This is a genomic window from Terrabacter terrigena, assembly GCF_042676085.1.
In the GTDB taxonomy this organism is placed as follows: domain Bacteria; phylum Actinomycetota; class Actinomycetes; order Actinomycetales; family Dermatophilaceae; genus Terrabacter; species Terrabacter terrigena.
The window spans coordinates 56,355-111,743 of sequence record NZ_JBHTKH010000008.1; the positions used below are offsets into that span (position 1 = coordinate 56,355).

Consider the following 55,389-nt stretch of genomic DNA (forward strand, 5'->3'; position numbering starts at 1 on the left):
CTCGTTCGAACGCCTCCGACACCGGCTGCGAGCTGCCCGGGCACGGCTGGGTCACCGCCGCCCACGCCCGCGAGCACGTCCGCGCGGTCGACGGCACCTGCCGCGGCCCCGACTGCCACGTCCCCGCCACCCGCTGCGACCTCGACCACGAGACCCCCGGGCCTGTGGGCGAGACGTCCGTGACGAACGTCTTCGCCAAGCACCGGCTGCACCACAACCTCAGGACCCACCGCATCTGCACCAGCACCCAGATCGCGCACGACGGCGGGAGGGCGGGGTGGTCCGGAGGTCGCTCGAACCGTGTCCGGTCGACCGCGGACGGCTGAGTCGTGGCGTCGATCACTAGGACGTCCTACTAATCCGAACCGGCGAGTAGGATCGCGCCGTGAGCACGAATGCCGACTTCGACCTGTACCGGACCAGCGAGGACCACGAGGCCCTGAGGGAGGCGATCCGGGCGATCGCCGAGGACAAGATCGCCCCCTACGCCGCCTCCGTCGACGCGGAGGCCCGCTACCCGCAGGAGGCGCACGACGCACTCGTCGCGTCCGACTTCTTCGCGCCGCACGTGCCCGAGCAGTACGACGGCATGGGCGCCGACGCGCTGGCCACGTGCATCGTCATCGAGGAGGTCGCCCGCGTCGACGCGTCCGCCTCGCTCATCCCGGCCGTCAACAAGCTCGGTTCGCTGCCACTCATCCTCGACGGCAGTGACGACGTGAAGTCTCGCTACCTGCCGCCGCTCGCCAAGGGCGAGACGACCTTCTCCTACGGACTGTCGGAGCGCGAGGCCGGCTCCGACACCGCGGCGATGAAGTGCCGCGCACGTCAGGACGGTGACGACTGGGTGCTGAACGGCCAGAAGTCGTGGATCACCAACGCCGGCGTCTCCGAGTACTACACGGTGCTGGCCGTCACCGACCCCGACGGCCCCCGCGGCGGCAACGTCACTGCCTTCGTCGTCGAGAAGTCCGACGAGGGTTTCACCTTCGGCGAGAAGGAGCGCAAGCTCGGCATCAAGGGCAGCCCGACGCGCGAGCTGCACTTCGACAACGTGCGCATCCCCGGCGACCGCGTCGTCGGTCAGGTCGGCGACGGCCTCAAGATCGCGCTGCGCACCCTCGACCACACCCGTGTGACGATCGGCGCCCAGGCGGTCGGCATCGCGCAGGGCGCGCTCGACCAGGCCCTCGCGTACGTCAAGGAGCGCAAGCAGTTCGGCAAGCGGATCGCCGACTTCCAGGGCATCCAGTTCATGCTGGCCGACATGGCGATGGAGCTCGAGGCCGCACGCCAGATGGTCTACGTCGCGGCCGCGAAGTCCGAGCGTGGTGACAAGGACCTCTCGTTCTTCGGCGCGGCCGCCAAGTGCTACGCCTCCGACACCGCCATGAAGATCACGACGGACGCCGTGCAGCTGCTCGGCGGCGCCGGCTACACCAGCGACTTCCCGCTCGAGCGGATGATGCGCGACGCGAAGATCACCCAGATCTACGAGGGCACCAACCAGGTGCAGCGCATCGTCATGGCACGCCAGCTCCTCAAGTAGGAACATCCGGCCGCAGGACTCACGGCGGGCCCTCACATCTCTCCCAGCGACTTTCCGCCGTGGCAGGGATAGGTTCTCGGGGCGGTAGGCTGGCTCGGCCCGGTGCGGGTCGCGATCGCCTGCTCCACCTCATCGACCCGAACGAGAAGGATCCGTACGCGTGGACCCAACACCTCCGGTCAGCGTCATCATGCCGCTGCTCAACGAGGAGAGGCACCTGGAGGACGCCGTCGCCGCGGTCGTCGCCCAGGACTACCCCGGACAGATCCAGGTCGTGCTCGCCGTCGGCCCCGGCCACGACGACACCCTCGGTGTGGCCCGGCGTCTCGCAGAGCGTGACGCACGCATCACCGTCGTCGAGAACCCGTCGGGCCGCACGCCTGAGGCGCTGAACCTCGCGGTGGCGGCGGCGGAGCACGACATCGTCGTGCGCGTCGACGGCCACGGTTTCCTGAGCGAGGGCTACATCGAGCGTGCCGTCCGTGTCATGGGCGAGACGGGGGCCGCCAACGTGGGCGGCATCATGCACGCCACCGGCGTCACCGACTTCGAGAAGGCCGTGGCCACCGCCATGACGTCGCCGCTCGGCGTGGGCGGCGCCCGCTTCCACACCGGTGGCGAGGCCGGGCCGGCCGACACCGTCTACCTGGGCGTCTTCCGCCGTGAGTGGTTGACGAAGGCCGGCGGCTACGACCCCCGCTTCACCCGCGCCCAGGACTGGGAGCTGAACTACCGCATCCGCCAGGCCGGCGGTCTCGTCTGGTTCGACCCGACCCTCACGGTCGAGTACCGCCCGCGCCCGAGCCTGCGCGCCCTCAGCCGCCAGTACCGCGACTACGGCCGCTGGCGCCGCGTCGTCGCGACCCGGCACAGGGGTTCGATCAACGCCCGCTACCTCGCCCCGCCCACCGCGCTCGTCGCGGTGGCCGCCGGTGTCGTCGGTGGCCTGGTCTGGCGGCCGCTCTGGGCCATCCCGGCCGGGTATGCCGCCGGGGTCGGTGTCGGGGGAGTGGCCATCGCGCGTGGCGAGGGCGCGAAGGTTGCGCTCCGGGTCCCCGCGGTGCTCGCGACGATGCACATGAGCTGGGGCTGGGGCTTCCTCACCAGCAGGCCGGACCAGCTGGTCCCCGAAGGAGACGAGTTCTGATGGTGGAGCGGTTTTCGCGGATCTGGGGCCAGCGCGGCATCCTGCTGACGCTGGTCCAGCGCGACCTTCGCGTGCGCTACGCCCGGAGCTGGCTCGGCTACCTCTGGACGGTCATCGACCCCCTGGCGATGGCGCTGATCTACTTCATGGTCTTCGCGGTGATCTTCAAGCGCGGCGACGCCGGTCACCACCCGTACTTCCTCTTCCTGCTGCTCGGGCTGCTGCCGTGGCAGTGGTTCAACGCCTCGATCAACGAGACCGCCCGCGCACTCGTCGCAGAGGCGAAGCTCGTCCGGTCGACCAACCTGCCCCGCGAGCTCTGGGTGATCCGCGTGGTCATCGCCAAGGGCATCGAGTTCCTGCTCTCGCTGCCGGTGCTGTTCGCCTTCGTGGTGGTCTACCTCGTGCTGGGTGACGCCACGCTGAACTGGCGCCTCATCCTCTTCCCGCTGGCGCTCGCCCTGCAGTTCGTGCTGCAGACAGGTATCGGGCTGCTGCTGGCCCCGGCGACCGTGCTCGCCGACGACACGATCCGCGTCGTCCGCATCGCCCTGCGGATGCTCTTCTACGGCACCCCGATCATCTACAGCCTGGACTTCGCTCCGCACTGGGTGCAGACCGTGCTGTGGTTCAACCCGATGACAGGCATCCTCGAGCTCTACCGGGCCGGGTTCTTCCCCCAGGCCCTGCAGCTCGCTCCGCTCCTGGTGGGCATGATCATGTCGCTCGCCTTCCTCGCCTGGGGTGCCGTCACGTTCGCGCGCATGGAGCGTGCCGTCCTGAAGGAGATCTGAGATGCCTCCCGTGGCCGACCGCGTGTCAGATGCCAGGCGCACCGCCGACGTCATCAAGGTGGAGGGGCTGGGCGTCGAGTTCTACCGCTCCCGCCGCCGCAAGCTCTCGCTGCGTGAGATGGTGCTGCGCCGTGAGAACACGGCGCCGAAGGAGACCTTCTGGGCGCTCAAGGACGTCTCGTTCACCGTCGGGCCGGGCGAGGCCGTCGGCCTCGTCGGCTCCAACGGTGGCGGCAAGAGCACGCTGCTCAAGACCATCGCGGGCGTGCTGCTGCCCGACGAGGGCCAGGTGGCCGTCAACGGTGGCGTGGCACCGCTCATCGAGCTCACCGGTGGCTTCCTCGGTGAGCTCTCGGCGCGCGAGAACGTGCTGCTCACTGCGGGTCTGCACGGACTGAGCAAGGCCCAGATCACCGAGCGCTTCGACGAGATCGTCGACTTCGCCGGCCCGCAGGTCCGCGCAGGCCTCGACATGCCGTTCCGGCACTTCTCCTCCGGCATGCAGGTGCGTCTCGGCTTCGCGCTCATCACGACGCTCGACGAGCCGATCGTGCTCGTCGACGAGGTGCTCGCCGTCGGCGACAAGGACTTCCGCGAGAAGTGCTACCGCCGCATGGAGGACCTCCTGGCCGAGGGTCGCACCCTCTTCCTCGTCTCGCACTCCGAGGCCGACCTGCGCCGCTTCTGCACGCGTGGGCTCTACCTGAAGTCCGGTCGCCTCGTCGCCGACGGTTCGATGGACGACATCCTCGAGCAGTACAACAACAACCCGGGCTGATCAGCGGTTGACGGCTGCCACGGCGTCGTCGAAGGCGGCGGGCTCGAGCGCGGTGACCAGCACCGCGGACGCCCACGTCGGAACGGTCTGCGACCCCGCGTCGGAGCCGTCGTACGCGTGCGTGCCCACCACGAGGGTGGTGCCGCGCTCGGCGAGCTGGCCGAGCAGGCCGTCGTGCGCCGCGTCGGGGCCGGTGCGCACCTCGACGTAGCCGACGTCAGCCGTGCCGACCGCCCACCGGAGGTCATCCTCCGACCGGGCGACGAGACCGATCGAGCGAGCCACACACTCGTCCCGGTAGCGCTGGGCGCGTGCCCAGCCACGCGACGCGGTGACAGCGTCGGGGAAGACCAGCGCGTCGACGCTGCGCCGGCCGAGGTTGGCGAAGCTGCGCTCCGCCGAGGCCTCGACAGCGAGGGCGTACGCGTCCGGCGAGGACTCGTTCTCGAGCGCCGGCGCCGACAGGCGGCTGATCAGGCCGAACCGCTTGACGAGCGCCGGCTCTGCGCAGCTGCGCAGCAGCTCCTCGCTGCGCCCGTCGCCCCGGCCGACGTCGACGTGCGTCACGCCGCGCTCGATGGCGTCGGCGATGAGGGCGCGCAACCGCTCCGCGCGCTCGGCCGGCTTGTCGCCGCCGGCCCGGCCGTCGTCGAACGCGCGAGCCGACAGCACGACGCGCGAGACCCGGCCGGCCGCCGACGAGGTCGACGGGATGCGCTCCCCGGCCGCGTCGACGCGGGCGGCGAGGTCCTCCATGAACGCGAGCCAGGGACGGCCGACCGGGTCGGCCACGTCGTCGAAGAGGGACGACACGCGTACATAGTCGCCGAGGGTGTCGACGGTGGCCCGGTAGGCGTGGATGTCGCCGGGGCACCCCTGCGGCACGAAGAGCAGCTCGCCGAGCGTGCGACGGAGCCACGGTGTGACGTGCTCACGGTCGTACGCGTCGGTCGCCTGCGCGTCGGCGTCGCGAAGGGCGGCCACGCTGAAGGCCTCGGCCCCGAGGCCCTCGGGCACCCGGTCGATGTCGACCCGCCCGTAGGTGTGGTCACTGCCGTCCAGGGCGGCGAGCAGCTCGTCCACGAGGTCGGCGTCGGCGACCGGGTTGTCGCCGGTGAGACGCACGACGCGGTCGTCGGGTGCAAGGTCCGCGGTCGCCTGGACGAACCGGCCCAGCACGTCGTCGAGCGAGCCCCGCACGACGGGGATCCCGACCGATGACAGGTGCCCTGCGATGCGCTCGTCGTACTGCTCCTCGCTCGTGGCCACGACGACCTCGTGGCCACCACGGCTCGCGCGCCGGGCCACCAGCTCGATGAGCGGCATCCCCGCGACCGTCAGCATGGCCTTGCCGGGCAGGCGTGACGAGTTGAGACGCGACTGGATGACGACGCGGGTGCGCGGCACGGTGGAGACCTCCATGGTGGTGTGGGGAACAGGCTAGCGACGAGCCGCGACCGCGCCGAGCAGCGCGTCGGCCACCCGCGCCCGGCCACGCCCGTCGACGAGCGACATCCCGGCGCTCGCCAGTGCAGCCTGCCGCTCCGGGTCAGACAGCAGCATGTCGAGAACGGCCACGGCGGTGGACCGCACTGCCTCGTCGTCACGCAGCTGCGAGAGGTGCCCGAACGGCTCGGCCAGACCACGTCCGGTCACGGCGTCGTAGCCCGGCCCCTGGTTGTCGACGACGCACACGAGCATCGAGGGCAGGCCGAGGCACAGGAACTCCCACACCGAGCTGCCCGCGGCGGTGACCGCGACGTCGCACGTGGCGGCGAGGGCGGCGAGGTCGGGCGTCGGGGAGACCACCTCGACGTGCTGCCCCGGCGACGTCGCCAGAGCCTCGAGCGCGGCGGCGATCTCGGGTCGCGCGGCGACGGCCACGACGTGCAGGGGGCGACCGGAGGCGAGCAGCAGGGGCACGACGACGGGTGCCGCGGCATACGGGTCGGTCCCCCCGAACACGGCGAGCACCCGCGGCGTCGCGCGCGGGGTGCGACGCGGGGTGGTCGGGCGGTGCCGCAGCACCTCGTCGCGGAAGAGCGAGTGGTCGAGTCCGAGCAGCTGCCGCTCCGGGGCGATCCCCGGCGCCGGGCGGGCACCGAAGTTCTGGTCGAGGTAGAGGTCGGCGTCCTGGCCGGCGCCGAAGGTGTCGTCGAGCATCGAGAGCACGGTGACGCCGGCGTCGCGCAAGGCCCTGCCGCACCCGGGGTCGAGGTGGTAGCCGTCGAGCACGACGGCGTCGACCCCGGACTCCCTCGCCAGCGCCGCGAGCGCCCCGGGTTCGTCGGGGGACGCCACGACCGGAAGGCCCCGACGCGCGATCTGGTCGGCGAGCCAGCCCACGCCGGTCACCTCCCCGAGGATGGTCACGCGCGCGCCGCGGGAGGTCAGCTCGTCTCCGAGGGCGAGGCAGCGTACGACGTGTCCGGTGCCCGTCTCGGGCCTCGCGTCGCAACGCAGGGCGATGTGGGCGGGCATGCGCCCAAGTCTGCCGCAGGCGTCCCCGGGACCGTCGCGAGGCCCGCGCCCGGCGTCCGGGGAGGGGCGGGCAGCACGTCGAAGGTGTTAATCTCGCCGTCGGCGCTGGTCGAGCGCCCCAGTGCGTGGTGCCCTCTGACAGGCCCGCGCAGCACGGTTTCAAGAACATGACCAGGAGGTCAAAGGGTGAGCATTCTCGAAGGGTCGTCGATCCTTGTCACAGGTGGGACCGGGTCCTTCGGCAAGGCGTTCATCCGTGAGGTGCTCGACAACCACAACCCCAAGAGGGTCATCATCTACAGCCGTGACGAGCTGAAGCAGTGGGAGGTCCGGCAGCTCTTCAACGACGACCCCCGCCTGCGCTGGTTCATCGGCGACGTCCGCGACCTCGACCGTCTGCGCCGCGCCATGCACGGCACCGACTACGTGGTGCACGCCGCCGCCCTCAAGCAGGTCGACACCGGTGAGTACAACCCGCACGAGTTCGTCAAGACCAACGTCCTCGGCAGCCAGAACGTCATCGAGGCGTGCATCGACGCCGGCGTCAAGAAGGTCGTCGCGCTCTCGACCGACAAGGCTAGCTCGCCGATCAACCTCTACGGCGCGACCAAGCTGACCGCCGACAAGCTCTTCATCCTCGGCAACCACTACGCCGCGCAGTACCCCACGCGCTTCGCCGTCGTGCGCTACGGCAACGTCACCGGCTCGCGCGGCTCGATCATCCCCAAGTTCCGTGCCCTGCACGAGGCGGGGGAGTCGCTGCCCATCACCGACCTGCGCTGCACGCGCTTCCTCATCACGCTGCCCGAGGCCGTGCAGATGGTGCTCGACACCTTCTCGCTCATGCAGGGCGGTGAGCTCGTCGTGCCGCACATCCCGTCGCACCTCGTCACCGACCTCGCGCAGGCGATCGCCCCCGGCGCCAAGATGCACGACATCGGCCTGCGCCCCGGCGAGAAGCTCCACGAGGAGATGATCAGCCCCGAGGAGGGCCGCCGCGCCATCATGATCATGGACGGCAAGTACTACGTCCTCGAGCCCGAGCTCGCGACGTGGGGCTACGTGCCGCGCACCGACGGCAAGCCCGTTCCCGACGGCTTCCACTGCGCCTCCGACAAGAACGACATCTGGATCGGTGCCGACGACATCCGCACGATGCTCGAGGCGGGTATCTGAGGTGATCCCCTACGGACGCCAGTCGGTCAACGAGGACGACATAGACGCCGTCGCCCAGGTGCTGAGGGGTGACTGGCTCACCACCGGCCCGACCGTGACGGCGTTCGAGGAGCAGCTCGCGGCGCTGTCCGGCGCGTCCCGCTGCGTCAGCGCGACGAGCGGCACCGCCGCCCTGCACATCGCGTATGCCGCTGCCGGCGTCGGTCCCGGCGACGAGGTCGTCACCACGCCGATGACCTTCGTCGCGACTGCCTCGTGCGCCGTCGCGCTCGGCGCGAAGATCCGCTTCGTCGACATCGAGGACGACACGGCGAACATCGACCCGGTGGCCCTCGACGCCGCCGTCACCGACGACACCAAGGTCATCGCGTGCGTCGACTACGCCGGTCACCCGATCGAGATCGACGCGGTCAACGAGACCGCCCGCCGCGTCGGGGCGCTCGTCGTCGAGGACGCCGCACACTCGATCGGCTCGACCTACAAGGGTCGCCCGGTGGGCTCGCTCGCCGACCTGACGACCTTCTCGTTCTTCCCCACGAAGAACATGACGACCGCCGAGGGTGGCGCCGTCGCGACCCTCGACCCGGAGCTCGGCCGACGCGCGCACGAGTTCCACTTCATCGGACTCGTGCGCGACCGGGCGCGCATGCGCTACCCCGACGAGGGCCCCTGGCACCAGGAGGTCCACGAGTGGGGCCTCAACTACCGCCTGCCCGACGTCCTCGCGGCCCTCGGCATCAGCCAGCTGCGGCGGCTCGCGGCGTTCAAGGAGCGTCGCGCCGCGATCTTCGCGCGCTACCAGGAGGGCCTCGCCGGCGTCGACGGCATCCGGCTGCCCACGCAGCGCGAGCACGTCGACCCGATCTGGCACCTCTACCCGCTGCGCGTGCTCGGTGGCCGCCGCCGCGAGGTCTTCGACGCCATGCGCGCCGATGGCGTCGGAGTGCAGGTCAACTACATCCCCGTGTACTGGCACCCGCTCTTCGAGGACCTCGGCTTCAAGCGGGGCATGTGCCCCAACGCCGAGCAGTTCTACGCCGAGGAGCTCTCTCTGCCCATGCACGCCGAGCTGACCGACGCGCAGGTCGACAAGGTCATCGACGCCGTCCGCGGCGCCGTCGGGAGCTGATCCGATGCACCACGCCAACCACTTCTACGGGCATGCCCACATCATGGCCCGCTACGTCGGCCTGGAGCACCCGCCGCGCATCTGGGGCTACCTGCAGCACGGCTGGAACATGCACGACGGTTTCGCCGTCGGCACGGTCTTCACGCCGCAGTACCCCAAGTTCGTCTGGTCGGAGGCCTGCGCCCGTCGCGGCTGGGCCGCGGGCCTGCGCAACTACATGGTCGTCGCCGCCCCCTGGCTCTACCTGCTCGAGCTCGAGCGCCAGAAGGAGTGGCTGGCCACGGCCGAGCCACGCACCGGCACGATCGTCTACCCGTTCCACGGGTGGGAGGGCCAGCAGGTCGTCGGCAGCCACACGGCGTACATCGACGAGGTGAAGGAGGCCGAGGGCGACGTGCCCATCACGGTCTGCCTGCACTGGAACGAGTACGACAACCCGAAGGTGCGCCGGGAGTACGAGGACGCCGGCGTGCGCGTCGTCACCCACGGGCAGCGCGGCTACCTGTGGCAGGACACCGACGTCGCCTTCCTCTACCGGCAGCTGCACGAGATGCGCCAGCACAAGCGCGTCGTCAGCAACCGCATGAGCAGCGCCATCCTGTATGCCGCCTCGGCCGGCGTCGAGGTCGGCATCTACGGCGACCCGATGGCGCTCGAGTCAGACCACGCGGTGCTCGGCGGGGTGAACAAGCCGCGGCGCATCTGGCCGGAGATGCACCAGTTCTCGGTGCCGATGGACTACGCGGCTGAGGTCGCCAACCGTGAGCTCGGTGCGGACGAGATCCTCTCGCCGGCCGAGGTCATCGACGCGTTCGGCTGGGCGCCCGAGATCCGCACGCCGGGAACGCCCCCGCCCGCTCCTCCCCTCGACGAGGAGCCGTCGGCCTTCGCGCGTCGTCGCCGACGCCAGCACCGTTCCGAGAGCCACCGTGCCCCCGGTGACGGCGACCCCTCGGACCGGCTGGTCTCGATGGACGCCACCGTCGACGACGCGGACGACGCCCATGACCACGAGCCGAGCGCGGCTTCGAAGGGGCCGGCGAAGGGCTCGACGAAGACGCAGGCGAAGGCGGACTCCGCGGGCGACGGGTCCGCGAAGGAGCCCGCCCGCACCGCCGCGCCGGTCTCGGACGCGGCCCAGGACCCGGCAATGGACGACCAGGACTGACGAGGACTCACCGGAGCCGACCAGCCCGGCGTCACGAAGGCGAACGACGAAGGGCCCCGACCGAAGTGCGGTCGGGGCCCTTCGTCATGGTCGAAGACCAGGGCGGGAGGTCAGACGAGATCCCACGACATGGGGGTGCCGCGCTCGACGTCGCGCGTGAACCGCTTGGACTCGACGAGCGAGAACGCGTCTGGCGCAAGGCCGTTCGCGGGGCGGATGGAGCGGACGTTGGCAGCCGTCACCGGGTCGCCGGCCTTGACGTCCTCGACGACGAAGAGCGAGCGGCGGAAGCGCAGGCCCTCACGCTCGGCCTCACGTGCACCGATGCGCGGCTCGCCCAGGGCCTGCCAGGCGACCTTGGTCTCGCGCACGAGGGCGGCGAGCTCGTCGGGCTCGAGCGAGAAGGCGGAGTCGACCCCACCCTCCTCGCGGGACATCGTGACGTGCTTCTCGACGAGGACCGAGCCGAACGCGACCGAGGCCACGGCGGCGCCGATGCCCATCGTGTGGTCGGAGAGGCCCACGGGGACGCCGAACGCCTCGCGCATGACCGGGATGCCGCGCAGGTTCGACGAGGCCGGGTCGGCGGGGTAGCTCACGGTGCAGGAGAGCAGCATGACCTGGCGGTTGCCGGTCGAGTGGGCCGCCTCGACCGCCGCCGCGATCTCGCCGACGGACGCCATGCCCGTGGAGATGATGAGCGGCTTGCCCGTCTGGGCCGCCAGCCGGATGAGCGGCAGGTCGACGATCTCGGACGACGCGATCTTGTAGGCCGGGACCTCGAGGCCCTCGAGGAACTCGACCGCGGTCGGGTCGAACGGGCTCGAGAAGGCGAGGATGCCGAGCTCACGGGCGAGGTCGAAGATCGGCTTGTGCCACTCCCACGGCGTGTGGGCCTCCTCGTACAGCTCGTAGAGGCGGCGCGATCCCCACAGCTCGTGGCCCTCGGACAGGCGGAACTCGGGCTTGTCGACGTCGATGGTGATCGTGTCGGCCGTGTAGGTCTGCAGCTTGATCGCGTGGGCGCCCGCCTTGGCGGCCATCCGCACGATCTCGAGGGCCTTGTCGAGGCTGCCGTCGTGGTTGCCCGACATCTCCGCGATGATGAACGGCGGGGCGTCGGGGCCGACGGTCGTGCCGCCGATGTCCAGGGACGTCGTTGCTGGGGTTTCGACCGGGGTGCTCATTCTCGTTCAGTCCTTCGTGGCTCGAACCCGCAGGACGGGTGTCGGGGTGCCGTCGATGTCTTGGGTGTAACGCTCGATCTCCTCGAATCCATTTCGCCGGTTGAACCGCCGCACAGCCTCGTTGGCCTCGAGGACCTCGCCCTCGAGGGTGCGCAGGCCCAGCTCGTCGAACGCGAGGCGCTTTGCCTGGCGCTGGATCTCGATCCAGGCCGGCAGCAGCTCGCCACGCTCCTTGAGGCCGTCGTTGTCGAGGTAGTAGCCCCACCACGCGCTGCCGGCCTCGCGGTCGATGTCGAAGTAGGTGACGACGCCGGACGGCACGTCGTGGCGCTCGTAGATCCAGATCTCGCGGGCGTCGTTGTCACGCGTGGCCGCCCAGTACGCGGCGTGCTCGTCATCGGTGATCTCGTGCTGGGTCAGCGAGACGGCACGGACCTCCGGGTGGTTGCGCCACCGGAGCACGTTCGCACTGTCGGCATCGGTTGCGGGGCGGAGCATCTGGCCCTCCTCATGAGGACGCCGCGGGCTCCGAAGGGCCGCGGCGGTCGGTGGGGGATTCGTTGTTAGACTACCGGACGCCCCAACCCCGAGCCCAAGGCGGAACAACAGCATGAGCGCACTGAGCCGTGACGCGATCCGGACGATGATGGCCGAGGTCCTTCAGGCCCAGGGCAAGTCGATGCCCGCAGAAGACTCGGCCAACCTCGAGGAGATCGGCTTCCGTTCCCTCGACTTCTCCGAGCTGGCCCTCCGCGTCGAGGACGAGATCGGCGACGAGCTGAACTTCGACGCCCCCGAGCTGCGCCAGATCGCCACGATCTCCGACGTGCTCGACTTCCTCGAGCAGCTCCAGGCCGCGTGAGCGCGGGAGCTGGCGGTCTCGCCGGCGCCGCCAACCGGATCATCACCCGCGGCTTCGACGGCCGCTGGGACGAGCTCGAGAGCCTGCAGCTGCCCGAGGCCGCAGCCGTGCTCGTGCGTGACAACCATGACGCCGCCCGTGCGGTGTGGGCTGCCGCGACCCGGAGCTCCGAGGTCCTCGTCGCCTCACGCACCCGGGTCACCCCCGACCTCGCCGACGACCTCCGTGCCGCCGGCCTGGCCATCGTCGACGGCCTCGACGGCGTCGACGTCGTCCCGCCCACGACCGAACGCGATGCGACGCCCGGCCGGGTCTGGCTGCTCACGAGCGGCAGCACCGGCCGTCCCAAGCAGGTCGCGCACACGCTCGCGTCGCTCACGACCGTCGCCGGCGACCAGCCGCGGCGCACCTGGCTGTGCCCGTACGCCCACGGCGCGTACGCGTGGTGGCAGGTCGTGACGCTGAGCATCGCCCACCCCGGCCAGGACGTCCTCTTCATCGAGCCCGACGAGCTCGACACGTGGCCTGCCCGCGCGCTCGAGGTCGGTGTGACCGCCGCGTCCGGCACCCCCACCTTCTGGCGTCAGGCGCTCTACCGCGACCCTGACAGCGTGGCCGCCCTGCCGCTCGAGCAGGTGACCCTCGGCGGTGAGCCGGTCGACCAGGCCATCCTCACGCGCCTCACCGAGATGTTCCCCAACGCCCGCGTCTCGTGGATCTACGCCTCCAGCGAGGCGGGCGCGACGATCGCCGTCCACGACGGGCGCGCCGGGTTCCCCGAGCAGTGGCTCGGCCGTGAGATGGACGGGCGGGCGACCCTCACCGTCGACGACGGCGAGCTGCTCATCGCCTCGCCCAAGCGCGGCGAGGGCATCGACCAGGTGCTGCGCACCGGCGACCGGGTCGAGGTGGTCGACGGTCGCGTCCTCATCACCGGCCGCATCGCGTCCGACGAGATCAACGTCGGCGGGGCCAAGGCCTCCGCCTCGGCCGTGCGTGATGTCCTGCAGTCGCACCCGGCGGTGGCGTGGGCCTCCGTCCGCGGACGCAAGGCGCCGATCGTCGGCAGCATCGTGACCGCCGACGTCGTGCTGTCGGGCGAGGTCACCGACGCAGAGCTCACCGCCTGGTGCGCGGCGCGCCTGCCCGACTACTCCGTGCCCCGCCGGGTGCGGTTCCTGGACCAGATCCCGATCAAGGAGACCCTGAAGAGCGATGTCTGACAAGACCGAACCCATCGGCCCCGCAACGGTGGTCGTCGTCTCAGGCGGCTCCCGTGGTCTCGGCCTGGCCATCGTCGAGGACATCCTCGCGCAGGGAGCCAAGGTCGCTGCCTTCGCGCGCACCGTCACCCCCGAGCTGGAGGCCGTCGCGGCCGCGCACCCCGACCGCGTCGTCGCGGCCTCGGTCGACGTCACCGACGTCAAGGCCATCAACGCCTTCCTCAAGGACGCCGAGAGCCGTCTCGGTCCCATCGACGCGCTGGTCAACAACGCCGCGATGGGCCAGGACAGCCTGCACGTGCACACCTCGCCCGAACAGATCGCGAAGATCATCGAGACCAACCTGACCGCGCCGCTGCTGCTGGCGCGTGCGGTGCTGCGCCGCATCATGGCCAAGGGCAACCGGGGCCGCATCGTCATGGTGACCTCGGTGTGCGCGCAGCGCGGCTACTCCGGCCTCGTCGCCTACTCCGCCACCAAGGGCGGCCTCGACAGCGCCATGCGCACGCTGGCCCGCGAGATGCACGGGCGCGCGCTCGTCAACAGCGTCGCGCCCGGGTTCTTCGCGTCCGAGATGAGCTCGGTGCTGGGCCAGACGCAGCTCGACACGATCACCCGCCGCACGCCGTCGGGGCGTCTCGTCGAGCCCGACAACATCGTGCCGGTGGTCAACACGCTGCTCTTCCACGACACCAACATCAACGGCCAGGTCATCACGGTCGACGGCGGCAACAGCATCTGATGGACACCCGCGCGGACCGGCTCTCCGAGGCCGTCCGCGACCACCCGCTCGTCATCGAGGAGCGCACCGGTCACCGGTGCGTCGCAGGAGCCCACTCCTACCTCGCGGACGGGCGGGTGGTGTGTTGGGTACTGCCGTCCGACGCGCAGACGCACGACCCCTCCCTGGGCCACGCCGTCGACGCCGAGCTCGCGCGCCAGCCGGTGCCCCCCAGCGTGCAGGCGCGCTGGGGGGCCACCGTGGCGGGGGAGCGCGACCGGTTCTGGGACCTGTGGTGCGCCACGGAGGTCCTCGCCAAGCTCGCCGACACCCCCATGGTCGTCCTCGCCCGTCGCGGGCCCGTGACCGAGAGCCCGGTGAGCCGCTCGGGCGTCGAGGTGCACTGGCTCGTACGCCGCGTCGACGACGTCGTGGTGGCCCACGGAATGTCGTGGGCCACCTGAGCTCAGCTCACTTGAGCACGCGGGCCGCGAGCTGGCGAGCCTTGCTGAGAGCGCCGGGCGGCAGGGCGTCCTGTGCCGTCGACTTCGCTGCCGCCACGGCCTTCTCGGTGGCGATGCGCCGCGGCGCCCGCATGGCCTCGACGGCGCGATAGGTCAACGTCTCCTCGTAGCGCTCGATGACGCGCTCGAGGGTGCGGATGTAGCGGTCGCGATGGCGCAGGGTGCCCTCGAGCCACTTGACCTGGCCCTGCTTCTCGCGCAGCTCGCGGGAGATGACGCGGTGGTGGGTCAGCAGCTCGCGGAAGCCGATCTCGTCGGGAGCCGGGAGGTCACGCGCGAACTGGCCCTGCTCGAGGTTGCGCTCGAGCAGCTCGTCGAGGTCCTCGGGCCGTCCGGCCACGGTCGAGGCGACCTCGGCCTCGGTGCGGGCGACCCGGGCGATCATCGCCTCGGTGACCGTGAGGCCCGCCATCGAGGCGAGGGTGATGGTGAGCTCGTCGGGGGTGACGGTCACGCGCCACGGGTGCGCCGAGCCGGAGGCGAGCAGGCGGCGGGCGAAGTCGCGCAGGCCGCGCACGAGCGCGTCGTCGGCGGACACGACGCCGGTGCGTCGCCACGACGGGTCGGCCAGCCGCAGCCGGTCGCCGTCGATGAGGGTGTTGGCCGGCGTCGCGAAGAAGCGCTGCTCGGCCGTCTGGGTGGTCCACACCTTGCCGTCGGCGAGCCATGCGGCGTACTGGCGCACGCGCGAGCGGATCGCGGCGTGACGTCGCGTGGCGCAGGCACGGCGCAGGTCGAGCTCGAACGAGCGACCCGGAGCCAGGGGCGACAGGCCGCGCGAGACGGTGCCCTCGCTGGTCTCGGAGTCCGTGCGCTCGTCGGCCCAGGCGACCGACTGCGAGGCATCGGCGGCGATGACGGCCACCGTGCTCCACGGGCTGGCTGCTTCGGCCTCGGCGACGACGAGCGCCGGGTAGGTGGGCGTGCTGGCGGGGGCGCCCTTGGTCGCGACGACGAGCCAGCCGGGGGCCAGCTCGTCGAGCATGCCCGCCTCGACGACGCGTTCGACCACGTTGCGGGGCTCGCGCAGCATGGGAGTGCTCGCGAAGTGCTCGTCCATCGCCTTGCCCGCGTGGAAGCCGACCTGGTCGCGCAGGGATCCGTCGGCGAGGGCGGCGTCGTGGACGAGGACGCGGTGCTCGTCGACCGAGGGCATCGCGGCGAAGCACGCCTCGAGCCGGAGGCCCTCGCCCTCCAGGATCGCGGCACGCTCACGGGCGAAGAGGTGGCGCGTGGCGAAGCCCTGCGCGCCGATGTGCCACCCCGCGTCGGACTCGAGGGCCTCGTCGGGCACTGCCGAGACGAGGTCGGTGAAGCCGAGCTCGTTGGCGAGGTCGACGACGAAGCGGCCGCCGTCGTCGAGCAGGGCGGAGAGCCGGGCCACTGCCTGGGCGTCGGTGAGGCCCCCGGAGTCGGGGCCGAGGAGGCGCTCGGGGCCGCCGAGGGCGATGACGAGGTCGTAGGTGTGTCCGGGCTCGAAGACGTCGAGGCCGCCGCAGTAGAGGTCGGCGGACTTGTGCAGCCCGGCCCGGTCACCCAGGGTGCGGGCGTCGGGGAGGGCGCGTACGAGCAGGTCGACAGGGACGTCGGTGGGGACCGCGTCGACGAGAAGGCCGGCCCGCGGGCCGGCCAGCAGCACGCGACGGGGACGCTTGGCCGCGATGGCCGCGCGGACGACCTCGCGGGTCGCGAGCGGCACGTCGAGCGTGTCGAGGTCGGACCACATCAGCATGTCACCGACGAGGATCCGGGCCCCCGAGATGGCGTCGCGCTGGATGTCTTGGTCGCTCAGGTGGGCGGTCACACATGGTCCTCTCGTGGTGGGTCTCCGGTGGCCGCCGGGGCCGTCCGGATGACCCGACTACAATAGCGATGCCGTCCGGGAGCGGGCGCGCCCCCGACTCCCGCACCCTCCGAGGTGCCTGACGCCTGCAAGGAGCCTCGATGCCCGCGCTGACCAAGGTGGCCGCCGTGGTCCTGTCGATGGGCAACCGCCCGGCCGAGCTGGAGAAGGCGCTCGACACGCTGTTGGCGCAGGAGGGCGTCGTGCTCGACGTCGTGCTCGTCGGCAACGGCTGGCGCCCCGAGGGCGTCCCCGAGGGCGTCCGCACCGTGCACGTCGCCGAGAACGTCGGCATCCCCGAGGGCCGCAACATCGGCGCTCGCGAGGCCCGCGGCGACATCCTCTTCTTCTACGACGACGACGCCTTCCTCCCGACCACCGACGTGCTCGCCCGCCTGGCGGCGGAGTACGCCCTCGACGACCGGATCGCCGTCGTGCAGCCGCGCGGTGCCGACCCGACCGGCCTGCCCACCCCGAGGCGCTGGGTGCCGCACCTGAAGACTGCGGGCGGCGGCGCCGGTGGCGACGTCGTCGTCTTCTGGGAGGGCGTCTGCACGATCCGCCGCTCCGCCTTCGAGGAGGTCGGCGGCTGGCCGGGGCACTTCTGGTACGGCCACGAGGGCATCGACCTCGCGTACCGCCTCCTCAACGCGGGCTGGCGCCTGCGCTACCGCCCCGACGTTGTCGTGAACCACCCGGCGACGCAGCCGACGCGTCACGCCGTGTACTACCGGATGAATGCCCGCAACCGCGTCTGGGTGGCGAAGCGCAACCTCCCGCACCCGGTGGCCGAGCTGTACGTCGCGGTGTGGTCGGCGATCACGGTGGCGCGCGTGCGTGACCGCGAGAAGCTCGGCGTGTGGTTCCGGGGGCTGCGCGAGGGTCTGCGCGAGGACGCCGGCGACCGGCGGCCGATGACGTGGTCGACGGTGGCACGCCTCTCGCGCGCCGGCCGCCCGCCGATCGTCTGACGCGCATGGCCGTCGAGCTGCCTGCGTCGCGGGTCATCCTCTCGGGCGTCCGCAGCGTCACCCACCTCGTGTATGCCGCGTCGTGGCTGCGCCACCACGTGGAGCGGGCCGACGGCGCCGTCCAGGTGGTCGTCCTCGACGTCGGTTCGGGCTTCGGCCACGCCCGGGTGGGCGAGGCCGAGGTGCGCTCCTACCTCCCCGACCACCCCCGTCTGCACGTCGAGACCCTGGTGCGCGACGACCACTGGCGCGTGCCGACGGACGTCGACCTCACCCTGCTGTCCATCGGCCTGCCGGGCACCCGGGCGTGGGCCCGGCTGGTCGTAGCCGGCCGCGGCCGGCGCCCGCGGGTGGTCGTCGTCGACGAGGGCATCGGGTCGTTCGGCAACCTGCGCAGCCGGCGTGACGCGTACCGCCGCCAGGGAGGCAGCGCGGTCCGCACCTTGCTGCGGGCGGGCGTGGTCAGCGCCGCCGGCACGGTGCTCACCGACGTCCACTGGTCGCTCTACGAGCCCGCGGGCGACCGGTGGGTCGTTCGTGACGACGTGGCGGCCGAGTTCCGCCATCGGCTGTCGGGCAGCTCGCCGTCGTCCACGCGGGGCGTCTACCTGACGCAGCCCTGGCCCGACATCGGCGTCATGTCGGAGGCGAGCTACCTCGAACACCTCGTGGCGGTGCGCGACCAGTGCGCGGCTGCCGGCATCGGGCTGGCCCTGCGGCCGCACCCCAGCGAGAACCTCGAGCGCTACGCGGGCTTCGAGGTCGTCCTCGGCGCCGCGCCGGCGGAGCTGGCCCGCGAGGTGGTCGGGTCCCGTGTCGTCATCGGTTCGAACAGCACCGCCCTGCTCAACCTCGCGGCCGTGCACGGCACTCCTGCGCTGCGCGTCACGGCGCCCGAGCTGACTCCGCTCGAGACGGCGCTGACCCGGCGCCAACGCAGTCTTCTCGACACCTTCCTGCCGACTCCGGTGCCTGTCGGCGCGTTGTCCGACAGGATTCGTTCACTGCCGGCTGGGGTCTGACGTCGTCGCCAGGCGAAATGAGCCAAAGGTCCGCAAAGGTCACGGTGCGAACACTTTTTCCGATCTGTTTGCCGAAGTCCCTCGCATTTGCGACATTTGTCACTCCAGTAACAAGGAGTGACCTGTGGCTGCCAGAAAACACGTTTCCACGCTCGTCGCCGTGCTCGGCCTCGCCGGTGCGTTCGTCGTGCTCCCGACAGTCGAGGTCAGCGCCAAACCGGCGCCGGTGAAGCCGAAGCTCGTCCGCGTCGCGGTTCCTGCCGTGCCGGTGGCGCAACAACGGACGCTTGCCGGGGCGACACCCCGCTCGGCCACCAGCGCGACGCCTGCACGCGCCGCCGACAAGCGAGTCGTGGCTGCCCTCACGTCGACAGGCACCCCGTTCGACGTCGCGGGCGTGACGTTCACGGGGGCCGCCCCCGCCGGGATGACCGTCGAAGCCCGAACCCGTACGAGCGCCGGCTGGAGTCCGTGGCTCGAGCTCGAGGTCGACGACGCCGACGGCCCCGACCCCGGCTCGGCGGACGCCGAGGGTGCGCGCAGGGGCACCGAGCCCATCACCTCCGCCGGTGCCACCGGCCTCGAGGTCAGGGTCGCGACGAACGGCAGGACGGCGCCGGCGGGGCTCACGGCGACGCTCGTCGACGCGGGGTCCTCCGCCGCTGACGGGCAGCTCGGCATCCGCTCGGGCTCCGCGGTCGCGGCCGTGCGCCAGCCGACCATCATCACCCGTGCCGAGTGGGGCGCCGACGAGAGCATCAGGACGTGCACGCCGGAGACACTCCCCGGCATCAAGGGCGCTGTCGTGCACCACACGGTCAACGCCAACGACTACACGCAGGCCCAGGCCGCGTCGCTGGTCCGGGGCATCTACGCGTACCACGTCCAGTCGAACGGCTGGTGCGACATCGGCTACCAGTTCCTCGTGGACCGGTTCGGCAAGGTCTACGAGGGGCGCTACGGCAGCAGCACCTCGTTCGTCCAGGGCGCGCAGACCGCCGGCTTCAACACCGACACGGTGGGGGTGTCCGTCATCGGCGACCACACCAGCCTCGCGTTCTCCTCCGCGACGATTTCCTCCGTGTCCGCGGTCATCGCCTGGCTCGCCGACCGGGCCGGCTTCGACCCCGCCGGCACGACGACCTTCACCTCGGCGGGCAACTCGAAGTACCCCGCCGGAACCGTCGTCACCAAGAGCCGGGTGAGCGCGCACCGTGACTACGGCCAGACCGACTGCCCCGGGGACGCCGGCTACACCCAGCTCTCGTCCATCCGCAGCTCCGCCGCGAGCACGTGGTCCGCGGGCCGCCAGAGCTTCACCGCAATGGCGCCGACGCCGGTCGTCGAGACGTTCAACCGTCCTGCAGGCACGGCCTTCACGCTGTCCGGCCACGGGTCGGGCCACGGACGCGGCATGTCGCAGTACGGCGCCAACGGCGCGGCCCGCGCGGGCCTCACCGCCGCCCAGATCGCCGCCTTCTACTACCCGGGCACGACGCTCGCCTCGCAGGGTGACCCGCAGCTGCGCATCCACCTCTCCGACCTCGGCTCGGGCGGCACCACGGCGGCGCCGCAGTCCGGCCTCACCTTCTACGACGGCAAGGCGACCAACGTCCTCAGCGCCGCGACGTCGTGGCGGATCGTGCCGGAGGGCGGTGGCCTGACGCTGCAGTGGCGCACCGGCACGACGTGGACCTCGAGCGGCTACTGGAAGGCCTGGAAGACGGCGCCCCTCGTCCTCTCGCGACCCTCGACAGGCGTCCTGCGGGTCGTCCTCCCGTCGGGCCAGCAGCGCGACTACGCCGGCTCGGTCACGACGCTTCCCTGGGGCACGGCAGCGCGGTCGGTCAACACGACCGACGCCGAGTCGCACACGAGTGCCGTCGTGCCCAACGAGATGTCGCCCTCCTGGCCGGCGGCGGCCCTGCAGGCGCAGGCCATCGCGGCGCGCAGCTACGCGGCATACGCTCGCGCGCACCCGCTCTCGGCCTCCTACGACACGTGCGACTCCTCGAGCTGTCAGGTCTACCGCGGCATCGCCGACTACGACGCCGCGGGCACCCTGCGCACGGCGCGGCTCGACTCCCGCTCGACCGCGGCCACGTCAGCAACGGCCGGTTCGGTGGTGCGCTACAACGGCTCGGCGGCGCTCACGGAGTTCGGCGCCTCCAACGGCGGCGTGACGGTCGCATCGTCCCTGCCCTACCAGGTGGAGAAGGTCGACCCCTACGACGGGGTCGCGGTGACCGGCAACACCCACTCGTGGACCGCGTCCCTGGCGTTGTCGCGCATCGAGTCCGCCTACCCGTCGACGGGCACCCTGTCGTCGCTGTCGGTCCTCAGCCGCTCGGGCGGTGGTGACTGGGGTGGCCGCGTCGTCTCGGTGCGCATCACCGGCTCGGCCGGGTCGGTCACGGTCAGCGGAGACTCCTTCCGCACCGCCATGGGGCTGCGCAGCACCTGGTGGACGGTGACGTCGCCACCGGCGGTGTCCGCCCGGACGCTGCCACGCGACCTCACGGCGGACACGCTCGGTGACGCGCTGACCCCCAGCGGTGCGGGCGCCGCGGCCCTCGCCTACACCGGCAACAAGGGCTTCAGCCTGAGGACCCTCGCCTCGACCGGCTTCTCGGGCACGAGCCTGCTGACCGGTGTGGGGCCGTTCGACTCCGACAACATCGCCGACGTCGTCGCCCGCCGCAGCGACGGCTCGCTGTGGCTGTGGTCCGGCAGCCCCCAGGGAGTGCTGGACCGTGAACCCGTGCGCATCGGCACCGGCTGGGGCGGGGTGAACCTCCTCGTGCCCGTGGGAGACCTCAGCGGCGACGGGCTCACCGACGTGCTGGCCCGCAGCACCGACGGCTCGCTCGTGCTCCACCTGGGCAACGGGGCCGGCGCCTTCTCCGGTTCCCGGAAGATCGGCGCCGGGTGGGGCATCTTCAGCCACGTCACCGCGGGCGACTTCGACGGTGACGGGCGCACCGACGTCGCCGCGATCCGGGCGAGCGACGGCCGCCTCTACTTCTACGCCGGGCTCGCCGGGGGAACCCTGCAGGCCGGCCAGGTGATCGGCACCACCGACTGGCGCGGGTTCAGCGAGCTCAAGTCCGTCGGAGACCTCACGGGCGACGGTCGGCACGACCTGCTCGTGCGGCGCACGAGCGACGGCGCGCTCTTCATCGAGCCCGTGACGGGAAGCTTCGTCATCGGCACCGCCCTCCCGGCGGGAACCCACACGTGGACGACGCGCCTGGGGCAGTGACGACCCGGGCAACCCGACGAACACGGCAGCGGGGCGCCGGTCCCGACCAGGACCGGCGCCCCGCTGCGATGCGTGGAGGTCTCAGGAGGCCTCAGGCGGTGAGGTCGACCGTGATCTCGGGCTCGGTCTTCTCGCGCACCTCGGCCTCGGTGACGCCGGGCGCGAGCTCGCGCAGCACGAGCCCCGACTCGGTGACGTCGAGCACGCACAGGTCGGTGATGATGCGCTGGACCACGCCGCGACCGGTGTAGGGCAGCGAGCACTGCTCGACGATCTTGTAGGAGCCGTCCTTGGCGTTGTGCTCCATCAGGACGATGACCTTCTTGGCGCCATGGACCAGATCCATCGCGCCGCCCATGCCCTTGACCATCTTGCCGGGGATCATCCAGTTGGCGATGTCGCCGCCGGCCGAGACCTGCATGGCACCGAGGATGGCGGCGTCGACCTTGCCGCCGCGGATCATCCCGAAGCTCGTCGCGGAGTCGAAGAAGGCCGCACCCTTGCGCAGGGTGACGGTCTCCTTGCCCGCGTTGATGAGGTCGGCGTCCTCCTCCCCGTCGAACGGGTAGGCGCCGACGCCGAGGATGCCGTTCTCGGACTGCAGCACGATCTCGACGTCGTCGGGCACGTAGTTGGGCACGAGCGTCGGCAGGCCGATGCCCAGGTTGACGTAGGCGCCGTCGGAGAGCTCGGCAGCGGCCCGGGCGGCCATCTGCTCACGGGTCAGTGGCATCTCAGGCCTCCTTGTTCTGGTCGCTCGTGGCCGCGGCGTCGGGGCGCGGGCGGACGGTGCGACGCTCGATGCGCTTCTCGGTGGCCTGTTCGGGGGTGAGCGGCAGGACGCGCTGGACGAAGATGCCCGGCAGGTGGATCTGGTCGGGGTCGAGCTCGCCCGGCTCGACGAGCTCCTCGACCTCGGCCACGGTGACGCGGCCGGCCATGGCGCAGAGCGGGTTGAAGTTGCGGGCGGACCGGTTGAAGACGAGGTTGCCGTGGCGGTCGCCCTTCGCCGCGCGCACGAGCCCGAAGTCGGTGGTGATGGCCTGTTCGAGCACGAAGGTCTTCGTCTCGCCCATCCACTCGAAGTCCTGGGTCTGCTTCGGCGGTGACGCGACGGCGATGTTGCCGGCGTCGTCGTAGCGCCAGGGGAGTCCGCCCTCGGCGATCTGGGTGCCGACACCGGTCATCGTGAAGAAGGCCCCGATGCCGGAACCGCCGGCCCTCAGGCGCTCGGCGAGAGTGCCCTGCGGCGTGAGCTCCACCTCGAGCTCGCCGGAGAGGTACTGCCGCTCGAACTCCTTGTTCTCGCCGACGTACGAGCTGACCATGCGGCGGATGCGCTTGTCGCGCAGCAGGATCCCAAGCCCCCAGTCGTCGACGCCGCAGTTGTTCGAGACGGCCTCGAGGTCGCTGATGCCGGCGTCGTGGATCGCAGCGATGAGAACGGAGGGGATGCCGCAGAGGCCGAAACCGCCGACCGACAGCGACATTCCGTCACTGATGCCGGCGATGGCCTCCTGGGGAGAGGAGACGACTTTGTCCATGGCTCGGACTCTATCCGCGCCGCGGCGCCCCGGTGCCGTGGGGGCACCCCACAGGGCTCGTGGACCTGTGGTCCCGGCACACGTGAGGGCGGTCCCGGCGCGGCCGGTGACGCCCTCCCGGCAAGAAGGGGGAATGACAGCAATGTGATTCTCGAAGCCCCGAAAAGTACAGGAATGTAATTCGCCCGACGAACTTGTGAGGGGTGTGACTGGAGTGCATAAATGGTGCGGGAGTTGCACAATCCCGCGTATTTCCCGTCACGACAAGAGGTGCTCGATGGCCCTGCGCAGACGCCCGCTGGGCCTCGTCCTCGCCCTTCCGGCGCTCACCGTGCCGATGGCCGCGACCCCCGCGGCCGCCGTGGAGCCGCCCCCGACACGTCCTCTCCCGAGCGGCCTCGACGTCTACGTCCCGTACCAGGGCCAGACGATCTGCGACCCGGTCGCCCGGCCCGGGGTCCTGGCCTTCGCGCGCCTCATGACCTCCCACTACGGGATGGGCTCGACGGCCCTCATCGGCCGTACCTGTGGCAGCGGTCCCTCCGAGCACTACGACGGGCGGGCGTGGGACTGGATGCTCAACGTCGACAACCCCGCGCAGGAGGCGGTCGCGCAGTCGGTGCTCGACTGGCTGACGGCCCCCGACGCGAACGGGGTCCAGGGTGCGATGGCCCGACGCTTCGGGATCATGTACATCATCCACAACCGGAAGATGTGGCGTGCCTACGCGACCGAGCGCGGCTGGGCCCCCTACTCCGGCGTCTCGCCGCACACCGACCACATCCACTTCAGCTTCAACCACGACGGGGCCGCCGGCCGCACGTCGTGGTGGACCGGCGTCCCGACGCGCAGCTACCTCACCGCGCTGCCGCGGGCCGGGTCGTCGCTGCCGCCGACACCCGCTCCCACCCCCTCCAGCCCACCGGCACCGGCGCACACGACGACGGTGCCGACCACGCCGGTCACGCTCTCGCACGGCATGCGCTCGGAGGCCGTGCGCCAGCTCCAGGTGCGCCTCGGCAACCTGCCGACCACCGGCTTCTACGGCGACCAGACCAGGGCCCGCGTCACCGCCTACCAGGCCTTCGTCGGGCTGGCCCGGACCGGTGTCGCCGACCTGCGCACCCAGGAGCTGCTCGCCTCACGGGGCTGGAGGAGCGCCGCGGCCGCCTACCCGACCCTGTCGTTCGGCACGACGTCGGCCGCTGTCCGCACCCTGCAGGGCAAGCTGGGCTCGCTGCCGACCACGGGCTACTACGGCACCCTGACGCGCGCCCGGGTCACCGCGTACCAGAGGTTCGCCGGCCTGCCGCAGACCGGCGTCGCCGACCCGGTCACGCAGGCGCGCCTCTGGGTGCGTGGCTGGACCGGCACCGCTGCGGCTGCCGGCGCGACGGCCACGAAGGCCTACCCGACGCTGGAGCTCGGCATGACGTCCACGGCCGTCAGGACCCTGCAGACCCGGCTGGGTGCCCTGCCCGTCACCGGGTACTTCGGTCCGCTCACCCGGGCGCGGGTGACGGCATACCAGAAGTTCGCCGGCCTGCCGCAGACCGGCACCGCCGACTCGCGCACGCAGCAGACGCTGCTCGCCCGCGGCTGGTCGGCGACCGCGCGCGCCATCGCGCTCACCGACGCGGCAGCACCCGACGTCACCACCGCCGAGCTGCGCACCACCCGCACCACCTCTGGGAGGGACACCGCCATGACCGCCTACGCCAGCATGTCGTCGAAGGCCAGCCCCGCGATCGCGCGGGTCGACGTCGCGACGAGCTACACCGCGTACAAGAGCCTGACGATCGCGACCGGCTCGCGTGGCGCCGCGGTGCGGGTGCTGCAGCGGGCGCTGGGCGGACTGGCGGTCGACGGCGTGTTCGGGTCGGTCACTCGCGACAAGGTCGTCTCGCTGCAGCGATCGCTCGCGCTGCCGCAGACCGGCGTCGTGACGCCCGACCTGTGGGACGTGCTCGAGGCGCGTGACTTCCCGTTCGTCGCCGACCGCTCGACCGTGCTGCGTGCCGGCGACACGGGGCCGCAGGTCGTCGCCGTGCAGCGCCTGCTCGGGGTGGCCCAGACCGGCATCTTCGACCTCGCCACGCGTGAGGCGGTCAAGTCGGCGCAGGCGCGTGCAGGCCTGGCCAGCACGGGTGTGGTCGCCTCGCGCACGTGGTCCCTGTTCGACCGGCTCTCCGCGTAGAGGCTTGCGAGTCAGGCGTCGCCGCGCGCGTCGTGCGTGACGCCCTCGGAGGCGAAACGGTCGGACAGGTCGTCGCGGGTGCCACGCACCAGCACGACCGAGCCGTCGGCCGACCAGGCGGCGAGGCTCTGACGGAGCACCCGGTCGAGCGCACCACCGACGACCACGCGGGGGGCCTCGCCCCAGGCGGGCTCGCCCACGACGACCTCGCCGTATGCCGTCCCGTCGGGTCGTGCGCCGGACCCGACCAGCGCGACGTCGTCCGGTTCGGGGTCTGACATGGGCGAGAAGAGGTCACCGTGCGTGGACAGCTCGCGCGCCTCGTCGACCGCTCCGGGCGCTGAGCCGGCCTCGGGGTGGCTGCGGGCGAGGGCGGGCAGCGCCACGAGTACCGTGTCGCCGCCGTGGTCGGCAGCGACCGCAGGTGACTGGGTGACGAGGACGTCGGCCCCGGGGGCCTCGGCGCCGACCACGACGGTCGCGCCGACCGACCAGGCCGCCAGCGCCCAGTAGAGGGAGCGCCAGTGGGCGGGCAGGTCGAGGCCGACGGTCGTGCCGGGGCCGGCCGCGGCGTCGTCCTGCAGGAGGTTCGCCGCCTTCGACACCCAGTTCGCGAGGACCCGGGCGCTCAGCTCGATGCGCTCGCCCGCGGTCGCGCCGGGCTCGTCGTCGTACCACGTCAGCCGAGGGCGGCCGGGGTCGGCCGCGAGCATCCGGGCCAGCACGTCGGCCGGCAGCAGGGGATCGGTCATCAGCTGTTCTTCGCGCCCTCGACGGTGGTGCCGGCCGGCGCCTCGGTCAGGGGCTCGTCGTCCTTGAGGGCCTTGAACAGCGCCTTGGCCCGCTCGGTGTCCCACTTGACGGCGAGCGCGCCGCCGTTGGTGCGGTAGGCGAGGTCGGAGGTCGGCACCGACAGCGACAGTCCCTCGTCGTTGCTCACCGCACGCATCGCCTGCAGCACGCGGAGAGCGTCCATGATGCCGGTCTCACGGCCGACGGCCAGACCGGCGGCCGACGCGTCGGCGAAGCTCTTGTAGCGCCAGGGGATGAGGACGGTCGACGGCGTGGCGGCCTTCTTCATCAGGGCGCCCAGGAACTGACGCTGGCGGGCGGCGCGGCCGATGTCGCCGAGGGGGTCCTCGTGACGGGAGCGGACATAGCCCAGGGCGTTGCCGCCGTCGAGGGTCTGGCAGCCCTTCTTGAGGTTGATGCCGGCGAGCTTGTCGTTCATGTCGCGCGGGACGCACAGGTCGACACCGCCGATGCTGTCGACGACTCCTGCGAAGCCGCCGAGGCCGATCTCGATGTAGCCGTCGACGTGGATGCCGGTGACCTGCTCGACGGTGTTCGTCAGCAGCTTGGGGCCGCCGATGGCGTACGCCGCGTTGATCTTGTTGGAGCCGTGCCCGGGGATGGGCACGTAGGAGTCACGGGGCAGCGAGACCATGACCGGCTTGCCGCCGCTCTCGGAGACGTGCACCAGCATGATCGTGTCGGTGCGGTTGCCCTCGGCGCTGCCCGTCGCGTACTTCTTCTTCTGCGCCTGGGTCAGGCCCTCGCGGCTGTCGGAGCCGACGAGCAGGTAGTTGTGGCCCGACGTGTCGGTGGGCCGCTCGCCGGAGGGGATGTTGTCGACCTTGTTGACCGCGCCCCAGGCCTGCATCGGGACCCACACCATGAAGCCGATCCACGCGATGAGCAGCACGAGCAGGACGATGAGGGCGATGCGGCCCTTGCGCCAGCGGTGGCGCGATCGCCCGCCGGCTGCCGGCCGCCCTCGGCCACCGTCGTTGTGACGGTCGTGGCGCTCGTCGTGGCGGTCACCGTAGCCGTCGTCGTTGCGGTCGCCGCCCTGGTCGCGTCGCCCGGCTCCCGAGGCGATCGCTCCGCCGCCGGGACTCTTGACGCGTCGTCTCGTGTCGATGACGTACGCGTCGTCACCTCTGGGACGCCGTGGGGTGTGCGGTTCAGTCGGCATCTGCTGCTTTCACGCTCGAGGTCGGGGGAGTGTCGCCCGACAGTGTGTCAGGGGATGCTGTCGACTTCACGTGCTCGGCTGCCGGCCGGGCCTCGTCGAGGGCGATGCGACGGGCGAGGCGCGTGTAGCGCGTCTCCATGGCGCGGAACCGCTTGTACGTCGTGACGACGAAGCCGAGGAACGCCACGACGAGGCCGTAGAGGATGAGGTCGGCACCACGTCCGATGCCGAACCAGTTGGCCACGCGGGTCCACGTGCCGCTGGGGTCGATGATCGAGTAGACGGCGAGGGCGGCGAGCGCGAGCAGCCCGAGCCGCCGCACGGCCTGCGTGCGCTGGCCCGAGCCGACCAGCAGTCGCCACGCGACGGCGAGCGTGCCGAGGATGAGGATGACCTGGATCAGGCTCTGTCTGCTCATCGCCAGATCAGCTCCGCGAGGATGTTGACGGCGTTCCAGAGCGACTGGCCCTTGGCCCGGGAGTAGTCGGTGTAGAGGATGTGGACCGGCTCCTCGGCGTAGCGGACCTGTTCGCCACCGAAGCGCATCGAGCCGATCTGCGACACGATCTCGGAGGCGTGGGCCATACGGTTCTGGGTGATGTCGAGACCCGCCACGACGTCCCGGTCGAGCACGCGCAGGCCGTTGTGGGCGTCGGTGAGGCGCGTCCCGGTGGTCAGGTTCGTGTAGGCCACGGCTGCGCGCAGGACGACCTTCTTGAGGGCGGACGCGTCGGTGCGCTCGTCGAGGAACCGTGAGCCGAACACCACGCGCACGTCGCCCTGGCGGATGCGGTCGAGCATGACCTCGACGTCGTGGAGCTGGTGCTGGCCGTCGGCGTCGTAGGTGACGACGTAGCGCATCGCCGGGTCGCCGAGCGCGTACTCGAAGCCGGTCTGCAGGGCAGCACCCTGGCCGAGGTTGACCGGGTGGCGCACGACCGCCGCACCCGCCCGTTCCGCGCGGTCGGCGGAGGCGTCGCGCGAGCCGTCGTCGACGCACACGATCTTCGGGAAGACGGAGCGGGCCTCACCCACGACGTCGGCGACGACGGCGGCCTCGTTGAAGAGCGGCACCACCAGCCACACGTCCTCGTTCTGCATGCGTCCAGCCTAGAGCGGTCGAGGTGCCCCGCCCGACACGCGACGTGCGCGTGGGAGCGCGCCCGCCGGCATACGCGTGGAACTAGAGTCGGGGGACCATGACGGACGCGTTGTCACAAGGCATCCAGCCGGGCGCCAGCACGGCCTCGGACGAGGCTCCCCGACCGACCGGCTCGGCTGCGCTGCGCATCGCGATCGTCGGCCCGAGCCACCCGCACAAGGGCGGGGTGGCCGCCCACACGACGATGCTCGCGCACCACCTGGCCGACGCCGGTCACGACGTGACGCTCGTGTCGTGGGCGCACCTCTACCCCTCCAAGCTGCACCACGCCGACGCGACGGTGCCCGACGGGGTGCCCGAGGTGCCCCCGTTCCCGCGGACCATCCGGGCGCTCAGCTGGGCGCGGCCCGACACGTGGGTGCGGGCCGGCCGGCGCCTGCGTGACGTCGACGCCATCCTCGTCGTGCACGTCATGCCGGCCGTCGTCCCCGCGCACCTGGCCCTGCTCCGGGCGGCCGGAGCGATTCCGGGCACCACCCGTCCACGACCGCAGTCCGTCGTCGTGTGCCACAACGTGCTGCCGCACGAGCCGCACGCCGGCGACGCGCGCCTGATGTCCCTGCTGTTCGCCCGCGTCGACTCGGTGCTCGTGCACAGCACCGACCAGGCCCGGGTCGCGCACGACCTGGGGGCCCGTCGCGTCTCGGTGGCCGACCTGCCCCCGCACCTGCCCGGCGGCGACCCGATCTCGCGCGACCCGCGCACCGGCCCCACCCGGCTGCTCGCCCTCGGCCTGGTCCGCGAGTACAAGGGCATCGACGTGCTGCTGCGCGCGATGCGCACCGTGCCCGAGGTGACGCTCACCATCGCCGGCGAGATCTGGGGGGCCAACCGCGGCGTCATCGGGCGTCTCGCCTCGGACCCGGCGCTCGCGGGCCGGGTCGAGATCCGCGACGGCTACGTTCCGGCCGACGCACTGGCCTCGCTCCTCGCCGACCACGACGTGCTCGCCCTGCCCTACCGCTCGGCGACCGCGTCGCAGAACGTCATCCTCGGCCACGCCCACGGGCTGCCCGTGCTCGCCTCCGACATTTCACCCTTCTCGCAGCAGGTCGACGACGGCGTCAACGGCTTGCTCGTGCCGCCCGAGGACGAGCGCGCGCTCGCCGGGGCCCTGCGTCGCCTCGGCGACCCCGACGTACGCCGCCGGCTCGCCGAGGGCGTCCAGACCCCTGACCTCTCCGGCCCCTGGGCGCACTACCTCGGCACGGTCGAGGCGCTGTCGTTCGACGAGAGCGCGCTGCTCGGCGAGCCCGACCAGCCGTATGCCGCCGCGCCGGGGGAGCCGACCGACGGGCCTGCCGACCCGGCGGACGACGAGCTCGACGACGCCGAGTCCGCGGACCACTCCTCGGCCACCCGGCGTGCGGCAGCCCGGGTCGGCGCCCGCGCGGCCCGGATCGCCCGACGTGCCCGGCGCACGGCGTCGCAGGCCGTCGCTGCGCGTCGGCCACTCGTGGCGCTGCGGCCCGACGACCTGCCCGACTGGGTGCTCGCCACCGACGTGCTGGGCGAACCCGACGAGGCCGACGACGCCCGCCGCCTCGCGCGGCTGCTCGGCCTCCCGCGCTCGCTCGACAGCGTCTCGGCGTGGGCGGCCCTCGGCGCGCTGGCCGCGATCGTCCGGGTGCGTGACGACGGCCGCCGCAGCGCCGTGATCGTCGACGAGGGCGGCACCCGGTCCCTGCTGTCCCGCTGGGCCCGTGCAGTCGGCTTCGCGCCGGTCGAGATCGACTTCACCGGCAGCCACCCCAGCGTCGCCGCCCTCGACGTCGACACCGGCTCTCTCGACGTCATCGTGCGCATCCACCCCGACGGCTGCGACGCCGGCGACGTCGACCACGTGCTCGAGCAGGCGTCCTGGGCGCTGCGATCGGGGGGCCTGCTCGTCGTGACGATCCCGATCGGGCCGCGAGCGGCTGAGGGCGCGGTCGGGCCGGCCGACGTGCGCGGCATCCTCGCGCGAGCCCACGACCTCGGATTCGTGCTCATCGGCGACCTCGACGGCGACGTCAACGCACGCATGCGCGACGCGGCGTCACGCGCCCGCGCCGACGACGCGGCATACGGCCTGGTGCGCCTGACCCTGCGCCGGCGCTGAGCTGCGTGCAGACACTGCGATGATGGTGACGACATGACCCGACAGAAGATCATCACCGTCCTGCGTGTCGGCATCGCCGTCATCACTCTCGCCGCCGTCGTCTACGCGGTCGTGCGCAACTGGGCCGACATGTCGGTCCACCTCGACAAGATCTCGTGGTCGACCTTCGCCTGGTCGACGCTCGCTGCCGCCGCCGGCACGTGGCTGACGATGATCGGGTGGAGGACGCTGCTGCGCGACCTCGGCTCCGACCTGCACCTGGCGCCCGCGTCCGGCGTGTACTTCGTCGGGCAGCTCGGCAAGTACCTCCCGGGCTCCCTGTGGTCGGTGCTCGTGCAGGCCGACATCGCGAGCCAGCTCAAGGTGCCGCGCCGGCGCACCGCCGTGACCGGCCTGCTGACCCTCGGTCTCGCTCTCGCCACCGGCTTCCTGGTCGGCCTGCCCGCGGCGTCCTACCTGCTCACGCGCACCTCAGCCGGTTTCGACTGGTGGCTGCTGCTCGGCATCCCGATCCTCGTCGTGCTCTGCGTGCCGCGGCTGCTCAACGCGCTCATCGCGTGGATGCTGAGGACGCTTCGCCGGGAGCCGCTCGAGCACGCGCTCTCAGGTGGCGCCGTGCTCCGCGCGGTCGCGATGTTCGTCCTCGTGTGGATCGCCTTCGGCGTGCACACGCTGCTGCTCGCGCAGGCCGTGGCCGGCGACGGTGCCCACCCCGACCTCACCACGGCGGCCGTGACGGGCTACGCCCTCTCCGTCTCGCTCGGCATGCTCACGGTCATCCTGCCGGCCGGCCTGGGCGCGCGCGAGGGCCTGCTGACGCTGATCCTCTCGACGGCCATCCCGACGCCCGCCGCGGCGGCCGTCGCGATCATGTCGCGCTTCATCGTCACGATCGTCGACGTGCTCGCCGCCCTCGGCGGCTGGCTGTACGCGCGCTCCCACCACCTGCTGCGGGAGAAACGGTCCCAGGCCGAACAGGTCGACGACCTGTCGGTGTGAGGTCGGGCCGAGGCCGCTACGGGACGCGTTTCAGACGCGCTCGAGCACGAAGACGGGGATGAGCCGCTCGGTCTTCGTCTGGTACTCCGCGTAGGGCGGGTAGGCGGCGACGCAGCGCTCCCACCATTGGGCGCGTTCGTCACCCGACAGCTCGCGTGCGCGCGCCGGCCACGTCTCGGTCCCGACCTGCAGGTCGATGTCCGGGTTGGTCTGCAGGTTGCGGTACCACTTCGGGTGCTCCGGAGCACCGCCCTTGCTCGCCACGGCGGCGAAGTCGCCGTCGTGCTCGACCCGCATGAGCGGCACCTTGCGCACCTTGCCGCTCTTCCGGCCGCGCATGGTGAGCAGCACCACGGGCCGGTTCATGATGTGCACGGAGTCGGTGGTACCGGTGCGCTCGATCTCCTCGACCTGCTTGCGCACCCAGTCGCTCGGGCTCGGGACGTACTCGCCGGTGATCGTCATGTCAGCGACAACCAACCCTGACGTGACGCTGTTCCCCGCCCGGCGACGCCGCAGGCCCCCGGTCGGGACCGGGGGCCTGCGGATCGTGGCAACGGGTGAGCGTCAGGCCGCGCCGGGCTCGGGGGCCGAGCTCCACGGGAACTTCTTGACGAAGTCCTCGACGACGGCCGTGTTGAGGCCGCCGCACAGCTGCCGGTGGCCCTTCTGGTTCGAGACCTTGCCGCTGGCCTGGTCGTAGTCGGCGGACCAGTGCGACAGGGCGTACTTCTTGCCCGCGGGGAAGGCGCCGTAGGCGGGGTCCCACGGGCTGATGATGAACTTGTTCGCCGACTCCTTCATCGCGTTGACCTTCGTGCTGAGAGCCTCGAAGCTCGCGGCCTGCTCCTTCTCCACCGAACGGTCGTACCAGAGGATCGTGTAGCCGTGCTCGAGGTTGTGCACGAGCGTCTCAACCTTCGGGGCGTCGGCGACGGTGTAGACCCTGCGCTTGTCGACGGCGGGCACGGCGAAGTGCTGACCGCTCGACGGCGGCACCGTGGAGTACTTGATCTTCGTCACGGAGGCCTGGTTGGTGCCGGGACCGACGTGGTCGCTCGAGCCGCTCGCGGCGTCGTCGGTGACCGGGTCGCAGGAAGCCGCGGCGACGTCGCCACTGATGCTCTGCAGGGCCTCGTCCTTCTTGTTCTGCTCGCCGATGATCGCCCACGCAACGGCGCCGCCGATGATCGCGATGACGGCGACACAGGCACCGATCACGACGAAGAGCCGGCGCCGCTCGGCCTTCTTCTGGGCTGCCTGCATCTGGGCGACGCGCTCGCGGCGGTCTCGGCTCGTCTCGCGGGCCATCGTTCCTCTTCCTGTGGGCTCTCGGTCTGCCGGTCCGGGCCGGCCGGCGGGGGCTGAGGTCGGGCGGTGCAGGTGTGAGTTGCCTGTGCCGACGGGCCGTTGTTCGTGCCGGTGTCGTCTCGTTCAACGACCGAGCCGAGTGTAGGCGAGGATGTTGTGGTGACCGCACCCGTGACCCGTCTGTGGCGCAGCGAGCGCGAGATCGCCCTGCGCGCTCAGCTCGGTGCGTTCCGGCGTGGGGGCGGCGACCCGACATCCCGGTTCGGGCGTGAGGGCTCCGCGACCCGCGCCGTCCAGACCCCGCAGGGCGTCGGCACCCTCCACCTGGTCTGTCGTCCCGGTGACGCTGAGGTCCACGCCCAGGCCTGGGGGCCGGGTGGCCCGTGGCTGCTCGAGTCGGTGCCGGCGCTCCTCGGCGACGACGACGACGCGTCCGGCTTCGTGCCGCACCACGACCTCGTCGCCGACGCCTGGCGCCGGTTCCCGCACTGGCGCGTGCCGCGCTCGGGCCTGGTCTTCGACGCGCTGGCTCCCGCGGTCATCGAGCAGAAGGTCACGGGGCACGAGGCCTTCGCCGGCTACCGCGCCCTCGTGCTGCGCTTCGGCGAGGTGGCGCCGGGGCCGTTCCCGGGGCTCATGGCGCCGCCGACGGCGGCCGGCTGGGCCGCCATCCCGTCGTGGGCGTGGTTGCAGGCCTCGGTCGACGGGGCACGCTCGCGCACCGTCGTGCGGGCGGCAGGGTATGCCGGACGGCTCGAGGAGGGTGCGCACGTGTCGGTCGCCGAGGCGCACCGGCGCCTGCGGGCCCTGCCCGGCATCGGGATCTGGACGTGCGCCGAGGTGGCCCAGCGGGCGCTCGGTGACCCCGACTCGGTCTCGTTCGGCGACTACCACGTGGCCAAGGACATCGGCTGGGCCCTGACCGGCGCACCGGTCGACGACGACGGTCTCGCCGAGCTGCTCGAACCCTACCGGGGCCACCGCTACCGGGTGCAGCAGCTGCTCGGGATGGCGGGCCACCACCGGCCGCGGCGCGGGCCGCGCATGGCTCCTCGCACGCACCTGCCGACGCGCACCCGCTGAGCGCGGCGGCACACGCACTCGGGCGTGCGAAGGCCCCGCTCAGGGGATGTGGCGCTCGGCGTCGACCCTGTTGCGCATCTCGACGAGCGCGAGAGCGTGGTCGCGCAGCGCGACGTCCTCGTCGCTGACAGGTGTCCAGCGCTTAGCCGGCACGGCGTCGCCGTCGCCGTCGAGGGGCACGAAGACGATGAGCGAGTGGGTGGTCAGCGCGAGCTCGCCCGTCGCAGGGTCGCCGGAGCGCACGTGGACGCTGATGTGCATGCTCGACGTGCCCGTCAGCAGCAGCCGAGCCTCGACCTCGACGACGTGACCGATGCGCAAGGGGCGGTAGAAACGAACCCCGCCCGCGTAGACCGCGACGTTGGCAGCCGACCCGGTCCACTGGGTGGCGAGCACGTGGGCGGCCTCGTCGATCCAGCGCATGACGATGCCGCCGTGCACCTTGCCGCCCCAGTTGACGTCGGTCGGGGCGGCGAGGAAGCGCAGCACGACCCGGGGTGCAGTGCCAGCGTCGCTGTAGGTCTGGTCCCCCATCGACTTCGCGATCTCACCGCGGAGGGCGATCCGCTGCACGGCGCTCGCCTGCCACTCGCGGTCGTGGTCGTCCTCGGCGACGAGCTGCGGCACGGGGGTCGGCTTGCCGTTCTCGTCGACGGCGACGAAGACCATGATGCAGTCGGTCGTGTGCTGCAGGTCGACGTCCTTCGGGTTGCCGGCCGCGACCGTCACGAGGATGTGCATGCTCGTGGTGCCGGTGTGGACGACGCGTGCCGTGGCCTCGACGAGGTCGCCCACCTCGACCGGACGTGAGAAGCGCACGTTGCCGACGTATGCCGTCACGCTGTAGGTCCCGCTCCAGCCGGCAGCCGCCGCGTAGCCGGCCTTGTCGATCCACTCGAGCACCCGGCCGCCTCCGACGGTGCCGGAGTAGCCGGCGTCGGTCGGGGCTGCGAGGAAGCGCAGGGTGATCTCTCGGGCGTGGCGCGGCATGGTGGGTCCTCCTCGAGCCGGTGTTGGGCACACAGTGGCAGAGCGGACCGGTCGACGGCGGCCGAGTCCGCTCCGCGGAGCAGGTGGCGCGACGTCGCCGCGCGTCGGCCATCACGTCCGCGCGGAGGGTGCCGGAGTGGTCGCGAGGCCTTCCAGACCGACCACACCCACCTGGACAGGTTGGGCGACTCCGTCGAGCACGAGGTGGCCGCGACCCGGTCTGCGCTCGACGGGCACGTCGAGGCGCGTGCCGAGCACGTCGCCGTCCGTGGGAGACGCGGGCTGGAGCAGCAGGCCGCACCCGTCGCGTGAGATCTCGGGAACGAGCCCGCGGAAGGCCGCGTTGGCCCGGGCCAGGTCGGCGCTCACTGCCACGAGGCCCTCAGTGGAGTCGAGGAGGCGCACGACCTCGACGAGTGCGGGTTCGACCGGGCTCCCGTCGACGGACTCTGCGTCGTCGACGAGGAAACAGAGGTCGGGGTCGACCCGCCGCGCCGCCACCAGGTCGGCGGCGTCCTGCTGGGACAGGTGGGTGACGCCACGGGACAGGGCCCACGATGACAGTGGGGACCTGCGTGGGCAGACGGTCAGCACGGACCGCCCGCGTGCGAGCAGCGCCTCGCCGATGGTGACGAGCGCCGTCGAGCGCCCGGACCGGCTGGGGCCGGCGACGAGGATGCGACGCACCGCGGCGAGCGGGATGGACAACGGTGCGGCCTCGTCCCCGCCGGCGCCGATGACGAGATGGTCCGGTCCGCCGGCCGAGGGGACGACATCGACCCGCTCGGGGAGCGCCCGGATGCGCCACGGCCGGCCGGTCGAGGCGTACTCCTGCCGGAGGGCGCCGGCGGCCCGCTCGACGGCCTGCGTCGTGTCCTGGGCGGCCGGGCTCGGACCGGGGTGGGCCAGCTGCACCTCGTGGCCGGTGAGCACGTCGACGGCGCGCCCCGCCGGCCGCTGGGTCGGCGCGCCGGCGGCCGTCACGCCGGCCAGCGTGAGGTCGAGAGGATCGGGCAGGTGCAGCACGAGCCGGCGTGACAACAGGCCGGGTAGGCGGCCCGAGACGACGGCGCGGCCACCGGCCACGACGAACTGCACCCCGGCCGAGGGCCCGTCGCGCAGCAGTCGATGGAGGGTGTCGAGGGTGGCGCCGTGGTCGATCGCCGAGAGCGCCTCCTCGAGGGACTCCCATCCGTCGACGAGCACCACTGTGTGACGTGGCCTCGACTCGTCGCCGTCGAGGAGGCGAGCCAGTCGATCGACGAGCCGGCGGCAGAGGGCAGGGTCTGTCGCCTCGGCGAGCGTGCCGACGTGCGGCAGGTGGTGAAGGGCGGAGCAGGGGCCGGCCATGCCCTGGAGCACGTGGACGTGGACGTCCGACGGAGGGTGGAGCCGTGCGAGGCCGAGGGCCAGGGTGACGAGCGTCGTCGACCTGCCGCTGCGCGGGCCACCCGCCAGACCAAGATGCTGGCCGTCACCCGGGTGCCAGGCGAGGACCTCGCGCTGCTGACGGGCCGGGACGTCGACGAGGCCGAGTGGCACGCCCCCCGAGCGTGCCTGGCCTGCGCTCGCACCCGCTGCCAAGTAGGCGACGAGCTCGGCGACGGACAGGGTCGACGGCAGCGGCGGCAGCCAGGGCGGGGCCGGGGGAGTGGCGCCCAGACGACCGGCCGTCGTGATCGCCGTGTCGACGACGGCCGCGAGCTCCGACCTTTCCGTCGCGCCGGACGGGTCACGGGCCGTGGCGCGGGACCTTGCCTCGGACAGCAGGTCGCGGGGCATCACGCTGGTGCGGCCTGCCGGCGTGCGCGGGTCGCGCAGGGGACCGCCGAGGTAGGCGGTCTGCAGCGCCGTGAGGGCGTTGTCGCCGGCTCGCAGGCACGCACGACCGGGGGTTCGAGGGTCGAGGGTGGCGGCGTCGGGGGCGTCGATGACGTCGACGCTGTCGCTCCGGTCACGGACACGCAGGGCGATCCGGAGCGCGAGGTTGGCGCGCATGTCGGCGGAGACGATGCCGGCAGGGCGTTGCGTGGCGAGGACGAGGTGCAGGCCCATGGATCGTCCCAGGGCCGCGACGCGAACGAGGCCGCTGACGAAGTCGGGGAACTCGTCGGCAAGGGCCTTGAACTCGTCGACCACGATGACGAGGCGGGCCAGCGGAGGGAGCTCCCGGCGTACGGAGGCGGCCCGGCGGTAGTCGTCGAGGTCCTTGACGCCTGCCTCGGCGAGCAGGCGCTCCCGGCGCTTCATCTCGGCGTCGAGCGAGGTGAGGGCCCGAGCGGTGAGGACGGCGTCGAGGTCCGTCACCAGGCCGACGGTGTGTGGCAGCCGGGCGCAGTCGCTGAATGCGGACCCGCCCTTGTAGTCGACGAGCACGAAGGCGAGGCCGTCGGGAGGGTTGTTCACGGCGAGGCCGGCGACCAGGGCCTGCAGCAGCTCGGACTTGCCGGACCCGGTGGTTCCTCCGACCAGCACGTGCGGGCCGTCGACCGCGATGTCGAGGCGAAGCGGTCCTTGCGGAGTGCGACCGACGAGGGCTGTCGGCCGCCCCGAGCCGTCGGCCCAGGACGCGGCCAGCCCCTCGGTGGTCACGACGTCGACACCCGCCTCGCGGTGCAGCACGACGAAGGACACCTCGCGCGGCAGCGCGTCGACGCCGGCATCGGGGGTCGCGTCGACGAGGGGCGCCATGGCTCGGCACACTGCCTCGAGCCAGCCGACCGTGGGCAGGTCGGGCACGACCTTGTCGAGGCACCGCGCGTCGTCGCGGACGGCGACGCAGAGCCCCGTCGCGTCGATCTCGACGGTGGTCCGCGCCTCCGTCGGCAACGAGGTCGGGTCGTCGTCGAGGCAGACGAACGCGAGTCCGACGGCCGGCCCGTTCGTCAGCAGCTCCGAGAGGCCCGGCACGGACCGGAGCCGACTGGCCCCGTCGAGCACGATCACGACGTCCGTCGGCTGGCTGCCGGCCGACCACTGACCGTCGTGGGCGGCTCGTCGGCTGTCGGCGAGTGCCCGGAGTGCCTCGACGTGCAACGTGACCGCCGGTGAGCCACCGGCGATGCGAGGTGCTGCCTCGTCGGTATCCGAGACGTGTGGCAGCTGCGCTGCCCACTCCCAGTCGAGCGCCGCCTGGGGTGATTCAGCCAGCACGTGGACCCCGAGCAGTCGGGGGGTGTGCCAGGCGGCGAGCTGCACGACGAGACCCCCGGTGAGGGCGAGGGCGTGCTGGCGGGGGCCGGCGATGCCGAGAACCCCCGACCGGCCGAGGTCGACGAGGGCCGGCACGTCGTCCAGCTCGGGTCGTGCGTCGACGACCTCGCCCTCGAGCTCGACGCGTGCAGGCTGTCGGGCGGTCCCGATGCGAACCACGAGGTGGTCGGGGTCAGCGGGCCGGCGCTCCCACAGCCGGGTCGCGCGCCGGCGTACGGTCGCCTCCACCTGGCTGAGGTCGGGGTGCTCGCGCCGCCGTCTCGCCGTGTCCTCGAGCGCGGCCTCCTTGAGGTCGTGCCGCGCCTGATCGAGCGCGGCGGCATGCTCCTTCACCTGCAGGCGGTACGACGTGCGGCCGGCCCTCCGGTCGCTCCACCACTGCCCGAGCAGGAGGACCGGCGACATGAGGGCGAAGAGGAGCAGCGCCGGGGAGGAGAGGGCGAAGGCCAGGACTGCCGAGAGCGCGAGCGGTGCAAAGGACGCGAGGAGCGGGACGCGCCCGTCCTCAGGGCGCCGGGGCGCTGGGGGAAACCGCACGGTCACCGGGGGACGTGCGTCGACGAAACGCGGCCCGCGATGGATGCGGACCTGCCCGCCGGACAGCTCGTGGTGGCCGCCGCGGACGTCGACGGGTCCGAGGACGAGGGTGGTCGAGCCGAGTCGCAGGTGCTGGCCCGCGCCGAGCGCGGTGCCCTCCGGAGGGAGGACGACCCCGTCCAGCAGGGACGGGTTCGTCGTGCCGAGGTCGCGCACGCGAATGCCCTCCGCGCGGACGTCGACGACGGCGTGGGCACGCGAGACGCCGGGGTCGTCGAGGCGGACGTGTGCAGAGGCGGCCCGCCCCACGACGTGCTCGCCGCGGCCGAGGCGGATGCTCCGCCCGGCGCCGATTCCACTGACGATGCGGAGCTCGACGGCGTGGCTCTCGCGCACACGATTCGTCGTGCCCGGGTCGCGCCGGCCGACCGTGAGGAGTGCTCCGCGGACCAGCGGGAGCTCCCCGACGCGGTCGTGGTCGGAGAGGGGCACCCCGTCGACGCTGAACGACGCGGGCGTGCCCGACACGTCGCACCCGGCGGCCGCGGCCAGGTGGGCGCGCACCTCTGAGAACGGCGTGCCCTCGGCAGCCTCGATCGAGACGTGGCGCCGCGCCGCGCCCAGGTGCTCCGGGTCGATGACAGTCACCGTCAGGTGCACATGCGCCTCCTCGTGTTCGAGGACCATGAGACCGCCTCCCGGCTCGGCGCCGATGCGTCGATGCACACCTGTGGACGGCCCCGGCCGCGCGCCCGACGGAGGCGCTACGGTGCCCGCTCGTCCGGGCCCGAGCGCCGGTCCCGGCCCGAGGACCGTCGGGTCTGTGGATGACCGGAGCGCGGGCGCTCACGGGTCGCCTAGCTTGGACGCGCCAGATCCGGAGACTCCGGGCAGGATGGCGGCGAAGCGACTCACAGGGGTTCAGGGGAACGCATGTCGACACACGAAGCGGTGCGCCACGTCGAGGGCGAGGTCCGCGAGCTCATCCGCCGCTCGGGGCTCGACCCTGCGAGCGACGCTAAGGCCGTACGCCGCCTCGTGCAGGACGCCGTCCAGGACTACGACGAGCGCTCGCTCCACGGCGGTTTGCCGTCCCTCGGCGACCAGCGCCTCGCCGTGCACTCGATCCTCGCCGTCGTCGCGGGCTACGGACCGCTCCAGCAGTACTTCGACGACCCCACCGTCGAAGAGATATGGATCAACGACCCGAGCAAGGTGTTCGTCGCTCGCGGTGGCATCTCCGAGCTCACCCCGACGATCCTTTCGGCCGACGAGGTGCGTGACCTCGTCGAGCGCATGCTGAAGAGCAGCGGCCGCCGGGTCGACCTCAGCAGCCCGTTCGTCGACGCGACCCTGTCCGACGGGTCCCGGCTCCACGTGGTCATCCCTGACATCAGCCGGACCCACTGGCAGGTGAACATCCGCAAGTTCGTCGTCAAGGCCGACCACCTCGACGACCTCGTCCGGCTCGGCACGATGCCGCGCCAGGCCGCGACCTTCCTCGAGGCCGCGGTGGCGAGCGGCCTCAACGTCCTCGTCGCCGGTGGCACGCAGCCAGGCATGTTCCAGGGTGGTTACTCGGCCCATCGAGCCGCAGATAACGTCTCGCTTGTACGGAGATTCCGTACATGTGATACTCTGCAGGAGTACTCATTAGACTCTCGAAGGAGAAGCGGTGCCCGTTACCTACGCTTTCTGGAACAACAAGGGAGGCACGGGGAAGACCAGCCTGTGCTTTCAGTCCCTCGCCTTCTACGCCAAGCAGAACCCTGAGAAGCGAGTGCTGGCCATCGATGTTTGCCCTCAGGCGAACCTCTCTGAGTTGCTGTTCGGCGGTCTGACTGGCAAGGGCAGCGACACCCTGCTGGCTCGCCAGAACGAGCCGACGCGCCGAACCATTGGCGGCTACTTCGAGTTGCGGATGCCGAACCCGTACCGTGCACCGTCCATCGATCCGCACGTGTACATCTCACATCCGGCCGACTACAACGCCAACATCCCGGACAACATCGACATCATCGCTGGCGACCCGATCCTCGAACTGCAGAGCAATGCCGTCTCGACGCTCGCCAACAACCAGATTCCCGGCACCTCGCCCTGGATTGCGGTGGTTGACTGGGTTCGCGACCTCATCGAGTCCCTGGGTGACGAGTACGACACCATCTTCATCGACGCGAACCCGAGCTTCTCGATGTACACCCAGGTCGCGCTCGCCAGTGCTGACCGGCTGGTGCTGCCCGTCATGGCGGACGACTCGTCCCGTCGTGCGATCCAGAACGCGTTCTCGCTCATCTACGGACTCAAGTTGCCGTCCGAGATCTACACGCAGTACGCCTTCGCAACCAAGTTGCGGGCCGAGGGGCGCACTCTGCCCAAGGTCCACGTCATCGCGAAGAACCGGCTCACGCAGTACGTCGTCTCGGCCTCGGCCTACACCGCCGTCCTCAACTCGATCGACGCGGACGTGCAGTCGCTGATTGCTCAGCACAAGGACATGTTCTCCGCCAAGACTGCGGAGGACGTCATGGTCGAGATCCGCGACTTCCAGACGGCGGGGGTTGTGTCCTTCGCGCGTGGGTGCCCCTTCTACGCGCAGAAGCCGGGGCGTATGGACGTCATGGGCAAGCGGGTGCAGGTGAAGGGTGAGTACCTCCAGAACTGTGTCGACTCGGTGCAGTCCCTCGTCGACGAGCTGTGACGACGTAACACGGCGCTGCGGTTCGACGCCGAGTACTGCCTACGTGCGCAGTACTCGGCGCTCTCCGTTGCATCGCAACGAGACTCGTCTCAACGACCCCGGCACGCGGGGTCCGAGAGAAGGAGATCGACGTGAAGCGCGACAAGTTCGACAGGGCAGCGACTCGGTTCCTGAAGCGGGTGCGGCGGACCCAGCCGCAGATGGAGCAGGTGTCGGCGGTCACCGGAAGCCTGCTGCAGCAGATGGACCCGGAGGAGGTGCGCTACTTCGTCGAAACCGTGATGGATCGGTTCCGTAACGAAGGGGCCGCATGACCGAGAGCGAAGAGCTGGAAGCCCAAAAGGCCTGGGTCCGTCTCATGCCAACGCACTGCCCAACGTGCGGCGCGAAGAGGTTCTGCTGCAGGCCGGACTGTCCCACCAGGTCTGGCATCGACCAGGCGCGAGCGGATGACGCCTCCTGGTTCAGGGCGCATCCCGGAGCCCAGGAGCGGGTGCGCCCGTTCACAACGGCGGAACACGTCGGCTGGCTTCTCGCTACCGGAATGGTTCGCTCTGATTTGGCGTGCATCTCCCGATCGGGTGTGTGGTTCACCGAGAACGGTCGGCCGACGGAAGAGATTCTCTGGACGTCCGAGGTCCCCTGACCACATACCGCTCGGACGCCTCGTAGAAAAGGGACGCCCACGGGTGGCTGAGCCCGGAGGAGCGCCCAGAGCGCCTCCGGGCTCTCGCTACCATTCACACGGTGTAACGGTAGGCCATCGGGCTGAGGCTTTCCTCGGCAATCAACCATGGGGACTCAACACGAACATTGCCCCCAGACGCCAGCGGTGGCGTTACGTCCCGATCGAGATCGATGCTGCTGACCACAACGAGCATGTTGTTGGGGTGCTGCGCACGGTGCAGGTCCACCTCATTACGAGTCAAGATGACTTCTTCCCCGAGACTCGTCGTCCCCTTCACTTCCACATAGAGCCGCTCATCACCACGTCGGGCGTCTAGGTCGTAAGACGACGTCGCGCCTACGTCCTTCACAGTCCATTTCCCACCGGCACTGCTGACCAAGAACTGTGTCGCGACTCGAACCGCGTGCTTCTCGATCGCCAGCTTCTCTTCGACGGACAGGCGGAAACCCTGCCGGCGAGCACGTCGGCCGGCGGATTGGTCCACGGCAACCTCGGCGTCGGCTACTTCAGGAGCTGGCTCGCCAGGCAGATCGAGAGCTTCTTCCTCCGCGAGGTAGAGGGCGCGCAACAAGTCCGTCAAGAAGCGGAAATCGTCCGCAAGCCGGGCCTCCGACGGGACGTCGTTGAGTGGGTATTCGATGGCTGCAACGTTGCCGATCTCATAGCCAAGACCGAGACGCCCCTTGGTTTGCAAGTCGATGCGGCGCAGGAGATCCTGTCGAGCCTTTAGCTCCCCCTCGAGAACCTTACGAGCCCAGTCGACCCGGGCGATGAGCTCCTCCTTCGGACGAGGACGAAACTCGCCACCCGACCAACGGGTGGTCCCCTGGTTGAGGCTGGCGTACACGCGATCGCCAGCCTCGCTGAACAGGTATACGACGTACCATCCTTCGGTCGCACGGGGTGAGCGTGAAATGGAATGGACCCGGGCCCAAGGAGTTCTGCTCTTCAGGCCGGTCGCGTCCCGACCTTCGACTGCAAGGTCGTTAATGCCGTCCTGCTTCGGCTTGGGCTGGACGCCGAGTTGGGACTCCATCCAACGCGGAATGTCTCTTCTGATGAGCGTTCCTCGACGCTGCATGCTTGGCGTATTCGACGAGGAGTACTCAGTCTGGAGAAGGAGAACTTCTACGAGTGCGTCCTGGATCGAAACTATCGCGTCGGCTGTCGCGCTTGATGCTGCTGGAAAGACCCCTGCCGTCATGCCCGGAGCCTACGACGGCCGTGGGCATTGGCCTCGCAGGGGAGCGCCTGTTCTGGCAGTTCTCTACGCCCGTCAAGACTTCAGGCCGTAAGGAGCGTTCGTCCCGTGCAGTTGGTAGGCGCGATCGTCCCTTCACAGCAGCCGCGCCAGCGCGTCGCGAATGTGAGGGGGAGTTACAGGCTTCGTGCCGGCCGGTCGCTGCCGAGCCGGGGGATTCGGAAGTCGGGGAGTCTCCTCCACGACCTCCGCATCCACGATGTCGCTGATTACGTCATCCTCGTCGTCGGCCATCACTTCGGCGTTCCACCGCTTGACGTCTTCATCCACGGACGAAGGGGCCGAGGCTGCAGGAATCTGGCCAGGCTCGCGGAGCATGCCGGGGGTGGACAGCAGGTCCTGGAACAGCTTCTCCACCGGGTCCTGCGTGGCGATGGCGACGAGGTGCTTCCCTGTGGCGCCGAGGCCTCCTCGGTCGAGCAGGTCATGCAGGATCTTGATCTTGTCGCGAGCGTCGACGCCGGGATCGTCGAGCATTCCCTGGAGACGCTTCACAGCGTCGTCCACCGACATGCCGATGCGGGTAGCAGCCTTGGCCTGCACGGCAGGGATCAGCGCGCCGTGCTGGTTGCAGACGTTCGTGCCGGGAGTGGCCTCGACGGCGCACTGCTTCCCGTTCGACTTGTAGTGGGCGGTGCACCGGAGCACTTCCGGATGGTTGGCCCACCACTCCTCAGAGCGACGACGGCGACCCATCGGATCAGTCCCAGACGAGGTCGGTCAGCAGCGCGTCGACCTGCACGCGGCAGTCCGCGCACATGTGGACCTCAACGACGGTCGCGCCAGCCGGGACCCAGAGCGAGTGCTGCGGCTGGATGTCGCCGAGGCAGCGGTCGCAGGGAGCCTCGAAGAAGTCGAAGTCGGACCACAGCATCGCCTTGCCGAAGACGACGTCGAAAAGACGGCGAACCCGCGAGCTGTGCTTGCCTGCACGGCGCAGGAGGGCGACGTTGTTCGGGGCGTCGGTCGGCTTGGAGAGCGCGTACTGGACGGCCTCGCTGACGGCGGGGTCCTCGACGGCGTGCGTGTTGTGAGGCCAGAGGGACTCGGCCTGCTCGATGATTTCCAGGGGATCGATCGTTTCGCGGTCCATGCGGATTCGCTCCTTCACATGACTTGGAAGGTGACTTGGAAACCGGCTCGGTGGGAGGTCCAAGTCATGCCGCCCCACCGAGCCGGGGTCTGTCAGAGCGCCGGTGCCGAGTAGGCGGCCGACACCGTGACCTGCAGCACCGCCGCAGCGCCGCGCTGGCGGACGCCAGCCCCGATGCCGTGGACGTAGTAGCTGTCGATCAGCGGGTAGTCGCTGTTATTGCCGCGGATGATCTGCAGGCCGCGCATCCGCGAGTGCTCGCGGAGGCCGATCACCGGGGTGGACGAGCCGACCGCGACGCAGACGACGTAGCCGACCGGGACGAGCGAGGTCGGCGCGATGAGCGCGTGGCCGTACTGGCCGGTGACCTTGAGTCCGCGGAAGTTGCCGGCCGGACGCGAGCCGACGAGCTGCTCGGTCGTCAGGTACGGGACGGACGTGTCCGAGGAGATGAAGTCGAACTTGGCCCCGCCGACCCCGGCGCGCCAGCCGGCGATGACGTCACCCTCGGTGCGGTTGCAGAGGATGACGAGCTGCGCACCGTCGACCTCGCCGTAGCCGTGCTCCAGCACCTGGCCCTGCAGGAACTCCACGTCGGCCGGGGCGAGCGTGACCGACTCGGTCGTCGTGTAGTGCGTGTGGGTGGGGGAGAAGCTGTTGCCCTCGAACTCCGGGATCTCCGAGCCGTCACCGTTCCACAGGGCCTTGATCTCGGCGTCCGTGGAGGCGGAGGTGCGGTTGCTCGGGTTGAAGAGCGCGCCCAGGACGGTCTTGTACTGGAGCCGCGAGTCGGCCGCGAGCGCGCCGTTGTGCAGGCTCTCGACTTGTCCGGAGGTCGCGTCCGCGAGGTACTGCCACGTGTACCGGGTCGCGAGGTCCTTCCAGCGGAAGTCGTAGCCGAGCGAGACCACAGCGGCCTCCGCCCGGGAGCCCACCGGAACGCCGTACTCGGACGCGTCCTCGAACTCCGCCGTGCCAGCCGGAGCCTGCAGGACCTGGTCTGACTTGTCCGCGGTGCGGAAGGTCAGGAGGTCGACGAGCGCGCCGCGATCCGCGTTCGCCTGCTCGACGGTCTTCTGGAACTCGTCCCAGAGGGTGTTGATGTCGGTGCCGTCACCGAGCATCTTGAGGTCGCCGGTGGAGGCGTAGCCGCGAGCCATTACCGCCGAGCCGAAGGTGGCGCGGTTGAGGGCCAGGAGGCCGTAGAGGTCGCCAGCCGCGAGGAGCGCGGACTTGGTTGGGGAAGTACCCATGAAGGATTTCCTTTGCAGAAGAACGGGATTCGCGAGGAACTCGACGTCCGTCCGCCTGGACTTGGCGTCGTGTGGAGCTCCTGCTCCCGTCGCTGCGTGGCGACCTGGCTGGTTCGGGCTGACTGCCCCCGCGTACCACGCGGATGTCTCGTCAACGAGATGGAGAAGGGAACTGGTTGACGGTTGAACTATACCTCGACAAGAGGGCGAGGACGGTTAGGCGCTATCCGGCGCTCTCGCGGCCTTGACGGGGCTGGGGCTGGTATTGGGTGGGTGACGGTGGGATCGCCTGGGAGAGCGGCTGTCTCAGGCCTCGCTGTCGCTGGTCCGTGCGATTCTTCGGACATGACCGACTGGAGTCAGTACAAGAGCGTGGACATGACGCCGTTCGACATCGCGCGCACGGCGCGGTCGACAGCCAAGTCGCAAGAGCTCACCGAGCAGCTGGTCGAGCACACGCTCGCGTCTGCGGCAGCGGCCGAGGTTCGGGAACGCCAGATGCTCCGCTGGACGATTGTGGGAGTGATTCTCGCCGGCATCGCTGCAGTGGCATCCATCGTCGCCATCGTGATCGCGGTCGTCGCCGGCTGAACACATCGCGCCACTATGCGGCGGTGCGACGAACCTCCACCCGGCGCACGGCGGCGGTGACATGGCTGTGGTGCCAGGACTTTGACCGAGCGGTGGGCCGAGCCACGCCCTCCCGCTCCAGCAGCTCCGCGATGGCCGAGGCGGACTTGCCATCCGTGTGCAGCGCGGCGATGCGCTCCTCGACCTCGGCGGGGATAAGCGAAGGGCGGCCCATGTGTTTGCCCTGCGTCGCTCGGATACGCGCCATGCCTTCCCGTGTCCGCTCTCCGATCCGGCGACGCTCCATCTCGGCAAACGCGGCGGTGACGTGAGCCATCGCCCGGCCGGTGATCGTGCTCGTGTCCACGCCGAGGTCGAGGCAGACCAAGGCCCAGCCTTGCCGCTCCGCCAGCTTGAGGAGCCCTGCGAAGTCCTCCACGTCGCGGGAGAGGCGGTCGAGCTTGGCGACGGCGAGGGTGTGGGCTCGGCCCGCCTTCAAGTCGGCTAACGCCGCAGCAAGCACCGGGCGTCCCTCCAGAGACTTGGCGCTGGCCGCTTCCTCGTACCGCAGCTCCAGCGCCCAGCCGAGCACCGCCGCAGACTCCTCCAGCCGCGCTGCTTGGACCTCGGGGGAGATGTCCTGCTTGTCAGTCGAGCGTCGGATGTAGCCGAGCACTCGCGGGCTCGCGCTCATTCGGGCCGCTCCCTCTTCACCGTGCTATCACGCCAGTCCTTCTGCGGCCCCTCCTTCGTGAGCGGCCAAAACTGCTCGCCGCAGTCGCAGAAGTAGACGGTGGCGCGCTCGCCGGACCAGATCATGTCTTCCTTCCACCATGACCAATGTCCGGTCCGCCAGCGGTGCCAAAGCAGTTGGATCACAAGCTCTCCTCCTCAGTCGTCGCGGGCAAGGGTCCCCATGCCCGCGACCTGAACGGTACCTGTGCGCACGCTGGACACCTAGCGGGATCAGCGCCACCGTCCAAGGCCTCACATTGCTGGGGTTGGCGCTCTCGTGCTCAGGCGTGTGAGGGATGTGGATGTGCAGGCCGAGGGTGCTTCCTCAAAATAAGATCATGGGATAGCGTCTTATCTGGGTACTTACATGGGAGGCAGATAGATGGCTGACAAGGTGTTGAAGCGGCCGATGGCCCGGCTCCGAGAGGAGATCGAGGCCAAGGGCGGGATCGCCGTGGTGCCGATGTGGAAGGTCCGGGACGCCGCCGGATGGGACCGGCTGGGCGTGAACGTGGTGAAGGACATCGCGTCCAAGATGCGGCGCGGCGGGCTGGCCACGCTCCCGCCGATGGACGTCTTGCCGTACACGCAGAACGCACAGGTCCGGGTGTACGTAACTGATGGGCGTGTGGGCGAGGTGATCGCCGCTGTGCTTGAGCCGAGCGTCAGTGGCGACAAGCTGCTGCGCGAGATTGGAGCAGACGATGCCTCGGACGTCCTGAACGCTGTGCGCGAGCTCGTCTGCGGCTGAGCGCGCTCGTCCCGTCTACGGTCCTCGGCGTGGTTTCGCGCCGGGGCGAGCTGTGGCGCTCTCCGTCCTCTCCGTGCCTCTCCCGGCCTCTCACCACCCCGGGCCTTGGCATCGCCCTGCTCCACGGCCCTCGGCCTTCTACGCCCTGCTCTCGTTTTCTGAGAACCCAGGCCCCTTCTCGTTCTCAGAATCCATGCGCCCCTACCGGCACTGCGCCCCTCCTCACTCCACCTCTGTCACGCCTGCACGCCGCGTGGTGGTGCCCTGCGCCCTCATAGGCGCAGGGGCGCACCACCCCAACGACACTGCGCCCCTGCGCCGGGGCGTACCGGGGCGCAGGGGCGCAGTGACAGGGGATCAGGCGTCTTCTGAGAAATCTGAGGCCGCTTCTGCCTCGTCGTTCAAGTAGTGCGCGAACCCGTTTCCCTTCTTCTCTCGACGGAGCTCGGAGCGCTGGACGAGCGACTTGATGGCGGTGCGCTTGTATCCCGTCTTCCCGTCCACGTTGGACTCGATGCTGTTCTGGGAACAGCCCGGGTTTTGACTCACCCACTCCTTCACCGCGTCCTCCAGGTCTGCGGCCCGGGCGAAGCGGCGTCCCTGCCCATTGACCGTCAGGTGCCGGGTCTCCGGATCGAACGCGAGGCGACGCTCCGCCTGCTCGACGTCGCGGCCGACTGCGGAGAAGAACCGAGCCGGGGTCGTCGCTCCGGACTCCTCGGTGTCCTCCTCGCCCTCGCGCACCAGCTTCCAGAGCGCGTCCGGCCAGTCGAGCAGGCGGCTGTCTCCGCGAGACCGCTCGTTGCTGTGGCCCATGTGGTGGACCAGGAGCAGCTCGCGAATCCCCGCCTCCCGGGCGAGCTCGTCGAACGCGACCAGGAACCGGCCTGCCTCGTTGGCCTCGGAGAGCCCGAGCGCGTCCAGCACCGGGCGCAGGCAGTCGAGGATCAGCACGTCCGCCGGACCGAGGTACTCCGCCCACTCGGCGCGGGTGTCAGGGTTGAGGATGTCGAACGACGACAGCTTGCCTCGGAGCGAGACGACGTCGACCGCGTCCGTCTTGCGAATGTCCTGCTCCCGCAGCCACATCCGCACCATGTTGGGAGCCAGCTCGTTGTCGAGCAGGATCACGCGCTCGACGCGCTCCGTCTCGAAGCAGCCGAGGAACGCGTCCCCGTCGGCGAGCGACCGGATGAGATTGCCCGCGAGTGTGGTCTTGCCGGCCTTGTACTGAGCCGTGAGGAGGATGCGTCCGTCCTTGGGCCAGAGGCCGTCCACCCGGTAGCGCACGTCCTCGTCCGGCTCGGACAGGAAGTCCGTCAGGCTGACGATCGCAGGCCGCTCCTGGGGCGGACGCAGCTCGGCCTCGACCTTGGCCTTGGCCTTCTGCTGGGTGCGCAGCCGCTGGGCCTCGACCTCAACGAAGTAGGCCTCGTCCTTCACGGTGTGGCGGGCTCGAGCCGTGAGTACCGGCCTGTCCTTCATCATCCGCTCGAGGTACGCCTGCGCCATGTCGTCGTGCATGTCCTTGGTCCAGCGGACCAGGTCCTCCACGCTCATGCCGCGCTGCTCGATCAGGTCGTCGAAGATCTCGTCCATCGCCTGCGCCTCGGCGCGCTCCTGCTCCCAGGAGTCGAAGTCGTCTGCGGGGTCACTCATCGTCGGCCTCCTCGCCGTTGAAGGGGCGGGCGAGATCCGCAAACTGGCGGTCCATGTCGCGCTCGACCTTGCGATGCTCGTACTTGTCGAAGTGGACGGGGCGGCGGGCCTGTCGCTTGGCGTCCTTGCGCTTCTCGCGGCTTTCGCTGTGTGCGCGGCGGCTCACTTTCCCTCACCACCCTGAGCCGCGACGACAGCAGCCCGCACGTCGCGCTCAACCCGGATCGACGTCTCACCGTCGACGCCGGAAGCGTTCAGGATCAGTCCGACAAGGTGGCCCACGTGCGCGTCGTCGAGGCCGGGGGCGACGGCGAGGGCCTCGCGGATCGCCTTGTCGATCTTGGCGGTCGCGAGGGTGCGCTGGGCGGCAGCCTTGGCCTCCGGGTCGGGCGTGGCTCCCCGCGAGTGCAGGGCAGCGAGCTGGTTCCGGGCCGTGATGGGGTCGATGCGGTCGTACATGGGTGACGCTCCTCAACAGAGTGATCTGGAGAGGGGCCACCTGGCCGGTGTCCTCGGAGTGCCCACGGAGTCTGTCGGACCGCCTGTGCCCGGGCGATCAGGCCGCACGCATTCCCGAAGGTGTCAGCGCTCTGGCTCGGCCTGAACCTTACGCCTGTTGCTTAGGGATCAGTGTCTAGTTGTGTGTCTCCGGAGAATCGCTCCCAGGACGGCCCTCACGCCGTGCACCGTGCGATACGCCATAAGCTGCCGGTTCGGCTGGGAGAGCAGGGTTCGAGGGCGTCTCGTGCGCCTCCCCGTCCGTACCGCGTGGCACACTCCCCGGCATGAGTGACGATGCGTGGCGACCACTCGGGGTCGAGACAGTCGAGGAGGTTGCGGAGTACGACGCCCTGCATGACGGAGTGCCGGCGTGGATGAGCGCAGCATTCTGGGCGTGGATCCAGGAGGCCATCACGCAGATACAGCGTGTCAGGAACGGGTATGGCGATGTGTTCGCCGTAAGCATGCTCGCGGTTGAGCTAGTGGAGGAGATGTGTCAGCGGCTCCGTATCCCCCTGCCGAACGTTCGTGAGGAACAAGTAGACCAAATGCTGGGGCAGCAGCAGATCGCGAAAGCCATGAGCGTCCTGAGAGCTCATCCCTCACCGTTGCAGGTCGCCGATTACCTACTCGCGCACGGAAGAGGTGGCCAAAGCGAGCTCGACGAGATGTTGACGCGGTCCAAGTCTGCGTGGGAGGTGGGTACACGAGCCGGTCGCCCGGGCCTCGTCCGCCGAGTTCCCATCGGCGTGCAGCTCGCGGCAGATTCCGTCATGAGCATGTCGGGGCGCGCTGGCGTGAGGCTCGCCAAGGCGTGGGAGGAGTTGTATGGCCTGGAGCCAAATGCCAGCGCTGCCTACGGCTTCGCAATCAAGGCGGTCGAAGATGCCGCCGTCCCCGTCGTGTCGCCAACTAACGCCAACGCGACGCTAGGCACGGTCTTGAGGCAGATGGAGGACCAGAAGAATTGGCAACTTCCTATGAACCGCGAACATGACAAGGCGCCTTCTCGCGACGTACTCGTGGGCATGCTGCGCCTTCTCTGGCATGGACAACACGACCGGCATGGTGGCCAGCCTTCCGCGCCGGGGGACGTTTCCATTGAAGAGGCGACCGTAGCTGTCTCAATGGCCGTGACCCTCGTCAACTGGTTCGAGTCGGGACTCGTAGCAAGGGCCCAGGGCTGAGACTTTGAACCTCAGGCCTCCTCGGCCCAGCTCGCCAACTCCTCGTCGGTCGGGGCGACGATGGGGCCGAGGTCCTCGGGCACCTTCCAGTCGAACGTGAGGCGAGCGAGGATCTGCGCGTCCGTCCGTCGGCCGGGGCGTCCGCGCCGAACCGTGATGCTGTGGAGGGCGTCACCGAGGATGTCCCGGCGCTCCTCGTCCGTCTCGGCCTGCTCCCAGTCCTCGCCGAACATCTGCGTGCCCCGGGTGGCGACGTGCCGGATCACCGGGGCCTCGGCCTCCTTCTCGTCGCGGAGGTCCAGCAGCCGCGCCTGCTCGTCCTGAAGACGTGCCCGCTCCTCGCGATCGCGGGTCTGGCGGAGGAGAGTGTCCAGCTCGTCCAGCCGGTGCTCGATCTCGGGGATGAGCGCGGCTCCGCCCTCCAGTACTTCCTCCACCACAGACCAGCGCACCCGCTCGCCCTTCTGCCGCAGGAACTCCTGGACCACGACGTGCTCGAAATTGGAGATCGCCTGCGAGCACTCGGGGCAGTAGTAGCCGGGGCGTCCCTGGATCGTCCCGCGCCACATGCGGACGGGAGAGCCGTGCCGGTCGTCACCGCACATCACGAGGCCGGACAGCAGCCCCGACGTCTTGGCGCGCAGCGCGACCGGCTTGGACTGGGCGGTGTCCCGCTCGTCGAGCTGGCGCACCATCGCTCGCCACTCCGCCTGCGTCATGATGGCGAGGGATTCGTCCACGACCGGCAGGCCGTTTTCTCCCGGGAGCACCTGCTGGCCTCGGACCTTGTCAGCGTTGCCCGGGTTGAAAGCAGTCATGCCGGCGAGGATTGGATGGCGGAGGATCCGCTCGACCGTCGAGTAGACCCAGGAGCCGCGCCCGGTCGGAGTCGGAGCCTCCATCTCGTCCAGCCACTGCACGGTCGAGTAGATGGAGCGGCCCTCCCGCGTCCGCTTCACCATCGTCCGGACGTACTCGATCCGCTCCGGGTCATGGGCCAGGACGAAGCCTGGGCCCGTTGGGTTCGGCACAGAGCGGTAGCCGTAGGGCACCGTCCCGCCTACGACGCGACCGCTCCGCAGCAGATGTGTCCGGGCAGCAGCGACCCGGGCCGAGATGGCAGCCGCCTCGTACTCGGCGAAGATCGCGAGCACCTGCGCGATCATCCGGCCTTCGGCGGACGTCATGTCGATGCTCTGCTCAACCGCGACGATGCCCGCGTTGCGCTCCTGCAGGGCCACGTCGGCATGCAGGAAGTCGATCACGCGGCGGGCCAGCCGGTCGATCTTCCAGATGATGACGGCGTCGAAATTCTCCCGGGACGCGAGCAGCGCCCGCCACCCGGCCCGGTCCTCGGGCTTGTTGTGCGTGGCGGACACGCCGTCATCCTTGAAGACGCCTGCGACGGTCCAGCCGCGAGCTGCGGCGTACTGCTCCGCGGACTCGATCTGGCGATCGATGGAGACAGACTCCTCGGAGCTAACGGAGATGCGGGCGTAGATGGCACAGCGGCGAGTGGGCATGGATTCCAAGGCTACCTCGTAACCACCTTGGCAATTACCGGCTTGTACGCAGGCTGGCAAGACCACCTTGCTCAACTGCCTCGCCGCCGCCATCCCGCCGCGCGAGCGCGTCGTCACGTGCGAGGAGGTCTTCGAGCTGAAGATCCCGCAACGCGACGTGGCTTCCATGCAGTGTCGCCAGCCCAGTCTCGAGGGCACCGGCGAGGTGCCGCTCCGCCGCCTCGTCAAGGAGGCCCTGCGCATGCGTCCCTCGCGCATCATCGTGGGGGAGGTGCGCCAGGAGGAGAGCCTCGACCTGCTCATCGCCCTCAACAGCGGCGTCCCCGGCATGTGCACGGTCCATGCCAACAGCGCGCGCGAGGCCGTCACCAAGATGTGCACCTTGCCGCTGCTGGCCGGCGAGAACGTGTCGAGCCGGTTCGTCGTGCCGACGGTCGCGGCGGCCGTCGACGTCGTCGTCCACGTGGCCCTGGAGCGCGACGGAGTGCGCCGCGTGCGCGAGATCGTCGCGGTGCCGGGCCGGGCCGAGGGCGACGTCATCGAGATCGCCGACCTGTTCGTCATGCGCGACGGGGTACTGAAGCGTGCCGACGGGTTCCCACCGCACCGTGAGGCCTTCGAACGCGCCGGCTACGACGTGGCCGCACTGCTGGGGCAGGTCCACCCGTGATCCCGCCCCTGGCCATCGGGCTGCTCCTCGGCGCCGGCACCTTCTTCGTGTACTGGTCGTTCTGGCCGCAGGAGCCCGCACACGTACGCACCCGGCGGGGCGGCTTCATGGCCGAGCTGCACGACCACCTGAACCAGGCCGGCTACGCATCTCTGACTCCGGCGAACCTCATGGTCGGCTCGTTCGTGCTCCTCGCCTTCACGTTCGTTCTCGTCGTGGCCCTGACCCGCGTGGTCCCCATCGCCGTCTGCTTCAGCCTCATGGCGGGTGCGGTCCCGGTCTCCCTCGTTCGTATGCGAGCACGCAAGCGCCGCAACAAGCTTCGCGACCTGTGGCCCGATGTCGTCGACAACATCACGTCCGGTGTGCGGGCCGGTCTGGCCCTTCCCGAGGCGCTGTCCCAGCTGTCGGTCCGTGGCCCGGCCGAGCTGCGCCCGGCCTTCGCCGCGTTCGCGGAGGACTACCGCACGACCGGCCGTTTCCACGACTGCCTCGACCGCCTGAAGGACCGGCTCAGCGACCCCGTCGGAGACCGCATCGTCGAGTCGCTCCGCATCGCACGAGAGGTCGGTGGCAGCGACCTCGGCAAGCTCCTTCGCACGCTGTCGTCGTTCCTGCGCGAGGACGCCCGCACCCGCGCAGAGCTCGAGACGCGCCAGAGCTGGACCGTCAACGCCGCCCGTCTGGCGGCGGGTGCGCCCTGGGTGATCCTCGGCATGCTCGCGCTCAACGGCAGCTCGCTCGAGGCCTACTCGTCGCCCACCGGCTGGCTGGTTCTCGCGGTCGGGGCGGGGCTGTGTGTCGTCGCCTACCGGGCCATGGTCTGGATCGGCCGGCTCCCCGAGGAAGAGCGGGTGCTCCGGTGAACGGCCTCACGGAACGCATCGGCGACGTGCTGCGTGACGGCTGGTCGTGGACCGGCGCCGCCTCGGGCGTGCTCCTGCTCGCGGGTCTCGCGCTCGTGGTCGCCGGGCTCCCGGCGAGCCGTCGGCCCACGCTCGACGACCGCCTCGAGCCGTACCTGCGTGACACCCCGCGCCCGTCCACCCTGCTGTCCCGTCCGGCTCCAGCGCGCGGCCCCTTCGGCTTCGGCGAGCTGCTCGCGCCCTACGTCAGCCGGCTGGGCGCCCGCGTCGGGGCGGTGACGGGCGGCGCGCCCTCCGTCGCCCGGCGGCAGCTCCGCGCCGGTCGACCCGCTGACGTCGACCGCTTCCGTGCCGAGCAGGTCATGGCCGGTGCCCTCGGCGGTGTCGGTGGCCTCGTCTTCACCGGCGTCGTCGCGGTCGCGCAGCGCCGGTTCCCTGTTCCCGTCCTCGTCTCGATGGTGCTGGTCGGCATCATGGGCGGCATCGCCGTACGCGACTACCTCCTCACCCGGGCCGCGGTCCGCCGCGAGGCCCGGATGCTGACCGAGTTCCCCACTGTCGCAGAGCTTCTCGCGCTCGCGGTCAGCGCCGGCGAGGGAGCAGTCGGCGCCCTGGAACGCGTCTGCCGTCTCTCGCAGGGGGAGCTGTCCGACGAGCTGAGGCGCTGCCTCGCCGACGCCCGAGCGGGAGCAAACCTCCCCTCGGCGCTGCAAGGTCTCGCCGACCGCACCGGCCTGATGAGCCTGTCCCGCTTCGTCGACGGGATCGTCGTCGCGGTCGAGCGCGGCACCCCGTTGGCCGAGGTGCTCCGCGCCCAGGCGCAGGACGTCCGCGAGGACGGCCGCCGCACCCTCATGGAGCAGGGAGGGCGCAAGGAGATCTACATGATGGTCCCGATCGTCTTCCTCACCCTGCCCGTCACGGTGCTCTTCGCCCTCTACCCGGGCCTCAGCTTCCTGCACTTCCGGCTCTGACGGCAGCG

At 70.6% G+C, this 55,389-nt stretch carries 51 protein-coding genes and 2 pseudogenes; 28 read left to right on the forward strand and 25 right to left on the reverse strand.

Annotated features, from left to right (window positions below):
* Nucleotides 1-179: 179 nt before the first annotated feature.
* The 5 genes from ACFQ2V_RS13305 to ACFQ2V_RS13325 all read left to right on the forward strand — a co-directional run bounded on the left by ACFQ2V_RS13305 (nt 180) and on the right by ACFQ2V_RS13325 (nt 4,268).
* Nucleotides 180-326: a hypothetical protein gene (locus ACFQ2V_RS13305; protein WP_386053238.1), complete on the forward strand. Its 147-nt coding sequence runs from the start codon at nt 180-182 to the stop codon at nt 324-326.
* A gap of 59 nt (nt 327-385) precedes the next feature.
* Complete coding sequence (locus ACFQ2V_RS13310; protein WP_386053239.1) at nt 386-1,549, forward strand: acyl-CoA dehydrogenase family protein; 1,164 nt, start codon at nt 386-388, stop codon at nt 1,547-1,549.
* 160 nt (nt 1,550-1,709) lie between these two features.
* A complete protein-coding gene (locus tag ACFQ2V_RS13315) occupies nt 1,710-2,696 on the forward strand; it encodes a glycosyltransferase family 2 protein (protein WP_386053241.1) in 987 nt (328 codons plus the stop codon).
* Nucleotides 2,696-3,490 carry an ABC transporter permease gene (locus ACFQ2V_RS13320; protein ID WP_386053242.1) on the forward strand — a complete coding sequence of 265 codons (795 nt, stop codon included), beginning with the start codon at nt 2,696-2,698 and terminating at the stop codon, nt 3,488-3,490. Before ACFQ2V_RS13315 ends, ACFQ2V_RS13320 begins: the two co-directional genes overlap by 1 nt.
* Nucleotide 3,491: 1 nt before the next feature.
* Nucleotides 3,492-4,268, forward strand: a complete 777-nt coding sequence (locus ACFQ2V_RS13325) for an ABC transporter ATP-binding protein (RefSeq protein ID WP_386053244.1) — start codon at nt 3,492-3,494, stop codon at nt 4,266-4,268.
* On the opposite strand, the gene ACFQ2V_RS13330 is transcribed toward ACFQ2V_RS13325, so the two are convergent.
* Nucleotides 4,269-5,690 carry a cytidylyltransferase domain-containing protein gene (locus ACFQ2V_RS13330; protein ID WP_386053245.1) on the reverse strand — a complete coding sequence of 474 codons (1,422 nt, stop codon included), beginning with the start codon at nt 5,688-5,690 and terminating at the stop codon, nt 4,269-4,271.
* Between the two features lie 18 nt (nt 5,691-5,708).
* A complete protein-coding gene (locus tag ACFQ2V_RS13335) occupies nt 5,709-6,749 on the reverse strand; it encodes a PseG/SpsG family protein (protein ID WP_386053246.1) in 1,041 nt (346 codons plus the stop codon).
* A 186-nt stretch (nt 6,750-6,935) separates the two neighbouring features.
* Here ACFQ2V_RS13335 and pseB point away from each other — a divergent pair, with 186 nt between their 5' ends.
* The 3 genes from pseB to ACFQ2V_RS13350 are packed head-to-tail and all read left to right on the forward strand — an operon-like array spanning nt 6,936 to nt 10,222.
* Nucleotides 6,936-7,925: a UDP-N-acetylglucosamine 4,6-dehydratase (inverting) gene (gene pseB / locus ACFQ2V_RS13340; RefSeq protein WP_386053248.1), complete on the forward strand. Its 990-nt coding sequence runs from the start codon at nt 6,936-6,938 to the stop codon at nt 7,923-7,925.
* Nucleotide 7,926: 1 nt separating this feature from the next.
* Nucleotides 7,927-9,054 (forward strand): UDP-4-amino-4,6-dideoxy-N-acetyl-beta-L-altrosamine transaminase, encoded by a 1,128-nt coding sequence (pseC, locus tag ACFQ2V_RS13345; protein WP_386053249.1) that lies wholly within the window; start codon nt 7,927-7,929, stop codon nt 9,052-9,054.
* A 4-nt stretch (nt 9,055-9,058) separates the two neighbouring features.
* Nucleotides 9,059-10,222 carry a hypothetical protein gene (locus ACFQ2V_RS13350; protein ID WP_386053250.1) on the forward strand — a complete coding sequence of 388 codons (1,164 nt, stop codon included), beginning with the start codon at nt 9,059-9,061 and terminating at the stop codon, nt 10,220-10,222.
* Between the two features lie 110 nt (nt 10,223-10,332).
* On the opposite strand, the gene pseI is transcribed toward ACFQ2V_RS13350, so the two are convergent.
* Complete coding sequence (pseI, locus tag ACFQ2V_RS13355) at nt 10,333-11,409, reverse strand: pseudaminic acid synthase (RefSeq protein WP_386053252.1); 1,077 nt, start codon at nt 11,407-11,409, stop codon at nt 10,333-10,335.
* Nucleotides 11,410-11,415: 6 nt separating this feature from the next.
* Nucleotides 11,416-11,907, reverse strand: coding sequence for a UDP-4-amino-4,6-dideoxy-N-acetyl-beta-L-altrosamine N-acetyltransferase (pseH, locus tag ACFQ2V_RS13360; protein WP_386053254.1), 492 nt, complete (start codon nt 11,905-11,907; stop codon nt 11,416-11,418).
* A 112-nt stretch (nt 11,908-12,019) separates the two neighbouring features.
* Here pseH and ACFQ2V_RS13365 point away from each other — a divergent pair, with 112 nt between their 5' ends.
* The 4 genes from ACFQ2V_RS13365 to ACFQ2V_RS13380 are packed head-to-tail and all read left to right on the forward strand — an operon-like array spanning nt 12,020 to nt 14,679.
* The gene (locus ACFQ2V_RS13365; protein WP_386053255.1) at nt 12,020-12,271 is read left to right on the forward strand and encodes a phosphopantetheine-binding protein; all 252 of its coding nucleotides are present in this window, start codon (nt 12,020-12,022) and stop codon (nt 12,269-12,271) included.
* On the forward strand, nt 12,268-13,494 hold the full coding sequence (locus ACFQ2V_RS13370) for an AMP-binding protein (RefSeq protein WP_386053257.1): 1,227 nt from the start codon (nt 12,268-12,270) through the stop codon (nt 13,492-13,494). The genes ACFQ2V_RS13365 and ACFQ2V_RS13370 overlap by 4 nt, the downstream gene beginning before the upstream one ends.
* A complete protein-coding gene (locus ACFQ2V_RS13375) occupies nt 13,487-14,236 on the forward strand; it encodes an SDR family NAD(P)-dependent oxidoreductase (RefSeq protein ID WP_386053259.1) in 750 nt (249 codons plus the stop codon). Before ACFQ2V_RS13370 ends, ACFQ2V_RS13375 begins: the two co-directional genes overlap by 8 nt.
* Nucleotides 14,236-14,679: a hypothetical protein gene (locus tag ACFQ2V_RS13380; protein ID WP_386053261.1), complete on the forward strand. Its 444-nt coding sequence runs from the start codon at nt 14,236-14,238 to the stop codon at nt 14,677-14,679. Before ACFQ2V_RS13375 ends, ACFQ2V_RS13380 begins: the two co-directional genes overlap by 1 nt.
* A gap of 7 nt (nt 14,680-14,686) precedes the next feature.
* Here ACFQ2V_RS13380 and ACFQ2V_RS13385 read toward each other — a convergent pair whose 3' ends face one another.
* A complete protein-coding gene (locus ACFQ2V_RS13385) occupies nt 14,687-16,543 on the reverse strand; it encodes a hypothetical protein (protein WP_386053262.1) in 1,857 nt (618 codons plus the stop codon).
* Nucleotides 16,544-16,683: 140 nt separating this feature from the next.
* Between ACFQ2V_RS13385 and ACFQ2V_RS13390 the strand changes: the two genes are divergently transcribed.
* The 3 genes from ACFQ2V_RS13390 (at nt 16,684) to ACFQ2V_RS13400 (ending at nt 21,837) form a co-directional block, all read left to right on the forward strand.
* The gene (locus ACFQ2V_RS13390; RefSeq protein ID WP_386053264.1) at nt 16,684-17,553 is read left to right on the forward strand and encodes a glycosyltransferase family 2 protein; all 870 of its coding nucleotides are present in this window, start codon (nt 16,684-16,686) and stop codon (nt 17,551-17,553) included.
* Nucleotides 17,554-17,558: 5 nt separating this feature from the next.
* Nucleotides 17,559-18,575, forward strand: coding sequence for a hypothetical protein (locus ACFQ2V_RS13395; RefSeq protein WP_386053265.1), 1,017 nt, complete (start codon nt 17,559-17,561; stop codon nt 18,573-18,575).
* Between the two features lie 124 nt (nt 18,576-18,699).
* Nucleotides 18,700-21,837, forward strand: coding sequence for a SpoIID/LytB domain-containing protein (locus tag ACFQ2V_RS13400; RefSeq protein ID WP_386053266.1), 3,138 nt, complete (start codon nt 18,700-18,702; stop codon nt 21,835-21,837).
* Between the two features lie 91 nt (nt 21,838-21,928).
* Here the strand turns inward: ACFQ2V_RS13400 and ACFQ2V_RS13405 are convergent, their stop codons facing one another.
* Both ACFQ2V_RS13405 and ACFQ2V_RS13410 read right to left on the reverse strand, forming a co-directional pair.
* On the reverse strand, nt 21,929-22,570 hold the full coding sequence (locus ACFQ2V_RS13405) for a CoA transferase subunit B (protein WP_386053267.1): 642 nt from the start codon (nt 22,568-22,570) through the stop codon (nt 21,929-21,931).
* A gap of 1 nt (nt 22,571) precedes the next feature.
* Nucleotides 22,572-23,381 (reverse strand): CoA transferase subunit A, encoded by an 810-nt coding sequence (locus tag ACFQ2V_RS13410; protein WP_386053269.1) that lies wholly within the window; start codon nt 23,379-23,381, stop codon nt 22,572-22,574.
* A 277-nt stretch (nt 23,382-23,658) separates the two neighbouring features.
* Here ACFQ2V_RS13410 and ACFQ2V_RS13415 point away from each other — a divergent pair, with 277 nt between their 5' ends.
* On the forward strand, nt 23,659-25,578 hold the full coding sequence (locus tag ACFQ2V_RS13415) for a peptidoglycan-binding domain-containing protein (RefSeq protein ID WP_386053271.1): 1,920 nt from the start codon (nt 23,659-23,661) through the stop codon (nt 25,576-25,578).
* Nucleotides 25,579-25,589: 11 nt separating this feature from the next.
* Here ACFQ2V_RS13415 and ACFQ2V_RS13420 read toward each other — a convergent pair whose 3' ends face one another.
* The 4 genes from ACFQ2V_RS13420 to ACFQ2V_RS13435 are packed head-to-tail and all read right to left on the reverse strand — an operon-like array spanning nt 25,590 to nt 28,657.
* The gene (locus ACFQ2V_RS13420; protein WP_386053272.1) at nt 25,590-26,330 is read right to left on the reverse strand and encodes a TIGR03089 family protein; all 741 of its coding nucleotides are present in this window, start codon (nt 26,328-26,330) and stop codon (nt 25,590-25,592) included.
* Nucleotides 26,330-27,556: an LCP family protein gene (locus ACFQ2V_RS13425; RefSeq protein ID WP_386053273.1), complete on the reverse strand. Its 1,227-nt coding sequence runs from the start codon at nt 27,554-27,556 to the stop codon at nt 26,330-26,332. The genes ACFQ2V_RS13420 and ACFQ2V_RS13425 overlap by 1 nt, the downstream gene beginning before the upstream one ends.
* Nucleotides 27,546-27,974, reverse strand: a complete 429-nt coding sequence (locus ACFQ2V_RS13430) for a DUF2304 domain-containing protein (RefSeq protein WP_386053274.1) — start codon at nt 27,972-27,974, stop codon at nt 27,546-27,548. The genes ACFQ2V_RS13425 and ACFQ2V_RS13430 overlap by 11 nt, the downstream gene beginning before the upstream one ends.
* Nucleotides 27,971-28,657, reverse strand: coding sequence for a glycosyltransferase family 2 protein (locus ACFQ2V_RS13435; RefSeq protein ID WP_386053276.1), 687 nt, complete (start codon nt 28,655-28,657; stop codon nt 27,971-27,973). The genes ACFQ2V_RS13430 and ACFQ2V_RS13435 overlap by 4 nt, the downstream gene beginning before the upstream one ends.
* A 98-nt stretch (nt 28,658-28,755) precedes the next feature.
* Here ACFQ2V_RS13435 and ACFQ2V_RS13440 point away from each other — a divergent pair, with 98 nt between their 5' ends.
* The gene (locus ACFQ2V_RS13440) at nt 28,756-30,819 is read left to right on the forward strand and encodes a glycosyltransferase (RefSeq protein WP_386053277.1); all 2,064 of its coding nucleotides are present in this window, start codon (nt 28,756-28,758) and stop codon (nt 30,817-30,819) included.
* 33 nt (nt 30,820-30,852) lie between these two features.
* Complete coding sequence (locus ACFQ2V_RS13445) at nt 30,853-31,818, forward strand: lysylphosphatidylglycerol synthase domain-containing protein (protein WP_386053279.1); 966 nt, start codon at nt 30,853-30,855, stop codon at nt 31,816-31,818.
* A 30-nt stretch (nt 31,819-31,848) separates the two neighbouring features.
* Here ACFQ2V_RS13445 and ACFQ2V_RS13450 read toward each other — a convergent pair whose 3' ends face one another.
* Entirely contained in the window at nt 31,849-32,283 is a 435-nt protein-coding gene (locus ACFQ2V_RS13450; RefSeq protein ID WP_386053281.1) for a nitroreductase family deazaflavin-dependent oxidoreductase, read from the reverse strand.
* 102 nt (nt 32,284-32,385) lie between these two features.
* Nucleotides 32,386-33,129, reverse strand: a complete 744-nt coding sequence (locus ACFQ2V_RS13455; RefSeq protein WP_386053283.1) for a DUF3105 domain-containing protein — start codon at nt 33,127-33,129, stop codon at nt 32,386-32,388.
* A 159-nt stretch (nt 33,130-33,288) separates the two neighbouring features.
* Here ACFQ2V_RS13455 and ACFQ2V_RS13460 point away from each other — a divergent pair, with 159 nt between their 5' ends.
* Nucleotides 33,289-34,212, forward strand: coding sequence for a DNA-3-methyladenine glycosylase family protein (locus ACFQ2V_RS13460; protein WP_386053284.1), 924 nt, complete (start codon nt 33,289-33,291; stop codon nt 34,210-34,212).
* A gap of 39 nt (nt 34,213-34,251) precedes the next feature.
* Here ACFQ2V_RS13460 and ACFQ2V_RS13465 read toward each other — a convergent pair whose 3' ends face one another.
* On the reverse strand, nt 34,252-35,202 hold the full coding sequence (locus ACFQ2V_RS13465) for an acyl-CoA thioesterase (RefSeq protein WP_386053286.1): 951 nt from the start codon (nt 35,200-35,202) through the stop codon (nt 34,252-34,254).
* A 111-nt stretch (nt 35,203-35,313) separates the two neighbouring features.
* Nucleotides 35,314-39,639, reverse strand: coding sequence for an FtsK/SpoIIIE domain-containing protein (locus tag ACFQ2V_RS13470; protein ID WP_386053287.1), 4,326 nt, complete (start codon nt 39,637-39,639; stop codon nt 35,314-35,316).
* A 246-nt stretch (nt 39,640-39,885) separates the two neighbouring features.
* Between ACFQ2V_RS13470 and ACFQ2V_RS13475 the strand changes: the two are divergent.
* The 3 genes and pseudogenes from ACFQ2V_RS13475 to ACFQ2V_RS13485 form a co-directional block, all read left to right on the forward strand.
* A pseudogene (locus tag ACFQ2V_RS13475) lies at nt 39,886-40,512 on the forward strand (ATPase, T2SS/T4P/T4SS family); the annotation flags it as partial.
* Between the two features lie 115 nt (nt 40,513-40,627).
* Complete coding sequence (locus tag ACFQ2V_RS13480) at nt 40,628-41,650, forward strand: ParA family protein (RefSeq protein ID WP_386053289.1); 1,023 nt, start codon at nt 40,628-40,630, stop codon at nt 41,648-41,650.
* A 131-nt stretch (nt 41,651-41,781) separates the two neighbouring features.
* Nucleotides 41,782-41,964: a hypothetical protein gene (locus tag ACFQ2V_RS13485; protein ID WP_386053291.1), complete on the forward strand. Its 183-nt coding sequence runs from the start codon at nt 41,782-41,784 to the stop codon at nt 41,962-41,964.
* A gap of 426 nt (nt 41,965-42,390) precedes the next feature.
* Here the strand turns inward: ACFQ2V_RS13485 and ACFQ2V_RS13490 are convergent, their stop codons facing one another.
* The 4 genes from ACFQ2V_RS13490 to ACFQ2V_RS13505 form a co-directional block, all read right to left on the reverse strand.
* A complete protein-coding gene (locus tag ACFQ2V_RS13490) occupies nt 42,391-43,542 on the reverse strand; it encodes an MrcB family domain-containing protein (protein ID WP_386053293.1) in 1,152 nt (383 codons plus the stop codon).
* A gap of 132 nt (nt 43,543-43,674) precedes the next feature.
* A complete protein-coding gene (locus ACFQ2V_RS13495) occupies nt 43,675-44,295 on the reverse strand; it encodes a hypothetical protein (RefSeq protein ID WP_386053294.1) in 621 nt (206 codons plus the stop codon).
* Nucleotides 44,296-44,299: 4 nt separating this feature from the next.
* Nucleotides 44,300-44,692, reverse strand: coding sequence for a hypothetical protein (locus ACFQ2V_RS13500; RefSeq protein ID WP_386053295.1), 393 nt, complete (start codon nt 44,690-44,692; stop codon nt 44,300-44,302).
* 92 nt (nt 44,693-44,784) lie between these two features.
* Complete coding sequence (locus ACFQ2V_RS13505; RefSeq protein ID WP_386053296.1) at nt 44,785-45,945, reverse strand: hypothetical protein; 1,161 nt, start codon at nt 45,943-45,945, stop codon at nt 44,785-44,787.
* Nucleotides 45,946-46,290: 345 nt separating this feature from the next.
* On the opposite strand from ACFQ2V_RS13505, the gene ACFQ2V_RS13510 reads away from it, so the two are divergent.
* Entirely contained in the window at nt 46,291-46,536 is a 246-nt protein-coding gene (locus tag ACFQ2V_RS13510) for a hypothetical protein (protein WP_386053298.1), read from the forward strand.
* A gap of 13 nt (nt 46,537-46,549) precedes the next feature.
* On the opposite strand, the gene ACFQ2V_RS13515 is transcribed toward ACFQ2V_RS13510, so the two are convergent.
* Together ACFQ2V_RS13515 and ACFQ2V_RS13520 are read right to left on the reverse strand one after the other, a co-directional pair.
* Nucleotides 46,550-47,209 carry a recombinase family protein gene (locus tag ACFQ2V_RS13515; protein WP_386053299.1) on the reverse strand — a complete coding sequence of 220 codons (660 nt, stop codon included), beginning with the start codon at nt 47,207-47,209 and terminating at the stop codon, nt 46,550-46,552.
* Entirely contained in the window at nt 47,206-47,394 is a 189-nt protein-coding gene (locus ACFQ2V_RS13520; protein ID WP_386053301.1) for a hypothetical protein, read from the reverse strand. The genes ACFQ2V_RS13515 and ACFQ2V_RS13520 overlap by 4 nt, the downstream gene beginning before the upstream one ends.
* Before the next feature lie 238 nt (nt 47,395-47,632).
* Here ACFQ2V_RS13520 and ACFQ2V_RS13525 point away from each other — a divergent pair, with 238 nt between their 5' ends.
* Nucleotides 47,633-48,001 carry a hypothetical protein gene (locus tag ACFQ2V_RS13525; protein ID WP_386053303.1) on the forward strand — a complete coding sequence of 123 codons (369 nt, stop codon included), beginning with the start codon at nt 47,633-47,635 and terminating at the stop codon, nt 47,999-48,001.
* A gap of 357 nt (nt 48,002-48,358) precedes the next feature.
* On the opposite strand, the gene ACFQ2V_RS13530 is transcribed toward ACFQ2V_RS13525, so the two are convergent.
* From ACFQ2V_RS13530 to ACFQ2V_RS13540, 3 genes are read right to left on the reverse strand one after another with little or no spacing between them, the layout of a single operon-like run.
* Entirely contained in the window at nt 48,359-49,660 is a 1,302-nt protein-coding gene (locus tag ACFQ2V_RS13530) for an ATP-binding protein (protein ID WP_386053304.1), read from the reverse strand.
* Nucleotides 49,653-49,826 carry a hypothetical protein gene (locus ACFQ2V_RS13535; RefSeq protein ID WP_386053305.1) on the reverse strand — a complete coding sequence of 58 codons (174 nt, stop codon included), beginning with the start codon at nt 49,824-49,826 and terminating at the stop codon, nt 49,653-49,655. Before ACFQ2V_RS13535 ends, ACFQ2V_RS13530 begins: the two co-directional genes overlap by 8 nt.
* The gene (locus ACFQ2V_RS13540; RefSeq protein WP_386053307.1) at nt 49,823-50,119 is read right to left on the reverse strand and encodes a hypothetical protein; all 297 of its coding nucleotides are present in this window, start codon (nt 50,117-50,119) and stop codon (nt 49,823-49,825) included. The genes ACFQ2V_RS13535 and ACFQ2V_RS13540 overlap by 4 nt, the downstream gene beginning before the upstream one ends.
* A 326-nt stretch (nt 50,120-50,445) precedes the next feature.
* Between ACFQ2V_RS13540 and ACFQ2V_RS13545 the strand changes: the two genes are divergently transcribed.
* On the forward strand, nt 50,446-51,348 hold the full coding sequence (locus tag ACFQ2V_RS13545; protein ID WP_386053308.1) for a hypothetical protein: 903 nt from the start codon (nt 50,446-50,448) through the stop codon (nt 51,346-51,348).
* Nucleotides 51,349-51,359: 11 nt separating this feature from the next.
* On the opposite strand, the gene ACFQ2V_RS13550 is transcribed toward ACFQ2V_RS13545, so the two are convergent.
* Complete coding sequence (locus ACFQ2V_RS13550; RefSeq protein ID WP_386053396.1) at nt 51,360-52,964, reverse strand: recombinase family protein; 1,605 nt, start codon at nt 52,962-52,964, stop codon at nt 51,360-51,362.
* Between ACFQ2V_RS13550 and ACFQ2V_RS13555 the strand changes: the two are divergent.
* The 3 genes and pseudogenes from ACFQ2V_RS13555 to ACFQ2V_RS13565 all read left to right on the forward strand — a co-directional run.
* A pseudogene (locus tag ACFQ2V_RS13555) lies at nt 52,918-53,541 on the forward strand (ATPase, T2SS/T4P/T4SS family); the annotation flags it as partial. The gene ACFQ2V_RS13550 and the pseudogene ACFQ2V_RS13555 overlap by 47 nt on opposite strands.
* The gene (locus tag ACFQ2V_RS13560) at nt 53,541-54,407 is read left to right on the forward strand and encodes a type II secretion system F family protein (protein ID WP_386053398.1); all 867 of its coding nucleotides are present in this window, start codon (nt 53,541-53,543) and stop codon (nt 54,405-54,407) included. The pseudogene ACFQ2V_RS13555 and the gene ACFQ2V_RS13560, both read left to right, overlap by 1 nt.
* Entirely contained in the window at nt 54,404-55,381 is a 978-nt protein-coding gene (locus ACFQ2V_RS13565; RefSeq protein ID WP_386053310.1) for a type II secretion system F family protein, read from the forward strand. Before ACFQ2V_RS13560 ends, ACFQ2V_RS13565 begins: the two co-directional genes overlap by 4 nt.
* Nucleotides 55,382-55,389 lie beyond the last annotated feature (8 nt).

Coding starts and splice junctions, on each gene's coding strand:
- ACFQ2V_RS13320 (WP_386053242.1), top strand. CDS start 2,696: ATGGTGGAGCGGTTTTCGCGGATCTGGGGCCAGCGCGGCATCCTGCTG.
- ACFQ2V_RS13325 (WP_386053244.1), top strand. CDS start 3,492: ATGCCTCCCGTGGCCGACCGCGTGTCAGATGCCAGGCGCACCGCCGAC.
- ACFQ2V_RS13330 (WP_386053245.1), bottom strand. CDS start 5,690: ATGGAGGTCTCCACCGTGCCGCGCACCCGCGTCGTCATCCAGTCGCGT.
- ACFQ2V_RS13335 (WP_386053246.1), bottom strand. CDS start 6,749: ATGCCCGCCCACATCGCCCTGCGTTGCGACGCGAGGCCCGAGACGGGC.
- ACFQ2V_RS13350 (WP_386053250.1), top strand. CDS start 9,059: ATGCACCACGCCAACCACTTCTACGGGCATGCCCACATCATGGCCCGC.
- pseI (WP_386053252.1), bottom strand. CDS start 11,409: ATGAGCACCCCGGTCGAAACCCCAGCAACGACGTCCCTGGACATCGGC.
- pseH (WP_386053254.1), bottom strand. CDS start 11,907: ATGCTCCGCCCCGCAACCGATGCCGACAGTGCGAACGTGCTCCGGTGG.
- ACFQ2V_RS13365 (WP_386053255.1), top strand. CDS start 12,020: ATGAGCGCACTGAGCCGTGACGCGATCCGGACGATGATGGCCGAGGTC.
- ACFQ2V_RS13375 (WP_386053259.1), top strand. CDS start 13,487: ATGTCTGACAAGACCGAACCCATCGGCCCCGCAACGGTGGTCGTCGTC.
- ACFQ2V_RS13380 (WP_386053261.1), top strand. CDS start 14,236: ATGGACACCCGCGCGGACCGGCTCTCCGAGGCCGTCCGCGACCACCCG.
- ACFQ2V_RS13390 (WP_386053264.1), top strand. CDS start 16,684: ATGCCCGCGCTGACCAAGGTGGCCGCCGTGGTCCTGTCGATGGGCAAC.
- ACFQ2V_RS13395 (WP_386053265.1), top strand. CDS start 17,559: ATGGCCGTCGAGCTGCCTGCGTCGCGGGTCATCCTCTCGGGCGTCCGC.
- ACFQ2V_RS13405 (WP_386053267.1), bottom strand. CDS start 22,570: ATGCCACTGACCCGTGAGCAGATGGCCGCCCGGGCCGCTGCCGAGCTC.
- ACFQ2V_RS13410 (WP_386053269.1), bottom strand. CDS start 23,381: ATGGACAAAGTCGTCTCCTCTCCCCAGGAGGCCATCGCCGGCATCAGT.
- ACFQ2V_RS13415 (WP_386053271.1), top strand. CDS start 23,659: ATGGCCCTGCGCAGACGCCCGCTGGGCCTCGTCCTCGCCCTTCCGGCG.
- ACFQ2V_RS13420 (WP_386053272.1), bottom strand. CDS start 26,330: ATGACCGATCCCCTGCTGCCGGCCGACGTGCTGGCCCGGATGCTCGCG.
- ACFQ2V_RS13425 (WP_386053273.1), bottom strand. CDS start 27,556: ATGCCGACTGAACCGCACACCCCACGGCGTCCCAGAGGTGACGACGCG.
- ACFQ2V_RS13430 (WP_386053274.1), bottom strand. CDS start 27,974: ATGAGCAGACAGAGCCTGATCCAGGTCATCCTCATCCTCGGCACGCTC.
- ACFQ2V_RS13435 (WP_386053276.1), bottom strand. CDS start 28,657: ATGCAGAACGAGGACGTGTGGCTGGTGGTGCCGCTCTTCAACGAGGCC.
- ACFQ2V_RS13440 (WP_386053277.1), top strand. CDS start 28,756: ATGACGGACGCGTTGTCACAAGGCATCCAGCCGGGCGCCAGCACGGCC.
- ACFQ2V_RS13445 (WP_386053279.1), top strand. CDS start 30,853: ATGACCCGACAGAAGATCATCACCGTCCTGCGTGTCGGCATCGCCGTC.
- ACFQ2V_RS13450 (WP_386053281.1), bottom strand. CDS start 32,283: ATGACGATCACCGGCGAGTACGTCCCGAGCCCGAGCGACTGGGTGCGC.
- ACFQ2V_RS13455 (WP_386053283.1), bottom strand. CDS start 33,129: ATGGCCCGCGAGACGAGCCGAGACCGCCGCGAGCGCGTCGCCCAGATG.
- ACFQ2V_RS13465 (WP_386053286.1), bottom strand. CDS start 35,202: ATGCCGCGCCACGCCCGAGAGATCACCCTGCGCTTCCTCGCAGCCCCG.
- ACFQ2V_RS13470 (WP_386053287.1), bottom strand. CDS start 39,639: ATGGTCCTCGAACACGAGGAGGCGCATGTGCACCTGACGGTGACTGTC.
- ACFQ2V_RS13490 (WP_386053293.1), bottom strand. CDS start 43,542: ATGACGGCAGGGGTCTTTCCAGCAGCATCAAGCGCGACAGCCGACGCG.
- ACFQ2V_RS13495 (WP_386053294.1), bottom strand. CDS start 44,295: ATGGGTCGCCGTCGTCGCTCTGAGGAGTGGTGGGCCAACCATCCGGAA.
- ACFQ2V_RS13500 (WP_386053295.1), bottom strand. CDS start 44,692: ATGGACCGCGAAACGATCGATCCCCTGGAAATCATCGAGCAGGCCGAG.
- ACFQ2V_RS13505 (WP_386053296.1), bottom strand. CDS start 45,945: ATGGGTACTTCCCCAACCAAGTCCGCGCTCCTCGCGGCTGGCGACCTC.
- ACFQ2V_RS13510 (WP_386053298.1), top strand. CDS start 46,291: ATGACCGACTGGAGTCAGTACAAGAGCGTGGACATGACGCCGTTCGAC.
- ACFQ2V_RS13515 (WP_386053299.1), bottom strand. CDS start 47,209: ATGAGCGCGAGCCCGCGAGTGCTCGGCTACATCCGACGCTCGACTGAC.
- ACFQ2V_RS13525 (WP_386053303.1), top strand. CDS start 47,633: ATGGCTGACAAGGTGTTGAAGCGGCCGATGGCCCGGCTCCGAGAGGAG.
- ACFQ2V_RS13530 (WP_386053304.1), bottom strand. CDS start 49,660: ATGAGTGACCCCGCAGACGACTTCGACTCCTGGGAGCAGGAGCGCGCC.
- ACFQ2V_RS13540 (WP_386053307.1), bottom strand. CDS start 50,119: ATGTACGACCGCATCGACCCCATCACGGCCCGGAACCAGCTCGCTGCC.
- ACFQ2V_RS13545 (WP_386053308.1), top strand. CDS start 50,446: ATGAGTGACGATGCGTGGCGACCACTCGGGGTCGAGACAGTCGAGGAG.
- ACFQ2V_RS13550 (WP_386053396.1), bottom strand. CDS start 52,964: ATGGCGGCGGCGAGGCAGTTGAGCAAGGTGGTCTTGCCAGCCTGCGTA.